Source organism: Stenotrophomonas sp. STEN008 (assembly GCF_056760435.1).
Map to the genome: position 1 here is coordinate 1 of NZ_JBRRET010000019.1, position 57,671 is coordinate 57,671.

Below are 57,671 nucleotides of genomic sequence, written 5' to 3' on the forward strand. Positions count from 1 at the left end.
TGGCCGGGGGGGGGGGGGGGTGGGGTGGGGGGTGGGCGTTCGCCTCCCTCCGCCGCTCTCCCCGGCCCGGCCCCCGCCCCCGCCCCCCCCCCCCCCCCCCCCCCCCCCCCCCCCCCCCGCCTTCGACAGTTGGCCGCGATCTGTCGGAAATACTCTTGGGGTCAGATCCGCTTTCCCCAGGAAAACGGATCTGCACCCCGGAATTTGATTCGATATCCAACAGCTTTCGTCCACGCATGGCGTGGATCTGCTGGCCGCCGGCCAACTGTCGAAGGTGGGGCGCTGGGGGTTTGCGGGGTGTGAGCCGCATGGATGCGGCGACCAAGCCCCCATGGACGGGTTTACGGCGCCCCCGCAAACCCACAGCGCCCCGCCATCCCACGGAATGCCCGCTTTTGACGTTGACGTTGATTCCAGCAGGCGCAGGGCGGCAAGCCCTGCCGCGCCCCCACCCATGACTGCAGTCACTTGTGCTGATTGCCCTCCGCTGGCGAAAGTCGAGCAGTTGACGTGATCGGCTTGGCCCGTTGCCGGCCGCACGCGAGTGAGAGAGAGCGCTGTGCAACGACGTGAGTTCCTGGCTTTATCCGGTCTGGGCATGGCCGGCCTGCTGCTGCCGCACGCGCGGCTGATCGCCGCCGAGCAGCTGCTCGAACCGGGCGACGTGGCCCGCAGGAAGGTGCTGGCCGAGGCCGCGCTGGCCGCTGCCAAGCGGGCCGGGGCGACCTACTGCGATGTGCGCATCGGCCGCTACCTCAACCAGGCCGTGATCACCCGCGAAGCGCGGGTGCAGAACGTCACCAACAGCGAGTCGTCCGGCATCGGCATCCGGGTCATCGTCAACGGTGCATGGGGCTTCGCCGCCACCCGCGAGCAGACCCCCGCCGCGGTCCTGGCTGCCGTCGGGCAGGCCGCCGCCATCGCACGCGCCAACGCCCCCCTGCAGAGCCGGCCGGTGCAGCTGGCACCGGTCACCGGCGTCGGCGATGTGAGCTGGAAGACCCCGATCCGCAAGAACGCGATGGCGGTGCCGATCCAGGACAAGGTCGACCTGCTGCTGAGCCTGAATGCGGCGGCGATGAACGCCGGTGCCGACTACATCAATTCCACCCTGTTCCTGGTCAACGAACAGAAGTACTTCGCCTCCAGCGACGGCTCGTTCATCGATCAGGACATCCATCGCATCTGGCTGCCCTTCACGGCCACCGCCATCGACAAGGCCACCGGCAAGTTCCGCACCCGCGCCGGTCTGTCCTCTCCTATGGGCATGGGCTACGAGTTCCTCGATGGCGACGCGCGCGGCAAGGTGCAGCTGCCCGGCGGCATCACCGCCTACCGCGACTCCTACGATCCGGTCGAAGATGCGATCGCAGCCGCGCGGCATGCGCGCGAGAAGCTGAAGGCGCCGTCGGTGAAGCCCGGCAAGTACGACCTGGTACTGGATCCCTCCAACCTGTTCCTGACCATCCACGAGAACGTCGGCCATCCCTTGGAGCTGGACCGCGTGCTGGGCTACGAGGCCAACTACGCCGGCACCAGCTTCGCCACCCTGGACAAGCGCGATGCTGGCTTCCGCTGGGGCAGCGACATCGTCAACTTCTTTGCCGACAAGACCCAGCCGGGCAGCCTCGGTGCGGTCGGCTATGACGACGAGGGCGTCAAGACGCTGCGCTGGGACCTGGTCCGCGACGGCATCCTGGTCGATTACCAGGCCACGCGCGATGAGGCACACATCCTCGGCCGCGATGCGTCGCATGGCTGCAGCTACGCCGATTCCTGGTCCAGCGTGCAGTTCCAGCGCATGGCCAATGTCTCACTGGCGCCGGGCAAGCAGCCACTGAGCGTGGAGGACATGATCAAGGACGTGGAGAACGGCATCTACATCCACGGCCGTGGTTCCTATTCCATCGACCAGCAGCGCTACAACGCGCAGTTCGGCGGCCAGCTGTACTACCAGATCAAGGATGGAAAGATCGCCGGCATGGTCGAGGACGCGGCGTACCAGATCCGCACGCCGGAGTTCTGGAATGCCTGTACGGCCATCTGCGACGAGCGCGACTTCCGGCTTGGCGGCTCGTTCTTCGACGGCAAGGGCCAGCCGGGCCAGGTCTCGGCGGTGTCGCACGGTTCGTCCACCACCCGCTTCAACGGCATCAACATCATCAACACCGCGCGCAGTCTCGGCGCTTGAGCCACCCCATCGTTCATGGAGAGCAGCCTTGCACAGACGTGACTTCCTGGCCCTGACCGGGCTTACCGCGGGCGGCCTGATCGTGCCGTCCTTCTTCGGCAAAGTGATCGCCGCCGAGCAGCTGCAGTCCAGCCTTGACCCCGCGCTGAAGAAGCGCCTGGCCGACGCTGCCCTGCAGGCCGCCCGCAGTGCCGGCGCCACCTACTGCGACGTGCGCATCGGCCGCTATCTGCGGCAGTTCGTGATCACCCGCGAAGACAAGGTGCAGAACGTGGTGAACACCGAGTCCACCGGTGTGGGCATCCGCGTGATCGTCAACGGTGCCTGGGGCTTCGCCGCCACCAACGCATTGGGTACTGCCGACGTGGCCAGGGCCGCCCAGCAGGCTGCGGCCATCGCCAAGGCCAACGCAGGCGTGCAGAGCGCGCCGGTGAAGCTGGCCAGGACGCCCGGCGTGGGCGAGGTCAGCTGGCGCACGCCGATCCGCAAGAATGCGATGGAGGTGCCGATCAAGGAGAAGGTCGACCTGCTGCTGGACGTCAATGCCGCAGCGATCGGCGCCGGTGCCAGCTTCGTCAATTCGATGCTGTTCCTGGTCAATGAACAGAAGTACTTCGCGTCCACCGATGGCTCCTACATCGACCAGGACGTGCACCGCATCTGGGCACCGATGACCGTCACCGCCATCGACAAGACCAGTGGCAAGTTCCGCACCCGCGAAGGCCTGTCTGCGCCGATGGGCCTGGGCTACGAGTATCTGGACGGCGCCGCCGCCGGCAAGGTCGTCAGCCCCAACGGCGTGGTCAACTACAGCTCCTCCTACGACATGAAGGAGGACGCCATCGCGGCCGCCAAGCAGGCGCAGGAGAAACTGAAGGCGCCGTCGGTGAAGCCGGGCAAGTACGACCTGGTGCTGGACCCGTCGCACACCTGGCTGACCATCCACGAGTCGATCGGCCATCCGCTGGAGCTGGACCGCGTGCTCGGCTACGAGGCCAACTACGCCGGCACCAGCTTCGCCACCCTGGACAAGCGCGAGCAGCGCTTCCAGTACGGCAGCGAGCTGGTGAACGTGTTCGCCGACAAGACCCAGCCGGGCAGCCTCGGCGCGGTCGCGTACGACGATGAAGGCGTGAAGTGCAAGCGCTGGGACCTGATCAGCAACGGCAAGCTGGTCGACTACCAGACCATCCGCGACCAGGCCCACATCCTCGGCAAGACCGAGTCCGATGGCTGCTGTTATGCCGACTCGTGGTCCAGCGTGCAGTTCCAGCGCATGGCCAACGTGTCGATGGCACCGGGAAAGACGCCGCTGAGCGTGCCGGACCTGATCAAGGACGTGGAGAACGGCATCTACATCATCGGCGACGGCTCGTTCTCGATCGACCAGCAGCGCTACAACGCCCAGTTCGGCGGCCAGCTGTTCTACGAGATCAAGAACGGCCAGATCACCCGCATGCTGGAGGACGTGGCCTACCAGATCCGCACGCCGGAGTTCTGGAACGCCTGCACCGCCGTGGCCGACGAACGCGATTACCGCCTGGGCGGCTCGTTCTTCGACGGCAAGGGCCAGCCGGGCCAGGTCTCGGCGGTTTCGCACGGCTCGTCGACCGCACGCTTCAACGGCATCAATGTCATCAACACCGCACGCAGCCTCGGCTGACCGGTCAGGAGCCCTTACACCATGAGTATCTTCACCGAAGCCCAGGCCAAGGCCATCCTCGACAAGGTCATCGCCCTGTCCAAGGCCGATGAATGCACCGCCGTGCTGGCGGGATCGATCGCCGGCAACATCCGTTTCGCCCTGAACAACGTCTCCACCAGCGGCATCGTGGACAACACCGAGCTTGCCGTTACCGTGGCCTTCGGCAAGCGCGTAGGCACCGCCTCGATCAACGAGTTCGACGACGCCGCACTGGAACGCGTGGTGCGCCGCGCCGAGGATCTGGCCCGCCTGGCACCGGAGAACCCGGAGTTCATGCCCGCCATCGGCAAGCAGACCTACCGGCCGAGCCCGACCTTCAGCGAGTCCACCGCCGCCATCGATCCGGCATTCCGCGCCAAGGTGGCCGCCGATTCGATCGCGCCCTGCCGGGGCAACGGACTGATTGCCGCCGGCTTCCTTGAAGATGGCCAGGGCTTCTACGCCACTGCCAACAGCAACGGCAACTTCGGTTACCAGCGCACCACCAACTTCGACTACACCTGCACCGTGCGTACCGAAGACGGCCGCGGATCGGGCTGGGTCGGCCGCAACCTGAAGGACGCGGCGGACTTCAAGGCCGACCAGGATGTCCGCATCGCCATGCGCAAGGCCACCGAGTCGGCCGAAGCCAAGGCGCTGGAGCCGGGCAAGTACACGGTCATCCTGGAGCCGGCCGCAGCCGCAGGCCTGATCAGCTTCATGATGAATTTCTTCAGTGCGCGCTCGGCCGACGAAGGCCGCAGCTTCCTGTCGAAGAAGGGCGGCGGCAACAAGCTCGGTGAGCAGGTCTACGACCCACGCGTGAACATGTATGCCGATCCGTGGCACCCGGAAGCGCCGGTGCTGCCGTGGGACAACGAGGGCATGCCGCGCGAGCGCCTGGCCATCATCGAGAACGGCAAGGTGGCCAACCTGGACTACTCGCGCTTCTGGGCGCAGAAGCAGGGCAAGACCGCCAAGGCCACGCCGGGCAACCTGCTGATGAGCGGTGGCGAGAAGAGCACCGCCGAGCTGGTGCGTGGCACCCAGAAGGGCATCCTGGTCACCCGCACCTGGTACATCCGCATGGTCGATCCGCAGACCGTGCTGCTGACCGGCCTGACCCGTGACGGCACCTTCTACATCGAGAACGGCCAGATCAAGCACCCGGTGAAGAACTTCCGCTTCAACGAATCGCCGGTGATCATGCTCAACAACATCGAAGAGCTGGGCAAGCCGGTGCGCGTGGCCGGCGACGAGTCGAGCTTCGTGATGATGATCCCGCCGATGAAGCTGCGCGATTTCACCTTCACCTCGTTGTCCGACGCCGTCTGATGGATCGCCGGGCCTGCCTGCGCTGGTTGGCTGCTGCCGCTTCGGCGGCCGCGCTTCCGGCCTGGGCACAGGCAGGCCCGCGCAGTTCGCGCTACGACTTCTGGTTCACCCGCCTGCAGTACGACTCGGGCGACTGGGACGTGGACGCGCGCATGCCGTCCAACCTGATCACTTCGCTGATCGACTACACCTCGCTGCGCGTGGACCCGCAGGAACACGTGGTGGCACTGGCCGACCCACGCATGCTGGAAGCGCCCTTCTGCTACCTGGCCGGGCACACGCTGGTGGAATTCAACGCGGCCGAGCGGCAGAACTTCGTGCGCTACGTGCGCAACGGGGGCTTCGTCTTCGTCGATGACTGCAACCATGACATCGATGGCCTGTTCGCAACCTCCTTCGAGGCGCAGATGGGCCGCCTGTTCGGGCCCAGGGCGCTGCAGAAGCTGCCCAACAGCCACGCGCTGTACCGCAGCTTCTTCCGCTTCCCCGATGGACCACCGGCCACCAGCTTCGAGTTGAACGGCTGGGGCGACGATCTGGTGCACGACTATCTGAAGGGCATCGAGGTCGATGGCCGCCTGGGCGTGCTGTACAGCAACAAGGATTATGGCTGCGAGTGGGATTACGACTGGCGCAACAAGCGCTTCCTGGCCGAGGACAACACGCGCTTCGGCGTCAACATCGTGATGTACGCATTGAACAATTGAGTGAGAGCCCCCCATGACCCGCCCTGATCTCGATTCCCTGCTGCCGCGCCTGCACGATCTGCGCGCCGCCCTGGCCCGTGCCGTGGTCGGCCAGCACACGGTGGTCGAGCAGCTGCTGATCGGACTGCTGGCCGGCGGCCACTGCCTGCTGGAAGGCGCGCCCGGCCTGGGCAAGACCCTGCTGGTGCGTTCGCTGGGGCAGGCGCTGGAGCTGCAGTTCCGACGCGTGCAGTTCACGCCGGACCTGATGCCCAGCGACATTCTGGGTACCGAGCTGCTGGAGGAAGACCACGGCACCGGCCATCGTCATTTCCGCTTCCAGCAGGGGCCGGTCTTCACCAATCTGCTGCTGGCGGATGAGCTCAACCGCACGCCGCCCAAGACCCAGGCCGCGCTGCTGGAAGCCATGCAGGAACGCACCGTCAGCTATGCCGGCACCACCTATGCGCTGCCCGCGCCGTTCTTCGTGCTGGCCACGCAGAATCCGATCGAACAGGCCGGTACCTATCCGCTGCCGGAGGCCCAGCTGGACCGCTTCCTGCTGCACGTCCTGGTCGATTACCCCAGCGAGGCCGAGGAGCGCCAGATCCTGGAACAGACCACCGGCGGTGCCGGCGAGGCGGTGCCGAAGGTGATGGACGCCGCTGCGGTCATCGCCCTGCAGGCGGCAGTGCGCCAGGTGCACGTCAGCCCCGATGTGCTGGCCTGGATCACGCGGCTGGTGCGTGCCAGCCGACCCGGGCCGGAAGCGCCCGCGGCGATCAACCAGTGGGTGAAGTGGGGTGCGGGACCACGCGCCGGGCAATCGCTGGTGCTCGCGGCCAAGGCGCGCGCGTTGCTGCAGGGCCGCTTCGCCGCCACCCGCGAGGACGTGCAGGCCCTGGCTGCACCGGTGATGCGCCACCGCCTGCTGCTGTCGTTCGCCGCCGAAGCCGAACAGAAGCGCGCCGACGACGTGGTCGCCGCTCTGCTGCACGCCGTGCCGTTCCCCGGGTGATCCACGCGTGAGTGCTGGCACGCTGGTCCTGCCTCCCGAACTGCGAGCGCGCCTGCGCGCGCTGCGGTTGCGGCCACGTCTGGCCAGCGGCGCGAGCGGCATCGGCCAGCACGCGAGCCGCAGTCGTGGCGCCGGCCTGGAATTCGCCCAGTACCGCGCCTACGAACCCGGCGATGAACTGCGCCAGATCGACTGGAAACTGTACGCGCGCTCGGACCGCTTCTTCGTGCGCGAGTCGGAGCGCGAAAGCCCGATCACGGTATGGCTGCTGCTCGATGCCACCGCATCGGCCGGCCAGTCCGACCGTGGCGCGCCGGCACGCAGCCGCCTGGATCACATGCGCATGCTGGCCGCCTGTGTCTGCGAGCTGGCACTGCAGCAGGGCGATCATTTCGGCCTGCTGACCGTCACCGGCGACGGCCTGCAGCTGGTACCCGCAGCGCAGGGCGCACGCCAGCGCGACCGCGTGCACCTGCAACTGCATGCCCTGCAGCCACGAGGCGGCTGGCCCGCCCGTGACACGCTGCGCCCGCTGTGGGAGCGCGTTCGCCCGGGCGACCTGCTGCTGGCCATCGGCGATGGCTTTGATGACGCCGGCATCGTGCTGCTGGAGCAGCTGGCCAGTGCACGCCGCGAGGTACTGCTGCTGCAGGTGCTGACCGCCGACGAGCGCGACTTCCCGTTCGATGCCGGCCATCGGTTCCGCGACCCTGAAACCGGCGAGGAACTGCTCGGCGATGGCGCGGCGATCCGCGCCGACTACCTGCAGCGTTTCACCGCTGCACACACAGCACTGCACCTGCGGCTGCAGGCCAGTGGCATCGCCAGTACCACCGGCTGGCTCGATCAACCGGTGGACCAGCCGCTGCAGGCGCTGTTCGGCCGCGGGGGCGGCGCGTGAGCCTGCTGTTTCCGCTCGGGCTGGCCGCACTGGCGGCGTGGCTGCTGCCGCTGCTGATCCATCTCGCGCGTCGCCATCCCTACACGCCGCTGGACTTCGCCGCGCTGCGCTGGCTGCGTGCACGGATCCGCCCGCGCCAGCGCATCCGCTTCGATGACTGGCCGCTGCTGCTGGTGCGGTTGCTGCTGCTTGCCGCGCTGGCCGTGCTGCTGGCGCGGCCGGCATTGACCGGACCGGCGCCGGCTACCGGCGCATGGACGGTCGTCGCACCCGGTCTGGATGCGACCGCGCTGCATGCCGGCGCTCCTGCCGGCGACGACAACTGGCGCTGGCTTGCGCCCGGATTCCCCACCATCGACCAGCCACCACCGGCCACGGATGTGGCCCTGCCCAGCCTGCTGCGCGAACTGGATGCGCAGCTGCCGACCGGCACCGCGCTGACCGTGCACGTGCCTGATCCGCTGGCCGGCCTCGACGGCATGCGCCTGCAGCTCTCGCGGGCGGTGCAATGGCAGACACATCCCCGTGCGACCGCTGCAACGGCCGCGCCCACCCCGCTGCCGCAACTGCGCATGCACGCTGATGCCCCGGCCGCGGCACAGCGCTGGCTGGCTGCGCTGCAGCGCGCATGGGGCACCCGATCACCCGCGCCCGTCCTGCCTGCGGATGCGCTGCCCGCTCCGGGCGAAGTCGGTGTCTGGAGCCGCGCCGATGCGCTGCCCGCTCACTGGCAGGCATGGCTGCAGGCCGGTGGCAGCGTGCTGACCGCCGCCCGGCCGGCAGCGGATGCACGCGCGCTGCTGCGCGACGCCGAGGGCGCGACGCTGCTGTGGCAGCAGCGCGTTGGCCACGGCCGCCTGCTGTCCCTGCCCGGCGAATGGAACGCCGCAGGCAATGCCGCGCTGCGCGATGCCCGCCTGCCGCACACCCTGCTGCAGGCGCTGCAACCCGCGCCACCGCCGCGCTCAGGCGATGCGCAGGATCACGCACCGCGCCAGGTCGCCCTGCCGGCTGCCACGCCTGCCGTGCGTGAGCCCACCGCCTGGCTGCTGCTGGCCATCGTGCTGTTGTTCGCACTGGAGCGCTGGATGGCCAGCAACGCGCGGCGGAGGCTACCGGCATGACGATGCTGCAACGCGCCTGGCAGCGCGCACGGCGCCGCAGCGGCGCCATCACTCTGCTGCTGGGACTGCCGTGGGCGCTGGCCACGACCACACTTGCACTGCGCCTGGGCGGTTTCGATATCGCCTGCATCGTTGCGACGGCCACTCTGCTCGCCTGCACGGTGCTGGCCACGGTCCGTGCCCGCCGCTTGGACCACCACTGGGTGCAGCGCCGGCTTGACGGCAGCGGGGCAAGCGAAGACAGCGCCGACCTGCTGTTCGCCGATCCTGCCGCACTCAATCCGCTGCAGCAGCGCCAGCGCGACCATGTGCAGGCCGCGCTCGAACGCGCCATGCCGGAACTGCGTCCGCGCTGGCCGCGCGGCGCGTTGCTGCTGTGCTGGGTCGGAGGGATCGCCGTCGCACTGCTTGCGTTGGGCTGGCCACGGTCCGGTCCGTCCATGCCGGGCGTGTCCTCGTCGCGCCCCGCTGCCCCGGCAGTTGCGGGCCCGTTGCAGCTGCAGTCCACCCGCCTGCGCATCGAGGCTCCGGCCTATACGGGTCAACCACCCCGTAACCAGAACGCACTCGATGCCAAGGTCGCCGCCGACAGCCGCCTGTCCTGGTCGCTGCGCTTTGATCGTGCGCCCCGCAGCGCATGGCTGCAGTTCCACGACGGCCGGCGCGTGCCGCTGAGCGAGCGCGACGGCCACTGGCAGGCGCAGGATGTGGCCCGTGCACCGGTGCTGTACCGCGTGGTCAGCGAACCGGCACTGGCCACGACACGCCTGTACCGCCTGGACGTGGTGGCGGACCGCGCCCCGACCGTACGCGTGCTGGAGCCCGCTGCCAGCCTGGTACTGGGCACGCCCGGGCAGCGCCAGTGGGCACTGCGCTTCGAGGCCAGCGACGATCACGGTGTGGCCACGCAGGCCCGCCTGTCGATCACCCTTACCCAGGGCAGCGGCGAGAACATCACCTTCGTCCAGCGCAGCGTGACGCTCACCGGCAGTGGCGAAGCAACGGCGCGACGGTTCGCTCACACGCTGGATCTGGGCGCACTGGGAGCGCAGCCCGGCAACGATGTGATCGCCCAGCTGGAAGTGCGCGACAACCATGCCCCGTCGCCCCAGACCGGCCGCAGCAGCAGCGTGATCCTGCGCCTGCCCAGCAGCGAGGCGGTGCTGGGCGCCGAGCTGGAAGGCCGCATCAAGAAGACCCTGCCGGCCTACTTCCGCAGCCAACGGCAGATCATCCTCGATGCGGAGGCGCTGATCCGCCAGCGGCGCAGCCTGGCCGCCGATGACTTCGTCAAGCGCAGCGACGCCATCGGCGTCGACCAGCGCATCCTGCGCCTGCGCTACGGCCAGTTCCTTGGCGAAGAGAGCGAAGGCGCACCGAAGCCGCCGCCAACCAGCGACCTGCCGACCAGTGACGCCCCCACCGCAAACGACCACGACGACGATCACGACCATGATCACGACCACGCGGCGCAGCCGCAGGCCGGCGACCACGACGCGCATGGCCACGACCACGGCGGCAACGCAGGCAACGCCGAGACGCCACCGGTGTTCGGCAGCGCCACGGACGTGCTGACCGAGTATGGCCACACGCACGACCACGCCGAGGCGGCGACCCTGCTCGATCCGCAGACCCGCGCGACGTTGAAAGCGGCACTCGACCAGATGTGGGCCTCCGAAGGCGAGCTGCGCCAGGGACGCCCGGAGCAGGCGCTGCCGTACGCCTACAAGGCACTGGGATTCATCAAGCAGGTCCAGCAGGCCGAACGCATCTACCTGGCCCGCGTCGGCCCGGAACTGCCGCCCATCGATGAGGGCCGGCGCCTGGGCGGTGACCGCGCCGGGCTGGCCAGCCGACAGCTACCACTGACGGCACGCACGGCACCGGACCCGGCCATCGTCGAGGCCTGGCAGCGACTGGGCGACGGCAACGGCACGCCGGATCTGGACGCGCTGGCGGGCTGGCAGCAGCGCAATGCGGCCTACCTGCCCGACGCGCTCGACCTGGCGGCCGCCATCGAACAGTTGCGCATCGAGCCAGGCTGTGCCGACTGCCGGCAGCGCCTGCGGTCACAGCTGTGGAGGGCGCTGCAGCGCCCCGTGCCGCAGGCCACACGCCGCAGCGCGGCCGATGCGATGGGGCAGCGATACCTGGATGCACTGGAGGCGCAGCCATGAATCTGTCGGCACCGGCTCTGTGGGTCGCGCTCGTCCTGGTGCTGATCGTACTCGTCGCCAGCGCGCGCCAGCTGCGCGCACCGGTGCGACCGCGTGGCCCGCTGTTGGCCGTGCTCGGCCTGCAGGTCATCGCCGCTGCACTGCTGTACGCATGCCTGCTGCCGCCCGCACGGCAGCAGCCCGCTGCGGGCCTGGTGGTGCTGGGTGCCGATGCCGGAAGGGCCAGCGCGCAGCCGGCAAGCGAGGGACCGCTCCTCCTGTTGCCCGAAGCCGCCCAGGTGCCGGGTGCGAAGCGTGTGCCGGACCTGGCGACGGCGCTGCGCCAGCATCCCTCGACGCGGCTGACCCTGGTCGGCGCCGGCCTGGAGGCACGCGACCGCGACGCCACGCTGCCCGCGCAGGTCCATTGGCAGGCACCGCCCGTCCCTCGCGGCTGGACCGCGCTGCAGCTGCCCGCGGATGTCGCCCCTGGCGCGCGCTTCGACGTGCAGGCGCAGGCCCGCGGCGTCCCCCGCGCGCAGGCTGAGCTGCTGGACCCGGCTGACACGGTGATCGACCGCGCCCCGCTGGGCGAGGACGGACGGGTGCGACTGAGTGGCGTGGCCCGTGCCGAAGGCCGCAGCGTGTTCCGCCTGCGCCTGCTGGATGGCGAAGGCCATGTCGTCGATACCGTTCCGGTACCCCAGCAGACCCTGCCGGCCACGCGGGTCCGCCTGCAGATCCGCGCCGGCACGCCGGGACCCGAACTGAAGTACCTGCGACGCTGGGCCACCGATGCCGGCATCGACGTGCAGATGCAGGCCGACACCGGCGCCGGCCTCAGCATCAGCGAAGGTCAGGTCGGTCTGGACGCGGCATCGTTGGCGCGCACCGACCTGCTGCTGCTGGACGAGCGCAGCCTGGCCACGCTGGGGAGTGGCCAGCTCGCAGCGGTGCGCCAGGCGATGCACGAGGGCCTGGGTGTGCTGGTCCGCAGTGCCGGCGTGCCATCGGCCGGAGCGCGGCAACGCCTGCGCGAGCTCGGCCTGCCCGTGCAGGGCGATGGCGCCAGCCGCAGCATCACGCTGCCCGGCGATGGTGACAGCGCGATGCTGGCAGCCCGACGCGGTCCGCTGGCGTCCGGCACGCTGCCCACCCGCGATGGCGAAGAGGCTGATCGTGATTCGCATGCCGCCGCGCTGCCCACCTTGGAACAGCTTGCGCTGCAGGTGCCTGCCACCACCGCACTGCTGCACGACCGCAGCGGCGCTGCCATCGGAGGCTGGCGCGATGCCGGCAAGGGCCGCATCGGCCTGCTGCCGCTGACCGACACGTGGCGCTGGGTGCTGGCCGGCCGCGACGATCGCCATGGCGAGCTGTGGAGCGATGTGGTCGGCACCCTGGCGCGCGCGCAGGGCGGCAGCACCGCGCCGTGGTCGCCGCAGCCGATTGCGTGGGCCGGGGAACGACAGGCCCTGTGCGATGTGCAGGCGCCGTTGAAGGTGTTCGATGCACGGGGCGCGTCGGTGGCACTGATCGTGGACGGCGGCACCGGCAGCGCACGCTGTGCCGGCTGGTGGCCACGCGAGGCCGGTTGGCACCGGCTCCAGCAGGGCGAACGCTCCTACTGGCGCTATGTGTTCGACAGGACGGATGCGGCGGCGCTGCACCGGCAGGGAATGATCGATGCGACGGCGCAGGCCCTGGCCACCTCGGCACCGGTCAAGGCACAGGCGACGCAGCCCGTGCCGGGATCACGCTGGCCATGGTGGCTGGCCTTCGTGCTGTGTGCGTCGCTGCTGTGGTGGCTGGAACGGCGGCCGCCCGGCGTTGCCCGTACGGCATAGCTTCCCCCCATCCTTCGCTCACTTCAGCGGCGGTCCACCACCGCAACCCTCCTGCTGCGCACAGAACTGCAGCGCGCGACGCTGCTGTTCCGCGCTCAGTTCCGGCGGTGGCCGTGCGATGGCGGACTGGATCTGATCCGGCCCCCCGGTGATCTTGTTCAAGCCCTTGCCCGCCGCCAGCAAGCCCTTGACCACGCCCATCATCACGTAGCCGCCGGCCATGCTTACCTGCTCGGGCGTCGGCGGTTCACTCCAGTTGCGGCTGAAGCGGTTGTTCTCGATTTTCACCGGGTTCCTGAAGCGGTACAGATCCAGTGGCTGATCGTCTTCAGGCTTCAGCGCGCGCACTTCGCCGAGGGTGGTGACGTTGCCCTGCACGGGCGTGCCTTCGGGGGTCACGACAGGCTCCGGCGGTGCGGCGACGGTCTGCCCGGGTTCGGGCACCACCGATACGGGTGATGGCGCCTGCTGCGCCTGCGCGGTACCGGCCAGCACCAGGCCGGCCAGAAGTGCTCCCTGCGTTGCTCGTCGTGCCACCCCTACCGCCCCTGTTGGTTGCATCCTTCGCCTGAGGATACGGATGGCGGCTTCAGATTTCGTTGGTACGGCGCGCGCTGTTCAGCCCGCGCTGAAGTGGACTGCACGTCCGCGCCCGCGAGGTGCACCTGTCATTTGTTCGAGGCGGGCCAGCCCGTTGTTCCGGCGCACGCGGCAGGCGTTTCACTGGATTCGACGTCCGGCTGCCGCCCGCGCACTGAACGGTTCACTCCGTCCCGCTGCGGGGTCTCACATCCTGAGACCCATCTGTGGTGCCATGTGCCCCCCTGGAATCCGTGCACCCATGGCCTACGAACTCGCCAAGCGCACCGCCGACGCGGAGCAGCAACTCGCGACCCGCGACGGTCTGCCCGCCCGCGACGGTGCCCTGCTCAGCGCGCGCCTGCAGCGCCGCTACCACGACCGCATCACCGGCAGCTTTGCCATCCCCGGCCGCGAGGGCCGCTATGCGCCCATTCCGGAATCGGTACCGCCGGCCCTTGCCGCCGCATTGAAAGCACGTGGCATCGAACAGCTGTACAGCCACCAGGCCGAGGCCTGGGAGGCCAGCCAGCGCGGCGAGCATGTGGCCATCGTCACCCCGACCGCCAGCGGCAAGTCGCTGTGCTACACCCTGCCGGTGGTCAGTGCGGCCATGCAGGACAACGCCAAGGCGCTGTACCTGTTCCCCACCAAGGCGCTGGCGCAGGACCAGGTGGCCGAACTGCTGGAGCTCAACCGCGCCGGCGATCTCGGGGTGAAGGCGTTCACCTTCGATGGCGACACGCCCGGGGATGCGCGGCAGGCGATCCGCCTGCATGGCGACATTGTGGTATCCAATCCCGACATGCTGCACCAGGCGATCCTGCCGCATCACACCAAGTGGGCGCAGTTCTTCGAGAACCTGCGCTACATCGTCATCGACGAAGTGCATACCTACCGCGGCGTGTTCGGCAGCCATGTCACCAACGTACTGCGCCGGCTCAAGCGCATCTGTGCGTTCTATGGCGTGCAACCCCAGTTCATCCTGTGCTCGGCCACCATCGGCAATCCGCAGGCCCATGCCGAGGCCCTGATCGAAGCACCGGTCACCGCCATCACCGAGTCCGGTGCGCCCAGCGGACCGAAGCAGGTGCTGTTGTGGAACCCGCCGGTCATCAACCCGGACCTGGGCCTGCGTGCATCGGCGCGTTCGCAGAGCAACCGCATCGCCCGCATCGCGATCAAGTCCGGCCTCAAGACCCTGGTGTTCGCGCAGACGCGGCTGATGGTCGAAGTCCTCACCAAGTACCTGAAGGACATCTTCGACCACGATCCGCGCAAGCCACCGCGCATACGCGCCTATCGCGGCGGTTACCTGCCCACCGAGCGTCGCGAGACCGAACGCGCCATGCGCGCGGGCAGCATCGATGGCATCGTCAGCACCTCGGCGCTGGAACTGGGCGTGGATATCGGCAGTCTGGACGTGGTGATCCTCAACGGCTATCCGGGCAGCGTGGCCGCCACCTGGCAGCGTTTCGGCCGCGCTGGACGCCGCCAGCAGCCCGCGCTGGGCGTGATGGTGGCCAGTTCGCAGCCACTGGACCAGTACGTGGTACGCCATCCGGACTTCTTCGCCGAAGCCTCGCCCGAACATGCGCGCATCGCCCCGGACCAGCCACTGATCCTGTTCGACCACATCCGCTGCGCGGCATTCGAGCTGCCGTTCCGGGTCGGCGATGGCTTCGGCCCGATCGATCCGGAAGTGTTCCTGGAAGCCCTGGCCGAGACCGACGTGGTCCATCGCGAAGGCGAGCGCTGGGAGTGGATCGCCGACAGCTATCCGGCCAACGCGGTGAGCCTGCGCGCGGTGGCCGACGGCAACTTCGTGGTGGTCGACCGCAGCGACGGCCGCCAGCAGATCATCGCCGAGGTCGATTACTCCGCCGCCGCGCTGACCCTGTACGAGGGCGCCATCCACATGGTGCAGTCCACGCCGTACCAGGTGGAGACGCTGGACTGGGAGGGGCGCAAGGCCTACGTCACCCGCACCCACGTGGACTACTACACCGACAGCATCGACTTCACCAAGCTCAAGGTGCTGGATCGTTTCGACGGCGGCGTGGCCGGGCGCGGCGATTCGCACCACGGCGAAGTGCACGTGGTGCGCCGCGTGGCCGGCTACAAGAAGATCCGGTACTACACCCACGAGAACATCGGCTACGGCCCGGTCAACCTGCCCGACCAGGAACTGCACACCACCGCAGTGTGGTGGCAGCTCCCGCAGGCGCTGTTGCTGCGTGCGTTCGCCAGCCGGCAGGACGCGCTGGATGGCTTCCTGGGCGCCGCCTACGCGCTGCACATCGTCGCTACGGTGGCGGTGATGGCCGACGCACGCGATCTGCAGAAGTCGGTCGGCAATGGCGACGGTGCATGGTTCGCGGTCGCCGACCAGAGCGGCCGCGGCCAGCTGCGCGGCAGCGATGGCGATCCGGGCGCGGTCGAGCTGCTGCAGGTGTTCGTGCCGACCGTGTACCTGTACGACAACTTCCCGGGTGGCGTCGGCCTGAGCGAACCCCTGTGGCAGCGCCAGGCGGAGCTGGTGCAGCGCGCGCGCGAACTCGTGCAGCGCTGCGACTGCACGGCGGGTTGTCCGGCCTGCGTCGGCCCGGTACTCGCGGCGCAGGAGGAGGACGAGACCTCGCCTCGCGCACTGGCATTGCGCGTGCTGGACCTGTTCGATGCCGACGCCTGCCAGCACGTGCCCGATGCGGTGCCCGTCGCCCGTGGCGCCGTGGAGCTGCTGGCACCGTGAGCCTGAGCCTGGACAAGCTGCGTCTGCTGCGGAAGCAGGCGGGCGACCCGAAGGCCGGGCCGCCGGCTGTCACGGCGGCGGCGCCCGCAGCGGTCGTCCCGGCAGCGGCCAATGATGCACGGCAGCCACCGGCCGAACGCTCGGTATTCGCCTGGGTTGAACAGGAGATCCGCCACAAGCCGACCGGTCCGGCCGTCATGACACCCGCCCCCACCACGCCACCGTTGCGGCAGCCCCACGTCGGCAGCCTGCATCGCCTGCTGGGATTGCGCACACGCGGCAGCGCAGCGCCCCTGCACGCGACCGCACAGGATCGGCGGCTGCCGGGCGAGGAGATCTCGCCAGGCCTGTTCCTGATCGAATCCCTGCAGCCGCAGCCGGTTCCGAAGGTTCCCCTGTCGCTGGCGTTCGCCCGGCGCGAGAACGAGCACGTGGCCGCGCACGACCTGCTGTTCTTCGATACCGAGACCACCGGGCTGGCCGGCGGCACCGGTACCCGCGCCTTCATGATCGGTGCTGCCGACTGGTACACCTGCCCGCAGCGCGGCGAAGGCCTGCGCATCCGCCAGTTGCTGATATCGACGATGGCCGCCGAAGAGGCGATGCTGGCCACCTTCGCCGGCTGGCTGCAGCCCTCCACGGTGTTCTGCAGCTACAACGGCCGCAGCTACGATGCGCCCCTGCTGAAGGCGCGCTACCGGCTGGCGCGCCAACGCGACCCGATCAGTGCCCTGGATCATGTCGACCTGCTGTATCCGACCCGCCGCCGCTATCGCGGCACCTGGGAGAACTGCAGGCTGTCCACCATCGAGCGCCAGCTTCTGCGCGTGATCCGCGAAGACGATCTGCCGGGATCGGAGGCACCGGGCGCGTGGCTGCGGTTCCTGCGCGGCGGCGACGCGGTGAACCTGCGCCGGGTCGCCGATCACAATCACCAGGACGTGGTGACCCTGGCCCTGCTGCTGCAGCGGCTGGTCCGCGAGGAAGCACAGGAGCGCGAACTGCTCGCCCTGCAGGCGCCGCCCGGCATGGCCTGAGCCGGGTCCTGCGCGTTCGCGGACGGTGTCACTTTATGACTGAATGCGATGGGGTTGGCAGAATGATGCCCTGCCGCTGGACCCCCAGGCGGCCCCGCCGGAGACTGGCGCGGCTCACGACACGGAGGTTCCATGAGCACCCAGGTCCCGGGCCCCCAGCTGCGCTCCCTTGCTGCCCTGCTGGCCGGCACGGAGGCGTCCAGCACGCTGGCCGGATTCCATGGCGAGGACCAGGCGGCGCTGCTGGCCCGGCTGGATGACGGGCAACTGGCCAGCCTGCTGCCGATGGCCCTGGGGTGCGACGGGCTGCCGCTCACGGATAGCGCGCGCCAGTGGGCGCACCGCATTCTCGACGCCGACGCGCAGCGGCAGCCCCGTCTTACCGTTGCGATCTGCGCCGCTGCACTGCTGCGCTTGTCCCGGCGCAGCACCGGTACACGGTCGGGCGCGCTTCGTCCGGTCGACGGCGTGGCCCTGCTTGCGCGCTGCACCGAGCCCGGCCACGAGCGGCTGCAGGCGCCCGCGCTGGCATTGCTGCAGCACTGCGGCCTGCACGCCGGGGCAAGCGTCGAAGCCGGCAGCGATGCACTGTCGCTGCTTGCATTGGCGCGCTGTGCCGGTGCCGACGGCAGCGGAACGCTGGCCTCGCTGCTGGACGGCTGCAGCGCGCACCCACTGCTGCGTGATGAACTGCGCCTGGTGGCGCACTGGCCGTTGCAGGACCTGTTGCGCCATGCCCGCATCGCCGAGCTGTACCCCACCGAGGCCGACATCGATCCGGCACCCGCCGATCTGCAGCCACTGAGCGAACACGACACCTACCTGCAGTTCGCCGAGCAGGCATTGCAGCAGGCAGCGCAGCGCCTGCAGGCGATCCACAGTGGCCAGGCGCCCTACGTCGCCGACCGTGCCTTCAGCATCGCCGAAGCCGGTGTGCTCTGGCGTGCCACGCGCGCGGCACTGGAATGCGATGCGCCCTGGCTGCGGCCCTTGCTGGCGCAGGTGCTGCCACCGGTGTGCGTTGCCCCGACCGCCGCCCGGACCCTGCCCTCGCAATCGGTGGCTGTGGCGCTGGCCAAGGCGGTCAATGCGATGCCCACCCCCGAGGCCATCGCCGCGCTGGCGCTGGCGCGGTCGCAGGTGCGCCATGCCGGTATCGCGCGGAAGCTGGACCGCCATCTGGCCGCCGCCGAACGCCGCCTCGCACAGCGCCCGCAACTGCTGCTGCGCCTGCCGGTCATTGCCGCCGGCAGGCGCTCACTGGCCAGCCTGGCCCGTGCCCTGGAGGCCACGTTCGTGCTGGGCGGCGAGTGGGCACTGCAGGACTGGCGCGCCGCGTGCCGGCAACCGGCATTGGCCACCCTGCTGCAGGGCCTGGTCTGGCAGCTCGCGGATGCGCGGGGGCACTGGATCGATGCGATGCCGGTGGACGGCGCAGAGGCGTTCGCCGATGCGCATGGCATCGTGGTCGCGTTGCAGGGCCGCAACCGCCTGCGCCTGTGGCATCCCGCCCGCAGCCAACCCCATCTGCGCGCCGCCTGGCGCGCGCGGCTGATCGAGCAGCGCTGCCGGCAACCGCTTCGCCAGGTGTTCCGCGAACACTATCTGGACGCCCGCGGCGAACCCGCCGATACCGCTGCATTCAATGGGCTGACGCTGTCGGTGGCGACCTTGGCCGGGCTGGCCCGTCGGCAAGGCTGGCACGGCGATGACGGCGGCCAGCTGATGTTGGCCAAAGGCCCGTGGCGGATCGGCTGGCAGTTGTCAGCACCGCTGTCGCATGGCCTTGCCGGTGAGATCCGCAGCGGCCGCGTGCAGTTCCAGCGGCAGCATCGCGACGCGTGGCAACCGGTGCAGGCGCGCGAGCTGCCCGCAGTGGTGGCGTCCGAACTGCTGCGCGAACTCGACCTGCTGGCCAGCACCTGCGCATGCGGTGGCGAGGGCATGCCACTGCCGCCGGCCCGCATGGTCCGCTTGCGCGGGCGCACCCTGGAGTATCTGCTGGCCGCTCATCCGCAGCGTGACCTGATGACCTTCCAGCGCCGCCATGTGCAGGTCGGCCACTACAGGCTGCACCTGGCCACCGCCCGCGCCAGCCTTGCCGGGCAGACGCTGGCCCTGCCGGACCTGCCGGCGCGGCCACGCCGCTGGCTGCCCTACGACGATGCCGTGCTGGCGCAGCTGCTGGGCCGCATCGAACAGCTCGCCGAACGGGTATTGACGCCCCCTGAAGCCCCGATCGATGAGACTGTCGGCTCCTGATGCGTGGAGGATCCGCGATGCGTTCCAGTCTCTGGTTGATGCTCGGTTGTACCCTGCCGCTGGCCGCCTGCAGCCATGCGGGCGGCAGTGCAGGCAGTGGCAGCAGCAGCGATCCTGCACCCCGGCCTCCGCATGTCGCAGGAAGCCCGCAGCGATGCAACCCGGAAAAGCTGGAGGGGCTGGCAGGCAGGGCCGCCGACGAGGCCACGGTGAAGCAGGTGGTTCAAGCCAGTGGTGCACGCACGGCGCGGGTGGTGAAGCCCGGCATGGCGGTGACCATGGATTTCCGCGAGGACCGGGTCACCATCGAGGTCGACGCGCAGAACCGGATCGTGCGCGCCAACTGCGGTTGAGCCGCTAACACCGGGCATGGCCCGGCGGTTTCCATCCGCATGCCCGGCGCTACCGCCGCTTCACAGCTGCTGGGCCTTGCCATTGGCCAGCGCACGGGCGATCACCTGCTGCGCCTGTCGCGAGGCCCGCTCGTGCAGGCGTGCCTGGCGTTCGCCGAGCGCGGCCTGCTGGCTGCCCAGCGCCGCCTGGCGGCTGGCCAGCGCGGCCTGCTCTCCGGCCAGCCGACCCATCTCGCTGCTCCGCCCCGACTGGCGTTCGTCATCACGAGCAGCCTGAAGGGCGCGCCGCGCTTCAGCGGCGGCCTGCCGCGCGAGCGCTGCATCGTCGACCGAGTCACGCGCGGCCCTGGCCGCTTCGGCCGCCGCTTCACGATTGATGTCATGGGCAGCCATCGCACTGCGCGCAGTGCGCATCGCATCCTGCGCGATCTGGCGTGCATGTTCGCTCTGCAACCGGCCCAGTTCGCCCTGCCGGCGGCCGAGCTCGCCCTGCTGGCGACCCAGCACGCTCTGCTGGCGTCCCAGTTCGCCCTGCTGACGGCCCAGTTCCGCCGCGCCGGCATAGGCACGTTGCAGTGACTGCACCAGCATCGGATCACGCACCACGTAGCGCTTGTCACCCTGGCGGAACCACAGTGCAGGTCCCTTGCCGAGCTGCCTGCGGGCCTGCGCCACGTCATCGATGCCGCCATTGGCGAAGGTCGAATCCCCATCCACCAGCACGTAGGCCTGGCGCGGCGACTCGCCCAGATCCAACGTCCCGTAGGTAGTGATGGAGGTGCCGGTAGAGGTCATGCCGTCATGGTCCTCGTCCACGTCGGTCCCATCGTCGAAGGCCCCCACATCGGCATCATCGGGTCCGGTCACATCGTCCGGCCCGGTCACGTCAGCCGGCGGCGCGGGGGGAACCGGCACGGCCGGCAGGTGCGCCGACGCTGCCGGCGCCGGCGGTGCCTTCGGAGCCGGCGGCGGCGACAGGGGCTTCGGGGCCGCCGGCGGTGCGGGAGGCGCCGGCGGCACCGGCGCTGCGACCAGTCGCATGGGTGCCACACCCACCACCAGCACCACGGCCGTCAGGGCAACCGCGAGCACACGCGGGCAGGCTTTGCGCGGCTGCAGCGAAAGCAGCCGGCGCTTGAGGCTGGTCGTGTCCGGCGCGGCACTGGCCACGCCCAGGTGCGGCTGCGGTGCAACGCCCAGCTGCAGCAGCAGACGCCCGTACGCGTGGCGACTGGCCCCATGCTGGCCCACCACCGCCTCATCCACCGCTTCTTCCCGGGCCTGGGCGTACTCACGCACCGACAGCCGCAGCAGCGGGTGGAAGAAGAACAGGTGCTGCGCCAGTGCCGGCAACAATCCCCACTGCAGGTCACGGCGCTGCAGGTGCTGCAGTTCATGGGTCAATGCCAGGTCCAGCGCGTCGCCCTGCAGTGCAGTGGCGCCGGCCGGCAGCAGCAGCACCGGGCGCAGCGGCCCGACCAGCTGCGGCGCATCGATCTGTGCGCTCATCCACAGGCGCGGCGGGCGGCGAAGTCCATGCGCGTCGGCGGCCAGGTGCAGCGCCTGCACCAGCGCCGCGTCCTCGCAGGGATACGCGGCGGCCAGCAGCGCGCGGCAACGCCGCCACTCCGCCAGGGTGCGCCAGGCCATCAGCAGGACACCGGAGGCCCACAGCGCGGCCAGTGCAAGCGCCCACCACGCTGTTGCGGGTGTCGCCACGACCTCTGCCGGCATCGTGGCCAGCAGCTGCGCGGAGCCTTCCGCAGACAGCGGATAGACCACATCGGCGGCGATATCGGTAGCGGTCATCGCCACCGACGGCGACGCGGGCAACCAGGGCAGCTGCACCGGCTGGCTCCACACCAGGCCGAGCACGGCCTGCAACGAAACCAGCCACCACAACCGGCAACGCGTGGCGGCCGACAGCGACGGCATCAGCCGGCACACGGCATACACCAGCGCCACCAGCAGCACGGTCTGCAGGCTGGTCCAGCCCAGCCGTTCCAGCATCGGGATCAGCATCGTGGTGTCCATGACTCAGCCCTCGTGGCGACGCGATTGGAGTTGGGCGACCAGCGCTTCCAGCTCGGCCAGCTCGTTGTCGCTGACCTGCTGGCGCTGCGAAAGATAGGCCACGAACGGCGACACCGAGCCCTGCAGGGTGTTGTCGACGAACTGGGCCACCGCGCCCTGCAGCACGCTGTCAGGGCCACGCGTGGCCTGGTAGCGGTACAGGCCTTCGTGCTGCCGGCGCTGCAGGTACCCCTTGGTGCGCAGCCGCTCCATCATCGTCAGCACGGTGGAACGGGCCAGCCCGCGCGCCTCGCCATAGCCGCTGGCGACCTCGCCGACACTGGCCGGCGCATGTTCATCGATGTACTGCAGCAGGGCCAGCTCCTGGTCCCCGATGGTTTTGCCGCGCATGACAGGCTCCCTTGACTACACGTGTCGTCACTGTCGGCGTGACGACACCTGTAGTCAACCCCCCGGAAGTCATGGGCCGACGAACGGTAGGGGGCAAGCGCAGCATCCCCGTCTCCTCTCCGTGCACGGCGTTTCCTGGCGCCCCCTTCCGCCGGGCGCGTGCATCCCGGTCGGGCAGGCCGATCCGATAGAGTTGGCCCTGGCGACGAGCCTTCTCTTCTCCATCTTCAGGAATCGCATGCATGCGTACTCCGGTTGGCCGCTGGCTGCGGCGGCCTTCAACAGCCTCCTTCCTTGCGGCGTGCCTGTCCGCCGCTCTGCCCGCGCATGCGGCAGACGCAGGCAATGCACTTTCCAGTGGCCGCGCACTGCTGGAGCGAATCACAGGCAACGAGGAGGGGCGTGAGTGCAGCGACGCACTGTGCCGCGCTCGCGCGGTGTCCTGGGTCCAGGGTTACATCGCGGCAGTCGCCGACAGCAGCGCCGGGCAATGGTGTGGACGAGCCACGGTCCTGCCCCATGAGCTTGTGGATCGCGTGTACAGCCACCTGAAGGCGCTTCCGCGCGCCCGCCTCGAGGAAGACGCATCGACGCTGACGCGGGAAGCGCTGGTTCACTCTTTCCCGTGTTCCCATGCGGCTCCATCGAGCAACAGCAGACCTGCCCAGGAGTGATGATGCCCCGATCCTTGATCAGTGCGTTCGCATTGCTTGTGCTGCACATTCCCGCCTCACATGCGTGGGAGTGCGAGACGGATCCTGCGAAGTTCAGGTTCACATCGGACTCGCCTTCCACGTTCAACCTGGGTGAGCGGGAGGAAGTGGACAGGGCCTACGCCGCCCTGGCCAAGCACCTGCAACCGCTGCAGGGCTATCGGGCACCGCGGATCTTCTATTCAAAGGGCTTCAGCGCGATCCGGGAACATGACTGCAAGGCCGGAAAGTGCACCGCCATGGAGGTGCTGGAAGGCCTCCAGGAATGCGGCGCAGGCGGAATGAGCAGGCAGGATGCCTGTTACCCGTTGGCAGTCGTGCATGAAGGCAGGCTCTATTGCCTTCTGTACCCTGGCCAGAAGGACTTCGATCCTTCCAGGCCGTTTACACCCTATGTGCCCTTCAACAATAGCTGATGCGCGGGATCAGTCCCGCAGATCCTGCAGCTGATCGCGCGGGAAGAAGTCCGGATCGTCCTGTCCATCCAGCATCGCCTCGACCCGTTCGTCGAACTCGCGGGCGGCGGCAGCGGAGGCGTCGGGCCCCAGGAATGCGGAGTATCCGTTTCCAGCAAGCCCAAGCGCGGCGACCGTTCTCCGTTCGCCGTCCTCGCCCCACAGATAGTCGTGGACAACGACCAGGCCGGCATCGTCCGTGGCCAGGAACTCGGCTGCGCTGCGCCCCAGGGCCAGAAAGAACAGGATGTCGTAGAGACTCTCCGAATAGGTCAACGACCCGGCAACGAAGTGTCTTCCCTGATGGTCATAGGCCGCAATCCTGATGTTCTCCGCCTCTGCCGATCCCAGCACGAACTCCAGTGCCGCGCGGTTGTCCCGATGACGCGCCAACATCGCGTTGCAGTCTGAAATGAGCGTCTGCAGACCCGGCGCATCCGGGTCGGAAAGATCCCCGCCTCCGGGAAGACTCCACTGCCCGCCGATCGAGCGCCAGTCCGACCAGCGGGACACGTCCGGCGGTGCTGCCGCAAGCCACCGCGCAAGATCTGCGCGTGAAATCCTCAATCTGAGAAAAGCCGAGTACGGTTCGGACATCGCCGCCCTTCCTCCTGGGCATGGGTCTGCGTTGCGTGCAGCGGACGGACTGTAGCAAGTCCGGCAGCAGGCATCCTCCGTTCGCTGTCAGTATCGGCATCAACGCAGTCAGGGTGGACTGCCGGCCCCGTTGGAATGTCCTCCCTCCCGGAAAGTCGCAACGGCAGCATCTAAACCCTCCTGCTGCCTGCTGCATCCCATCCGCACATCCCGCCGGGAATAACCCATGTTCCGCCCATCGCTTCCCCTTCTGCTCCTGCTGCTTGCTGCTCTGCCCCTCTCGCCGGCGTCAGCCAGCCCGGAGCCGGCGAACGAACAGGCTCGCCGCCTGATCCGCCAGACATTGCAGGACGAGCGCATTCCAGGCCTGCAGATCGCAGTGGTCAAGGACGGCCAGGTCGTGCTGTCCGAAGCGTTCGGCCTGGCCAACGTGGAAAACGGCGCGCCCGCCACACGCAGCACGCGATTCCCGTTGAACTCCGCCACCAAGGCCTTTACCGGCGTCGCCGCCGCACAGCTGGCACAGCAGGGCCGGCTGGATCTGGATGCACCGCTGTCGCGCTATCTGGATGCACTTCCGGCCGCCTGGCAGACCGTGCGCGTACGTCAGCTGCTGGCCCACACCTCCGGCCTGCCGGACATCCTTGACGCGCGCGGGCTGCTGGGCGGAGGCACCGAGGCACAGGCCTGGCAGGCCGTGACCGCACAGCCGATGGATGCAGCACCTGGCCAACGTTTCGCCTACAACCAGACCAACTATCTGCTCCTGGCGCGGATCATCGCGCGGCAGTCGGGCATGCCCTACGACCGCTTCCTGGCCAGCCGGCAGTTCGGCGCCGCTGGCATGGAACGCACCACCTTCGGCGACAGTTACGACCTGATCCCAGACGCCGCCACGATGTACAGCCTGGCCCCGCGCGCGACCGAAGCCGCCGATACGCCGCCCCGGCTGTCGCACTGGTTCTACGACGTGCCGCCCAGCCTGTGGTCCGGCGGCGGCATCCTTACCACCGCCGATGACACCGCGCGCTGGCTGGTCGCACTGCTGGACGGGCGACTGCTGCACGAGGACGGGCGCACACGGATGTGGACCGCCGAGCCGCTGGCCGATGGCAGGGCGGGCCCGTGGTCTGCCGGCTGGCCGGTACTGCAGGGCGCGCCGGACCGCCAGGTCGCCGGCATCGGTGGCGCGCGCTCGGCCTTCATCGTCTACCCTGACCGCGGCATCGCCGTGGTGGTGCTCACCAACCTGGTCGGCGCCAACCCGCAGCGCTTCATTCCGCGCATCGCCGATCTGTATGCGCCCCCGGTCAGCCCCGCGGGCCGCCCATCACCGGCAGGATCACCCCGCTGATGTAGCTGGCGCAGGCCGGTGACGCCAGGAACACATAGGCCGGAGACAGCTCCTCCGGCTGTGCCGGGCGCCCCATGTCACTGTCCTTGCCGAACTCGGCCACGTCGGGGGCCTGCTTGTCCGCAGGATTGAGCGGCGTCCACACCGGGCCGGGGGCCACGCAGTTGACCCGGATGCCACGCGGCAGCAGCTGGCTGGCCAAGGCTTTGGTGAAAGCGTGGATCGCTCCCTTGGTCGCCGAATAGTCGATCAGCGCCTTGCTGCCGAAGAGGCCGGTTTCCGAACCCGTGTTGATGATGCTGGCGCCCTCGCCCAGGTGTGGCAGCACGGCCCGTGCCATCTGCACGTAGCCGCCGATATTGGTCTGCAGCGTCTCCTGCAGATGCTCGTCCTCCAGGTCCTCCAGGCGCTCGCAGTGCAGCTGGAACGCGGCGTTGTTGACCAGGATGTCGACGCCCCCGAAGGCCTTGGCGACCTGCTTCACCGCCTTGTTGCAGAAACGCGGATCGCGCACGTCGCCCGCAATCACCACGCAGCGTCCGCCCTCGCTCTCCACATGCTGGCGGGTGATCTCGGCATCCTCGGCCTCATCAAGGTGCAGCACCGCCACGTCCGCCCCCTCGCGCGCGAACAGCACGGCAACGGCGCGTCCGATCCCGGAATCGCCGCCGGTGACGATCGCGCGCATGCCCTGCAGCTTGCCGCTGCCGACGTAGTCCGGTGCCAGGAAGCGCGGGGCCAGGTCCAGTTCGTGCTCATGTCCCGGCTTGGCCAGGTGCTGGGCGGGCAGGGTCTCCGGCTGGCGTCGCGTGCCTGCCTGGGTCGCCTTCTTCCTGGTCGCCTTCTTCGCCGCACGCGCATCCTTGGCCTTTTCCTGGTCCTGCAGGCGTCGCTGGCGGGCCGCAACCCGGGCGGCACGTGGATCACCGGCGGCGGCCTTGCGGGTTGCCGTCTTCACCACGCGGGGGCGTTCGGCCGCTGCTGCGGCGCTGCCCTCGGCAGCTGCCTTCGTACGCTTGCGTACTTTGGGCGACGCCTTGCGGCGGGCGGGAACCTTCTTGCTCGTAGCCATGCGGTCTCCTTCAGGTGTGGGGAATCGGGTGGGTTCAGGCGCGATCGGCCACGCCCTGTACGCCGGCATGGCCAGCGCAGTGCGCACAGCAAAAGATCTGCCCGTTGCCTTCGACGCCGTGACCGATCACGGCGCAGTTGCAGTGCGCACAGCGTGGCGCGAAGGCGTGGATCGCGCATTCGAACGAGTCGAACGTGCCGCTGCGCCCGCCCTGCTGCAGGGTGAAACTCTTGTCGTAGTCGTTGCCGCATACATCACAGGTGGCCATGTCATACCTCCGTGGCGTGCCAGTACATGCAGTGTGGCCATCGCCGCTGTCGGCGACGGTGAATGCACCGTGTCCCGCATGTGCACGCCGTTCATGCCGCCACCACGCCGCGCGCGGCACGCTGGCGTCCTCATCACCATGGAGCAGGATCATGATCCGCGCATTCAGCGTAGCCGCACTGACCTTTGCCGTCGCCGCATGCAGCAGCACGCCAATCGCACAGGTTCAACCGATCGACGGCGTGATCTCCGGCCAGTGCCACAGCGACATGGTGCGCGGCGCCGTCGGCCTGGCAGCATCGGCGGCCACCGTTGAACGTGCACGCGTGGACAGCGACAGCCTGCACGTGCAGGTGCTGCGCCACGACGGTCCGCGTGTTCCGCCCGCCAGCGAAGGCGGTGATCGCCTGACCATCGAGAAGGGACGCACCAACAACATCACCGCGATCTACTGCGGCTGAGCCGGCGCGCCCGCCGCAGTACACGCAACGTGGCCTGTTCCCACTGCCGCGGGCCGCGCAGGCCCGCCAGCGCGGTGAGTTCGCCACGCTCCCAGCCGGCGAACACACAGGGATCGATATATGCCCTGCGGCACACCGCAGGGGTGTTGCCCAGACGCGCGGCAACCTGGCAGACCACCTCGCGCTGTGCTGCGGCCAGTGCGCGCTGGCTGGCAGGCTCGGGCAGCGCGGTGGCAGCCAGTGCCTGCACCGCCGCCACCGTGCCGCCCCAGGTACGGAAATCCTTGGCGGTGAAGTCCTCACCCATCACGTCGCGCAGGTACTCGTTCACTGCGCCGGAATCGACCGGCTGCACCTGGCCATCATCGTCGCGGTACTGGAACAACGACTGCCCCGGCAGCTGCTGCAACCGTCGCACCATCTGGCCCAGGCGGCGGTCGCCCACCGTCACCTCCTGCAGTTGGCCGGACTTGCCCCGGAACCGCATGCGTACCCGCCCGCCGCGAAGCAACTCGAGGTGGCGGTTGCGCAGGGTGGTCAGCCCGAACGAGCGGTTCTCGCGGGCGTAGGTCTCATTGCCGATCCGTACCAGCGTATCGGCCAGCAGCGCCACCACCACGGCCAGCACCTTGGTCCGTGGAAATCCGGACTGCCGGAGATCGCGTGCCAGCCGCCGCCGCAGCGTGGGCAGTGCCTCGCCGAACGCAATGATCCGATCGAACTTGCCGGCATCGCGCACCTTCGCCCAGTCGGCGTGATAGCGGTACTGCTTGCGGCCACGCGCATCGCGGCCGGTCGCCTGCAGGTGGCCGTTGGCATGCGCGCAGATCCATACCGCGGTGTAAGCCGGGGGAATGGCCAGTGCGCGGATACGCTGCAGCGTGGCCGCATCGCGCACTGCGTGGCCGTCAGCATCACGGTAACGGAAGCCTTTGCCTGCACGCAGCCGGGTGAAGCCCGGTTGGGTGTCATCAACGTAGCGCAGGCCGGCCGCGCGCGCCGCCGCGCGCTCGGGTGTGGGGGACGTGGGCATGCCAGCAGTGTGGCGATCGACATGACGCGGCCGCGTCAATAACGCAAGACAAACACGTGAGGATGGGTTCGCGGCTATGCTCCGGCTTTCACAGTCCCTTCCGGAGTCATGATGTCGTTCCCGATTCGCGCCCGTTCGCTCTCCGCCCTGCTGCTGCCGGCCGTGCTGGCCTTGTCCGCCTGCCAGGCGCCGGCGCTGGATGAACAGGATTCGGCCACGGCCCACGCCCAGCAGGCCGCCGAAGCCGCCAAGGCACCGGCCGATGAAGCCGGCAAGGCCACCGAGGCACCGCCGGTGGGCACCTGCGACGCCAGCCAGGTACAGAGCCTGGTCGGCCAGGCCTACACCGATGCGCTGGGCAAGCAGGCCCAGGAAGATGCCGGTGCTCAGCAGGTGCGCGTGCTGCACCCCAATGACGCGACCACGATGGAGTTCCTGGGCGACCGCCTGAACATCGAAGTGGACGCCAAGGACGTGGTCAGCGGCGTCCGCTGCGGCTGATCCCGGCCCGCGCCGGCGGATCACCGCCGGCGCTTTCCGTTGCACCTGCAACCGTGTATTGCGGCGTTGCAGCAACCTGTGCTTTATTCGAGGCATCCGGTGGCCTCACGATGCGCTCCAGGGATTGGGCGGGCTTGAGTGTCCCCGCTCATTTCATTCCGCATCGAGGTAGAGATGGCCCCCCGCAACCGCCAAGGGCTTTACGACCCGCGCTCCGAGCGCGATGCCTGTGGATTCGGCATGGTCGCGCAGCTCGACGACCAGCCGTCGCGCCTGCTGGTGGATACCGCCATCGCCGCGCTTTCGCGGATGACCCATCGCGGCGGCGTCGCCGCTGACGGGCTCACCGGTGATGGCTGCGGGCTGCTGCTGCGTCGCCCCGATGCATTCCTGAAACTGCTGGCCAGCGAAGCGGGCATCACCGTGGCCACCCGCTTCGCGGCGGGCCTGGTGTTCCTTCCGCACGACGCCGACGCCGCGCAGGCCTGCCGGACGCAGCTGCAGGTGCAACTTGAAGCGGTAGGCTGCCGCGTGGCGGGCTGGCGCGAGGTTCCCATCGACGACAGTGTCTGCGGCCAGCTCGCGCGCGATACGCTGCCGCGCATCGAGCAGGTGTTCGTCGATGCCGGTGTCGGCCAGGACGGCACCGGCTTCGCCCTGGCGCTGTACCTCGCACGCCGTCGCAGCGAACAGCAGCTGCGCGACCATGGCGATTTCTACGTCACCACGCTCACCCCGGATGCGATCAGCTACAAGGGCATGGTCCTGCCGGACAAACTCAGCCGCTTCTATCCGGACCTGCAGCGGCGCGAGCTGGCCTCCAGCGCGATCGTGTTCCACCAGCGCTTCTCCACCAACACGCTGCCGCGCTGGCCGCTGGCGCATCCGTTCCGCCTGCTCGCGCACAACGGCGAGATCAACACCATCGAGGGCAACCGTCGCTGGGCGCAGGCGCGCAGCAAGGTGTGGAAGACACCGCGCTTCGACATCGCCGAGTTCGATCCGGTGATCTCCATGCATGGCTCGGACTCGCAGAGCCTGGACAACATGCTGGAACTGATGGTCGCCGGCGGCATGGAATTGATCCAGGCGCTGCGCATCCTGGTGCCACCGGCGACGCAGTCGCTGGAGTTCAAGGATCCGGATCTGGCCGCGTTCTACGAGTTCCATGGCCTCAACAGCGAGCCCTGGGACGGCCCGGCCGGCATCGTCGCCTGCGACAGCCGCTATGCGGTGTGTACGCTGGACCGCAACGGCCTGCGCCCGGCGCGCTGGATGCTGACCGCCGACCGCCACTTCCTGGTCGCCTCCGAAGCGGGCGTGTGGGAAGTGCCGACCGAGCGCGTGGTACGCAAGGGCAAGCTCGGCCCCGGTGAAATGGTGGCCATCGATCTCAAGCGCGGCGACCTGCTCGATTCGGACGCGGTGGACCGCATCAACCGCGGCCGCGCACCGTACAAGCAGTGGCTGCAGCAGGGCGTGACCTACCTGCAGACCGAACTGATCGATCCTTCGCTGGTGGAGGAGCCCTTCGACGAGGGCACCCTGCGCAGTTACCACAAGCTGTACCAGCTCAGCAGCGAGGAGGTGGAGCAGGTGCTGCGGCCGCTGGCCGAGACCGAGCAGGAAGCCACCGGCTCGATGGGCGATGACACGCCGATGGCGGTACTGAGCCAGCGCAGCCGGCCGCTGTACGACTACTTCCGGCAGGCATTCGCGCAGGTCACCAATCCGCCGATCGATCCGCTGCGCGAAGACTGCGCCATGTCCCTGTCCACCCAGCTCGGCAAGGAGACCAACATCTTCCATGCTGGCCCGGAGACGGTGAACCACGTCATCCTCAACTCGCCGGTACTCAGCCAACGCAAGCTGCGCCAGCTGCTGAAGATGGACCAGTACCTGCAGGCCAACCGCCTGCTCGACCTGTCCTACAGCGAGGAAGAAGGGCTGCGCAACGGCATCGAGCGCATCTGTGCGGAGGCCGAACGCGCCGCACGCGAAGGCATGGTGATGCTGCTGCTGTCCGACCGCTATCCGGTGGCCGGGCGACCGATGGTGCACGCCCTGCTGGCCACCAGTGCGGTGCATCATCACCTCTCGCGGCTGGGGCTGCGCTGCGACGTCAACCTGATCGTCGAGACCGGCACTGCGCGCGACCCGCACCATATGGCCTGCCTGCTCGGCTTCGGGGCCACTGCGGTGTACCCGTATCTTGCCTACCAGACCCTGTTCGACCTCGGCCGGCGCGGCATCCTCAAGCTCAGCAAGGGCGGTGAGCAGTCGCAGATCGGCCGCCGCTACCGCAAGGGCGTCTACAAGGGCCTGTCGAAAATCATCTCGAAGATGGGCATCTGTACCGTGGCCAGCTACCGCGGCGCGCAGCTGTTCGAGATCATCGGCCTGGAGCCGGAAGTGGTCGCGCTGTGCTTCCCCGACACCGCCTCGCGCATCGGCGGCGCCGGCTTCGCGCGGCTGGATGCCGATGCGCGCGAACTGTGCGCGCAGGCCTGGGATGCACAGCAGGATGTCGATGTCGGCGGCCTGCTGAAGTACGTGCACGGCGGCGAGTACCACATGTACAACCCCGACGTGGTCACCACCCTGCAGCGCGCGGCGCGCAGTGGTGATGCCCGCGCCTGGCAGCAGTACTGCGATGCCGTGCATGCCCGGCCGCCATCGGCGTTGCGTGACCTGCTTCAGCTGGTGCCGGCGCCGGCACCCACGCCGCTGGACGAGGTGGCGCCGGCCAGCGAACTGTTCCCGCGCTTCGATACCGCTGCGATCAGCCTCGGCGCGCTGTCGCCGGAAGCACATGAGGCGCTGGCCATCGCGATGAACCGCCTCGGCGGCCGCAGCAATTCCGGCGAAGGTGGCGAAGACCCGGCCCGCTACGGCACCCCACGGCGCAGCAAGATCAAGCAGGTGGCGTCGGGTCGCTTCGGTGTCACCGCCGAGTATCTGGTCAATGCCGAGGTGCTGCAGATCAAGGTCGCGCAGGGCGCCAAGCCCGGCGAAGGCGGCCAGCTGCCGGGGCACAAGGTCAACGAGCTGATCGCCCGCCTGCGCTACGCGCGGCCGGGCATCGGCCTGATCTCGCCGCCACCGCACCACGACATCTATTCCATCGAGGACCTGGCGCAGCTCATCTACGATCTCAAGCAGGTCAACCCGACCGCGCTGGTGTCGGTGAAGCTGGTCAGCCATGCCGGCGTCGGCACCATCGCCGCCGGCGTGGTCAAGGCCGGCGCGGACCTGATCACCATCTCCGGCCACGACGGCGGCACCGGTGCCTCGCCGGTCAGCTCGATCCGCTACGCCGGTGTGCCGTGGGAGCTGGGCGTGGCCGAAGCGCACCAGGCGCTGCTGGCCAACGACCTGCGCGGGCGCACCCTGCTGCAGACCGATGGTGGCCTGAAGACCGGCCTGGACGTGGTCAAGGCCGCGCTGCTGGGTGCGGACAGCTTCGGCTTCGGCACCGCGCCGATGATCGTGCTGGGCTGCAAGTACCTGCGCATCTGCCACCTCAACAACTGCGCCACCGGCGTGGCCACCCAGGACGAACGCCTGCGCGAGAACCACTTCACCGGCCAGCCCGAGCGCGTGGAGAATTTCTTCCGCCTGCTGGCCGAGGAAGTGCGTGGCTGGCTGTCGTACCTGGGCGCGCGTTCGCTGGAGGAGATCGTCGGCCGCACCGACCTGCTGCGGCAGATCGAGGCCGCACCGCGCGACGGCGTGCGCGTGGACCTGTCGCGCCTGCTGGCAGATGCGCGCTACGAAGGCAGCCACTGCGCGGCGCAGCGGCTGTACGAATCGCCGGACAGCCTGGCCACGCAGATGGATGGCCTGCTGGCGGACGCGATCGAACAGCGCAGGGGGGGCGAACATCGCTTCCTGATCCACAACACCGACCGCAGCATCGGCACCCGCCTGGCCGGCGCGGTGGCACGCGCGCACGGCAACCAGGGCATGGCCGACGCCCCCCTGGAGCTGCGCTTCCGTGGCAGCGCCGGACAGAGCTTCGGCGCCTTCAATGTCGGCGGCCTGCATCTGGAAGTGGAGGGCGAAGCCAACGACTACGTCGGCAAAGGCATGGCCGGCGGCCGCCTGGTGGTACGTCCGCCGCGCGGCGCGCGGTTCGAGGCGCGCAGCACTGCGATCATCGGCAACACCTGCCTGTATGGCGCCACCGGTGGCGAGCTGTTCGCCGCCGGACGTGCCGGCGAGCGCTTCGCGGTCCGCAATTCCGGTGCGCTCGCGGTCGTGGAAGGCGCCGGCGATCACTGCTGCGAGTACATGACCGACGGCGTGGTGCTGGTGCTGGGCAAGGTCGGCCTGAACTTCGGTGCCGGCTTCACCGGGGGGTTGGCCTACGTGCTGGATGTGGACCGCGACTTCGTGGACCGTTACAACCACGAGCTGATCGACATCCATCGCGTGTCCGCCGAAGGCTTCGAGAACTACCGCCAGCACCTGCACCGCCTGATCGGCCGCCATCGCGAACTGACCGGCAGCATCTGGGCGCAGCAGATCCTGGACGAGTTCCGCGATTACATCGGCAAGTTCTGGCTGGTCAAACCGAAAGCCGCCAGCATCGAATCGCTGACCGAGACCCTTCGACGCGCGGCGTAAGCGCCTCCGGCGCGCCGCCCGCAACCGGCGCGCGCCTGCTCCCTCACCGCAGTAGTGCCGGCCTCTGGCCGGCCATCGAAATCACAGAGCCCGCCATGAGCCGCAAGCACGCCTTCCAGTTCCTCGATCTGCCCCGCACCATGCCGCAGCGCATTCCGGTTGAACTGCGCACCTCCGGCGACTGGGGCGAGCTGTACGGAAAGTTCGGCAAGGAGGATGCGCAGTACCAGGCCGGGCGCTGCCTGGACTGCGGCAACCCTTACTGCAGCTGGAAATGCCCTGTACACAACGCCATTCCACAGTGGCTGCAGCTGGTGCAGGAGAACCGCATCCACGAGGCCGCCACGCTGTGCCACAGCACCAACCCGCTGCCGGAAGTGTGCGGCCGGGTCTGCCCGCAGGATCGCCTGTGCGAAGGCAGCTGCACCCTGGAGGAATTCGGTGCGGTGACCATCGGTGCGGTGGAGAAGTACATCGTCGATACAGCACTCGCCAGCGGCTGGCGTCCGGACCTGGGTGCCGTGCAGCCCACCGGCCACAGCGTGGCGGTGATCGGTGCCGGTCCGGCGGGTCTGGCCTGTGCCGATCGCCTGGCCCGGGCCGGCATCACCGCCGTGGTGTACGACCGCTACGAGCAGATCGGCGGCCTGCTGCAGTTCGGCATCCCCAGCTTCAAGCTGGACAAGGACGTCATCCATCGTCGCCGCGAGGTGCTCGAAGGGATGGGCGTGCGGTTCCGCCTGGGCGTGGAGATCGGCCGCGACATCAGCGTGCAGCAGCTGCTGGACAGCCACGACGCGGTGTTCGTCGGCACCGGGGCCTACCGCTACACCGACGGCGGCCTGCCGGGCCAGGACCTGAAGGGGGTGCTGCCGGCCCTGCCGTTCCTGGTGCAGAACAGCCGCATCGTCGGCGGCGATGACCCGCAGGGTCGACCGATCGCCGGCTGGGAGGACCAGATCGCCCTGCCCGACCTCAACGGCAAGCGCGTGGTCGTGCTCGGCGGCGGCGACACCGGCATGGACTGCGTGCGCAGCGCGGTGCGGCTCGGCGCAGCCAAGGTCACCTGCGCGTACCGTCGCGACGAGGCCAACATGCCCGGCAGCGCGCGTGAAGTCGCCAATGCGCGCGAGGAAGGCGTGCGCTTCCTGTTCAACCGGCAGCCGCTGTCCATCGAAGCCGGCGCCGACGACGAAGCGATCGGCGTGACCGTGGTTGAAACCCGGTTGGGTGAGGCCGACGCCCAAGGACGCCGCAACGCGGTGCCGATCGAGGGCAGCGAGTCGCTGCTGGAGGCAGACGTGGTCATCATCGCCTTCGGTTTCGCGCCGAGCGTTCCGGCCTGGCTGGCCGAACACGGTGTGCAGGGCCAGGCGAACGGTCGCATCGTTGCCGGCGGCAAGGACCGGCTGCCCTTCCAGACCGCGCATCCGCGCCTGTTCGCCGGCGGTGATGCGGTACGCGGCGCCGACCTGGTGGTAACCGCTGTGGCTGAAGGCCGCGACGCCGCTGCCAGCATCGTCCGTCTACTGTCCAACTGAGCCGGGTTCCATTGCCGGCAGTACGTCGGCCAGCGTCGCGCGCAACCCCTGGGTGTCGACCGGCTTGGCCAGGAACCGGTCGATGCCGGCGGCACGACAGGCCTCGCGCGTGCTCTCCAGCACGCTGGCCGTCAGCGCGATGATCGGCACCCGTGCACGCGAAGGGCAGGGGTCTTCGCGGATCGCACGCGCCAGCGCGAACCCGTCCATGCCGGGCATGTGGCAATCGGTAACGACAACATCGAAGCCCTGCGCCCGCCATGCCGCCAGCGCCTGCAGGCCATCGGCGGTGGCGTGCACCTGCAGGCCCAGCTCGCGCAGCCGCTGCACCAGCAGTTGCAGGTTGGTCGGGTGGTCCTCGGCCACCAGCACCCGTGCCGCAGGCAGTCGCGCGACCACCTCGGCCATGGCCGGCACCGCCTCCAGTGGCGCCAGGCAGCTGGCGAACTCCAGGTCGAACCAGATGCGCGTGCCCTTGCCCGGCGAGCTTTGCAGCTGCAGCTCGCCGCCCATCGAGGCCACCAGGTCCCGGCAGATGGCCAGGCCCAGGCCGCTGCCGCCGAACCGGCGCCCCGTCGACGGCTCGGCCTGGGTGTAATCGGCGAACACGGCCTGCTGCCGCTCGGGACTGATGCCTACGCCACTGTCGCTCACCTGCAGGCGCAGGCATTGTCCTGCCGCCTGCGTCCGCAGCACCCGCAGCCGCAGTTCCACACCGCCGTGCAGGGTGAACTTCAGTGCGTTGCCCACCAGGTTGAACAGGACCTGGCGCACGCGCAGGCCATCGGCCAGCAGCCACCGCTGCAGCGCAGGATCAAGCACGCACCGCAGGTGCAACGCACGGCTGGCCGCCATCGGTGCCAGCAGCTGCTGCACGGCCGTGGCCAGCGCACCCATGTCGGTGGCACGCAGCTGCAACGGCAGCGCCTGCAACCGATGACTGTCGAGCACATCATCGAGAATCTGCCGCAGCATCTGCGCGGCCACATCGACGGTGGACAGGACCTGCCGCTGGCACGGGTCCAGGGGGCTGTCCGCCAGGCATTCGAGCATGCCCAGCAGCGTGCTCATCGGTGTGCGGATCTGGTGGCTCATGGTGGCCAGGAAGTGCGTCTTCGCCGCTGCAGTCTCTTCGGCCTGATGGCGTGCCCCGGCCAGGGCACGGGTGCGTGCCTGCGCCTGGCTGACGTCCATCCAGTAGCCACTCCACTCGATGTCGTCGCTCTCGCCCGGCAACGGCCTGCCATGCGAACGGATCCAGCGCCAGCCATGGGGACCCAGCGTGCGGAAGGTGATGTCGATCGGCGCACGGGCCCGCGCTGCGGCTTCCAGATGATCCAGCACCGGCTTGCGATCGTCGACATGCACCGCCGCCATGAGCCGGCGATGGTCCAGCCGCACACTGTCCAGACTCATGCCGAACAGCGACTGCACGTCGCCGGCGACCAGCGGCAGGCTGTAGTCGCCCTCGCCGCTGCGGCGCGCCCGGTAGACCACCGCAGGCAGGTTGGCGGTCACTTCCTGCAGTCGCTGTTCCAGCGCGCGGCGCTGGCTGCTTTCGCGATGCAGCCTCCAGTAGCCGAAGGCATACACCAGGATCAGCGCCAGCGCGACCAGCAGCACCGGCACCAGCCAGCGCAACGGCGACCGTGCGGGCGGCGCGCGTGCTCCGCTGGGCGCCCACGTCGCACGGAGCGCGTCGCGCTGCGCGTCGTCCAGTTCCTGCAGCACGGTGTCGAAGGCGGCGACGGTGGCCGCACAGGTCGGCGCAGCCGCCAGCACCCAGGCATCATCGAAGCCGGCCGGCGCGGCGATCACCAGGGCATCGCTGCCGGGCCTGCGCAATGCGGCTTCCACTTCGGCCAACGTGGCAACTACCGCGTCGACCTGGCCGATGGCCAGCAGCTGCAGCGCATGATCGAGCGCGTCGACCTGCAGCAGCCATGCGCCCGGCGCCTGCTCACGCAGGTGGGCCGCCAGTGGCACCGTGTCGAGGCTGGCGACGCGGCGGCCGCGCAGACCGCCCAGTCCCTGCAGTGGCGTGTCGTTGCGACGGCGCACGATCACCTGTGACAGCTGCAGGTAGGGCCTGCTCACGACCCAGCCGTCGGGCACCTGCTCGCGCGGCCATCCCAGCACGGCCTGGGTACCGGCCGGCAGCGCCCCGACCGCGCCGGCCGCGGCGGGAAGCGGATGTGGACGCAGCGCGATCTGCTCGCCCAGCCGCCGCAGGTAGTCGGCAACCAGGCCGCCGGGCTGGCCCTGCGCGCTGAAGGACAGTGGCGGGCGGTCACTGGGCCAGGCCACGACCAGGGGCATGTCGCACCCGTCGGCCCGCGTGATCATGGGCCACAGCAACAGGGCAGGCAGCACGATGCGGGATCGCAGCCACGGGCAGGAGCGTGCAATGGATGCGGCCGCAGGGCCGGCAGCATTCACGATGGGCATCCTCGAATCGCAGGCGGAGACGACGGCCGCGCAGCGGTACCGCTCTGCCTGCCACGCTAGCGACGCACGGCACAGCAACAATGAGGAAAGTTGCAAAGCGCGCAGAATTGGCCATTCGCGACATAAACTGCCGCTTCTACCAGCCCACGGAGCGTTCGATGCGTATCGGCCTGGCCGCCAACCGGCTCCACCACCAGGATGCGCGCGCCGCCCTGTTCCGCTGGCTGCGTGCCTGCGAACCGGGCCTGCGCGAACTGGGCATCACGCTGCACGCTGTCGGCCGCACCCATGATGCGATCGGGCGCCACGGCTTCCTCGACGGCTATGCCGGCCTCCATCGCTATCCCTACGGCCGCGAGGGCGGGCTGATGAAGCTGGTCGCCGAGGTGGTCGGCATGGGCCCGCAGCGCACGCTCGACGGTGCCATCTATCTGATCGATCCGGTCGATCCGTCCTCGGTGTTTCCCGAAGCGACCGCGCTCAAGCGGCAGTGCGTGATCCACGGCAAACCTTTCATTTCCACGGTCGCCACCGCACGCGACTGGATCGAGGTGGAGCGCGTGCACGCCGGCCTGCAGGCCGACGCCGGTGCCGACGATCTGCACGCCTTCGGTACCCAGACCCTGGCACTGATCGCGCATGATGCGATGAAGCCGGCGATGCTCGCCTTCGCCGACGAGCACTTCGACGTGCTGGCACGCTTCGGCGAGCGGGTGGCGACCGGGACCACCGGTCAGCGCCTCAACGAGCTGGCATGGAGCCGCGGCTGGCCCAGCGACACGCCCTGGGTGACGCGCTACCAGAGCGGACCGATGGGCGGCGATGCGCAGATCGCCGACCGCGTGCTGGAGGGCCGTTGCCAGCGCGCCATCTTCTTCGAGGACCCGCACGTGGCACGCCAGCACGAGGCAGACATCCAGCTGCTGGAACGCGCGGTGACCACGGTGACCGACCAGGCGGTGTGCATCACGGCTCCGGTGGTGGCGGCGCGCTGGGCGACGGCTGCCGCCCGGCGCGCTGGGTCACAGCGCTGACCACCTGCGCAGCTACGCCGGGCGCGCATCGATCGGCATGACCGCCGCACCCGTGGGAGAGGGTGCCGGGCCGCGGCGGCCATGCACGGGTGTCAGGCGGCCATGTCCAGTACCACGCGCCCGTCGATGGTGCCCGCGCGCATGCGGGCGAACACCTCGTTGATGTTTTCCAGGCGGTCGGTGCTGACCGTGGCCGCGACCTTGCCCTCGGCGGCGAACTGCAGCGACTCCTGCAGATCCAGCCGCGTGCCGACGATCGAACCGCGCACCGTCACGCCATTGAGGACCATGCCGAAGATGTCCAGTGGGAAGTTGCCCGGTGGCAGTCCGTTGAGCGAGACCGTGCCGCCCCGCCGGACCATGCCCAGCGCCTGCTCGAAGGCCTTGGGCGATACCGCGGTGACCAGCGCGCCGTGTGCGCCACCGATCTCCTTCTTCAGGAATGCTGCCGGATCGGTCGTGCGCGCGTTGACCGTGACCTGCGCGCCCAGCCGCCGCGCGAGTGCCAGCTTGCTGTCCTCCACGTCGATGGCAGCCACGTTCAGGCCCATCGCACGCGCGTACTGCACCGCCATGTGGCCCAGGCCACCGATGCCGGAGATCGCCACCCAGTCACCGGGCTTCGTGTCCGTCACCTTCAGGCCCTTGTAGACCGTCACGCCGGCGCACAGCACCGGCGCGATCTCGACGAAGCCCACCTCCTTCGGAAGCAGGCCGACATAGTTGGCATCGGCCAGTGCGAACTCGGCGAAGCCGCCGTTGACCGAGTAGCCGGTGTTGCGCTGCGTCTCGCACAGCGTTTCCCAGCCGCCCAGGCAGTGTTCGCAATGGCCACACGCCGAGTACAACCAGGGGATGCCGACCCTGTCGCCTTCCTTGACATGCCCGACCCCGCCGCCCACGGCCACGATGTGCCCCACGCCCTCGTGGCCGGGGATGAACGGCGGGTCCGGTTTCACCGGCCAGTCGCCCTCGGCGGCGTGCAGGTCGGTGTGGCAGACACCGCAGGCTTCGATCCTGACCAGCACCTCGCCCGCCCCCGGGCGTGGTACCGGAACTTCCTCGATGACCAGTGGGCTGCCGAACTCGCGAACGACAGCGGCCTTCATGGTTCTGTTCATGGGTTTTCCTCCGTCGTGCGCTTGCAGACAGAGTGACGCCGGCACGAGGCCGGCGCTTTGATCCCGATCAAATCCTGGAAGATTGCCTGCCGGTTCAGCCCGCCAGCACGGACGCCTCGCGTGCCAGGCGTTCGATCGCGCCCCAGTCGCGGGTCTGCAGCAAGGCCGCCGTGGTCAGCCATGAACCGCCCACGCACAGCACGTTCGGCAGGTGCAGGAACTGCGCCGCGGTCTGGGCACTGATGCCACCGGTCGGGCAGAAGCGCACGTCGGCGAAGGGGCCGTGCCAGGCCGCCAGCAGTGCCGCGCCGCCGGCCTGCACCGCGGGGAAGAACTTGAAGGTATCCAGGCCATGCTCGAGGCCAAGGATCAGCTCGGACCCCGTGGCCACGCCCGGCAGATACGGCAGGTCGGCATCGCGCGCGGCCGCGTACAGCGTCGGCGTTGCGCCCGGCGACACCGCGAAGCGCGCACCTGCGGCCCTGGCCGCCTCCATCTGCGCGGGCGTCAGCACCGTTCCGGCCCCCACCACCGCGTCGGGTACGGCCTCGACCATTGCCCGGATGGCATCCATCGCACGGGGTGTGCGCAGGGTGACCTCGATCACCGGCAGACCGCCCCGGAACAGCGCCTGCGCCACCTGCACGGCATCGTCGACATCATCGGGGGTGAACACCGGAATCACCGGTGCCAGTTTCAGTACCGCGCGAACGCGCGGATCAGCGCCGGACATCGAATCGCTCCTCGCCCATCTGGGCCAGCACGTCAGCTTCGCTGACAGGATTGAAATCGCCGGGGATGGAATGCTTCAGTCCGCCGGCAGCCAGGCCGAAACGCACGGTGGCGTCGGCATCGAAGCCTGACAGGATGCCATGCAGGATGCCTGCCGCGAAGGCATCGCCGCCGCCGATGCGATCGATGATGCCGGTCAGCTGCCGCACGGGCGCCTGCGCACGCACGCCCTCACGGCCCAGCAGCAGGGCGCCCAGCGCATGATGGTCCACGCTCAGCGCCTGCCGTTGCGTGCATGCCAGCCATTGCAGCCGCGGGAACGCGGCGAATGCCGCCGCTGCGGCAGCGTCCACGCGCTCCACGGCGCCGGCCTGGGTAAAGCGCTGGCCCAGGATCACTTCGATATCGCGGTAGTCGGCGAACACGATGTCAGCCTGGTCGAACAGGGCATGCAGGATCGCCTGCGCGTCGCCGCCCCAGCGCTGCCACAGCGTGGGCCGGAAATTGCCGTCGAAGGAAACGCGCACGCCACTGGCACGCGCGGCGCATGCCGCCGCCAGCGTCGCCTCGGCCACCTGCGGCCCCAGCGCAGGGCTGACGCCGGACAGGTGCAGCCAGTCCGCGCCCTGCAGCAGCGCCGGCCAGTCATGATCGGCTGCAGTGCTGCGCGCGAAGGCCGAATCGGCCCGGTCGTACACCACCTCGCTGGCACGTTGCACCGCGCCGGTGGTGAGGAAGTACAGGCCCATGCGACCGTCCGCCACCTCGCGCACCGCCCGCGTATCGACGCCATGGCGGCGCAGTTCACCCAGTGCGTGCGCCCCCAGGGCATTGCCGGGCACCGTGCTGACCATGGCCACGTCATGTCCGAATCGGGACAGCGAGACACCCACGTTTGCTTCCGCCCCGCCCACGTGCACCTGCAGCTGCGGCGACTGCAGCAGCAGCTCGCGACCGGGCGCGCCGAGCCGCAGCAGCAGTTCCCCGAAACATACGATACGCCCCATCTCCACTCCTCCCCGCTTGCCGCCAGCATGTGAAACTGCACGGCGTGAATGTGTACCACGCGTCGGCGCGGCGTTTGGCCATCGGTGTCATTCTAGCCTTCCGATGCGCCCCACGCACCCGTAGGAACTGACGGAAGCATTGTCCTGCAAGCCTCTTGGAGACATTTCAGATCTGTTGCGGTGCAAGATGCCGGATCCGGGACGTGCTGCTAACGTCCGCTCTGACCAGCGGTGTCATCACGCTGAAACAGCCGCAGCACCAGACCTTTGGGAGAGGGGAAAGGCATGCAGTCTCGGAACCACCAAAAAAAGACACCGGTTACCTTGCTCGCTATGGCCGTCGGACTGGCCCTGGCGGCCAATGCGACCGCCCAGCAGCAGAGCAGCGCCGCCGGCGCCACGGACCTGGATACGGTCACCGTCACCGGCTACCGCGCCAGCGTGGAGAAGGCGCTGGACATCAAGCGTGGCGAGGCCGGCGTGGTCGACGCCATCGTCGCCGAGGACATCGGCAAGTTCCCGGATCTGAACCTGGCCGAGTCGTTGCAGCGCATCCCGGGTGTGGTCATCACCCGCGAGGCCGGCGAGGGCCGCAACATCTCGGTGCGTGGCCTCGGCCCGGATTTCACCCGCGTGCGCATCAACGGCATGGAGGCGCTGACCACCGTCGGCGCCGGTGACCAGAGCGGTGGTACCAACCGCGGCCGTGGCTTCGACTTCAATGTCTTCGCCTCCGACCTGTTCTCGCAGCTGGTGGTGCGCAAGACCGCTTCGGCCGATGTCGAAGAAGGTTCGCTGGGCGCCACCGTCGATCTGCGCACGGCGAGGCCGTTCGACTATGACGGCTTCACCTTCGCCGCCAGCGGCCAGGCCGGCTACAACGCGATGGCGGAGAAGGCCGACCCGCGCATGGCCGCGCTGGTGTCGAACATCTTCGCCGACGGTACGTTCGGCGCCCTGCTGTCGGTGGCCTACTCCGAGCGCCAGGCGCTGGAGGAGGGCTCCAACACGGGCCGCTGGGCCAACGGCCCGAGCAACGGCAACTTCAGTGCGTCGTCCCCGTTCACCGCCGCGCGCAGTGCCGACGTCTACCACCCGCGCTTCCCGCGCTACGTGCAGATGGAACATGAGCAGAAGCGCCTGGGCGTGACCGGTACGCTGCAGTGGAAGCCCAGCGACGCGACCGAGATCTCGCTGGACGCGCTGTACTCGAAAATCGATGCCACCCGCGACGAGCACTACATCGAGGCGATTTCCTTCAGCCGCGGTGCCAACACCAGCCAGCCACGCCTGGCCGGCAAGCCGTCGATGATCGTCAGGAACGGCGTCATCGAGAACAACGCGCTGGTCTACGGCGAGTTCGACAACGTCGACATCCGCAGCGAGAACCGCCACGACGAGTGGAGCACCGAGTTCAAGCAGATCAGCCTCAACGGCCAGCACCGCTTCAGCGACGACTTCACCCTGTCCGGCAAGCTGGGGGTCTCGCGGTCCCGGCATGAGAACCCGGTGCAGACCACCATCATCATGGACAAGTACGACGTCGACGGCTACAGCTACGACTACCGGGGCAACAACCGCTCGCCGATCCTCAACTACGGCATCGATCCCACCGATCCCAACGGCTGGGAACTGGCGGAGATCCGCCTGCGACCGCAGTACGTGGACAATGATTTCGATACCGGCCAGATCGACTTCAACTGGAACATCAGCCCCGGCTTCCGCCTCAAGGGTGGCGTGCTGGCCAAGGATTACACGTTCAAGACCACCGAACTGCGCCGTGGCAGCGAGCTGGCCGTGCCCACCTTCGCCGATGGCAGCAGGATCGTTCCGGTGGACATGACCACGCAGGCCGGCCTGAAGGGCATCAGCGGCAATCCCTCGAACTGGGTGGTGCCGGATCTGGACGCCGTCGCCGATCAGTTCGACATCTACAGCAACAGCGGCATCTACGCCGTCGCACCGCGCGCCAACAACGTGCGCAGCGTGGAAGAGAAGGATCGCGGTGCCTACCTGATGGGTGAGTTCTCCACCGAGATCGGCTCGCTGCCGCTGTCCGGCAACGTCGGCGTACGCTATGTGCGCACCAAGCAGTCCTCCACCGGGCTGTCGACGCTGGCCAGTGGCACCACGTCCACCACCGCCACCCGCACCTACGACGACACCCTGCCCTCGTTCAACCTGGTTGCCGAAGTCACCCCCGATTTCCTGATCCGCCTGGGTGCGGCCAAGGTGATGACCCGACCCGGCCTGGGCAGCCTGACGCCGGGTGCCACTGTGGCCGTGGCCGGTGGCGCACGCACCATCTCCAGCGGCAACCCCAACCTGGATCCGACCCGCGCGACCAATGTCGATCTGAGTTTCGAGTGGTACTTCGCCGAAGGCGCCATGGCCGGCCTTGGCCTGTTCTACAAGGACATCGAAACCTCCGTACAGACGCTGCGCGAGAATCGGCCGTACACCGACAGCGGCCTGCCTGCCGAACTGCTGATCGGCACCGGCGCATCGCCGACCGATGAGTTCACCTTCACCCGTCCGGTCAACACCCCGGGTGGCGAGCTGTTCGGCGCAGAAGCGAACTACACCCAGCCCTTCACCTTCCTGCCGGGCAAGTGGGCCAACCTCGGTCTGCAGCTGAACTACACCTGGGTGGATTCGAAGATCCAGTACATCAACTCGGCCGGTCAGCCGGTGATGAAGAACGATCTGCTGGGCCTGTCCAACACCTCGTGGAACGCGACCCTGTTCTACGAAGGCACCACCTTCTCCGGGCGCATCTCGGCCACCAACCGCGATGACTACCTGACCCAGGTGCCGGGCCAGGAAACCGGCTTCAATCTGGACGGTTACCACGGCATGACCGGTACCACGGTCATCGATGCGTCGATCCGTTACCGGATCAGTGACCAGCTGGAACTGAGCCTGGAAGGCGTGAACCTGACCAACGAAGCGTCCGATGAGTGGGTGTATTCGCCCGCGACCGGCCGCCTGCCGTTGCAGTACACCGAGACCGGCCGTCAGTTCCTGCTCGGCGTGCGCTACAAGTTCTGAGCAGCGCCGGCGATGCGCCGACCGGTGCATCGCCGTTCGCCACGACCGCTGCTGCGCCGCAAGGTGCCGTGGCGGCGTGGCCTTGCTACGGTCCGGCGGCCCTACGCCGGCTGTCGCCCGTTGAAAGGAAACATCTGATGCCGCATCGCTCGACCCTGTCCCGCTGCCTGCTGCTGGCAGTGGCCCTGGCTGCTGGCCCTGCGACAGCTGCCGATGGCCCAACCCTGCTGTTCCACGTCGACGCCAACCAGGGCCTGCAGGCCACCGTGGCGCACGGCGAGGCGATACCGAACTTCCGCGACAGGGTGGCGGTGGTCGATGACGGTGTACGCGGCAAGGCCATCCAATGGCAGGACGATGGCGTCCTGGCGTGGGATGCGCCGGGCAACATCCTGGCCCAGCGCGGCACCCTGGCCTTCGATTGGCGGGCGCGGTACGCGGTGGGCGAAGCCCCGTTCGTGATCTTCCGCGTCGGCTATGCCGATCACAGCAGCTGGGACATGGCGTGGCTGCGCATCGACTGGAACGGCCACGGTTTCGATGCGTTCGTCACCGATGCCAATCTTGCCCGCACCCGCGTCTCGTTCCGCATGGACACGCCGCCACGCGCGGACCAGTGGCTGCATCTGGCCTTCGCCTGGGACGAGGACCAGGGTGTACGCCTGTTCATCGATGGACGCGAAGTGTCCCGCGCGCAGACCACCGGCGACTACGATGCCGCGCTGGACCAGCTTGGCCTGGCCGGTCGGGTGATGGCACCGTACCAGGTACAGAGCCGTTACAACTTCCTGCGCGGCAGCGATTTCCAGCACATCCGCATCTACGACCGCATGCTCGATGCGCCGGCCGTGGCGGCGCTGGCCCGTGGCGTTACGCCCACCACCGCCGAGGTTCCCGAGGCAGGCCTGCGTGCCTGGCGCCATCGCTTCGGCTGGGACGGCACCGCACCACCGGCGCTGACCGCGCCGACCACCCGCATCCGCAAGGTCGAATTCGCCGACACCCGCGACCTGAAGGCGTGGATGTGGAAGGCCACCGACGGCATCGCCGAGACCACATGGCCCGGCGTCTACAACCGCTCGCGGCTGCCCGGACGCAACGACTACTTCCAGCTGCCGGACTGGAACACCTACGTGGAGGGTGGAAAGCACCTGGACCTGACGCTGCCGGACGGCGAGACGGTCAACCGCATCGAGATCCGCGGCGCGGCCTTCGGCACGCTGGCACATGGCAGCGACGCCGCGCACGCCACCCGCACCCTGTTCACCCGCCCGCGCGGCGTGGTGCGCAGCGTCGATCCGATCCCGTCCCTCAGCGGCGGCGTGCTGCGCTTCAGCAACGTCGAGCAGGAAACGCCGATCCAGGAAATCTGGGCCTACGCCGTGAGCGAGGGCAGCGAGCCGGACGGCACGGTCAAGCAGACCTACACGATCGACAGCCAGGCGCTGCCTGACTACACCAATCTGGATGCCCTGCGCCGCTACATCGACGGTCGCTATCCCGAGGCCGAACGCAGCACGGTGATGGCGCTGCCCAAGGGGGCCGGCTCACGCCGCCGCGATGCCGATACCCTGCCCGCGCAGCCGCGCCCGATCGTGCACGTGCTCATTCCTTCCGGGGTAGGCGATGCGCCGCCCGACCAGCCGCTGATCCGCAGCTGGGCCTACAGCTGGGAGAACATGCACGACGGCCTGGACGGCGTTGCCATCGATCTTCCCGCGCTGGATCTGGCGGCCACGCATGAAGGCGTGATTCCGCTCAACATCCGCATCAAGGACCCGATCTGGCCGGCGCGCGACATGATCGACGTGTCGGTCTCGGTGCAGCCGGGACAGAAGCGCACCCTGTGGCTGGACCTGCGCGACCGCATCCTCACCCCTGACAGCCTGTGGTTGAGCATCGCCTCGGCCGCGCCCGGCTTCGATGCCCGGGCGCTCGATGGCGCGCAGATCCGGCTGGTGTTCAAGCCGCGCGCCGAAGCGCTGAAGGAGCACGTGGCCGACCGCTTCAACCAGGTGCGCGACAACTGGGGATTCCTGGTGGAGGAGCACACCACCTCCAAGCGACAGCGCCTGTATGCGCGCGTCTACGCCGATCTGAGCGACCTGCTGCGGGTCGATCCGGACCACGCACTGGGGCGGCAGTACTGGAACTACATCAGCTACAACAGCCAGGGCCGGCCGCCCTACTCCGCACCGGTGGTGCCCGCCGGTGTGCCGGCCTGGGCCTTCCATCAGGTGCAGGACCTCGCACAGGTGCGTCGCTTCGTCGACTGGTGGATCGACCATCGCCAGGTGCCCTACGGCGACTTCGGCGGCGGCATCTCCGATGATTCCGATCTCACCCAGCAGTGGCCGGGCCTGGCGCTGATGGGCGTGCAGCCGGACCGCCTCAATGCCTCGCTCACCGCCCTGTCCGATGCGGTGTATCGCAATGGCATGTTCAGCAACGGCCTGAGCACCATCGAAACCGATGAGCTGCATGCCTACGAAGAGGGCATCAACACCAACAGCGCGATGCTGTACCTCAACTGGGGCGATCCGCTGACGCTGGAACGGCTGATGGAGACGGTCAAGGCATTCGACGAGCGGATCATCCTGCCCAATCCGCAGGGACACCTGCTGTTCTCCAGCAACTGGTTCGGCGGCAACAGGATCTACCGCGAACCGAACTGGCAATGGCAGAAGCCGTATTCGTTCCCGGTGCTGCACCCCGCGTTCCTGCTGGGCCAGTACAACGCCGATCCGACCGGGCGCCGGCTGGTGACCGGCCTGGCCGACAGCTATCTCGCCCATGCCGGCACGGACGCGAAAGGACGCTTCACCCTGCCCAACGAGATCCACTGGGCCACCGGCGCCACCCGCGGCGGTGAACTCAACGACGGTTCCGGCGGCGGCGACACGCTGCATACCTTCTGGGCCGCCTGGCGCTGGACCGGCGATGCGAAGTACCTGCAGGCGCTGGACTATCGCGTGGCACGCGGGGGACCGGGCGCGCTGGCCAATCTCGGCGAGAACATCGTCGAGGTGCTAGGACGCCAGCAGGACTGGTATCCGCAGCTGACTGCCGAAGCCGACGCCGGAAAGACCGGTTTCGCCAGCCTGATGGCCTGGCAGGCCAGTGGTGACCTGAAGTACATCGATGCACTGCATGCCGAAGGACTGCAGGCAAAGGTGCTGCGGGCCTACATGAACACCGAGGGCCACTGGTGGTCCGATCGCGTGGAAGCACCCAGCGAGTTCCTGCAGCGTGCCCGGCTGGGGGGCATCGCGCTCAAGCGTAACCAGAGCTGGCCCGGGCATACGGTCAGCTGGCGCTTCGATCGCGACGGTGCCGCCGAACAGGTTGCACTGCTGGTGCATGCGCCCTCGCGCGAGCGCTTCACCATCACCAGCCACAATCTGGGTAACCGCACCATCAGTGCCGACATGACCGGCTGGAACGTTGCCAGCGGCACGTGGCGCATCCGTGCCGGCGTGGATGCCGATGGAGATGGACGCATCGATGGCACGCCGACGGAGCGCACGGTGCGGCTGGAAACCAGCAGCGCGGTGCCGATGCAGTTCCGTCCCGGCCGCACGGAACTGTTTGAGTTCGAGCGCGTCGTCGCCGGCAGCCCGGTGGAAACACGCGCCGACCTGGGCGTCGGCCGCGGTGATGTGCAGGTGGACGGCCAGCGTGTGCGGGTGACCGTGCACAGCCTGGGCCACTTGGCCACCGGCGCGGGCGTGGCGATCCTGGAAGACACCACGGGCCGTGAGATCGCGCGTACCGATGTGCCCGCGATGGCGGCACCCGATGACCTGGAACCGAAGACCACCCACGTGACACTGATGATCCCCGCCGGTCATCGGGGTGGCCTGCGCGTGCGCGTGGCCCTCGCTGACGGTGGCGAGGAAGTGACCCTGCTCAACAACGTCGTGGACGTGCCGCGCTGAACGCGACGGCCGGCGCGGCCTATGCCGCGTCGGTCTCCATCCGCTTCACCCGTCGCTGGTACCAGTCATCGCCCAGCGGCTCGAACACCGCGCTGCGCTCCATCACGCCCTGGTAGACGTGCAGCGACACGGCCACATCGGCATCGCTGGCATTGCGCAGCGTGTGGTATTCGTGCGGGGGAATCAGGCTGCCGGCGCTGCCGCGCTGGCCATACAGCGTAGGCTGCGCGGCAAAGCGGTGGCGAGTGCCCTTCCGCTCCAGCAGCGCATACGGCGTGACCAGCAGTTCGCCCTGCCAGACGCCTTCCACGCACCACATCGCATCGTGATCGTGCAGCGGCGTACCCTGCCCCGGGCCCCAACACATGGCGATGACGCTGTACCCCAGGGTCCGGCTGCGGTGCAGTTCACGACGTGCGTAGTGACCACGCACCGGTCGCCGTACACACGGCGGTAGCTGTATCGAAGGATCGGTGATGGCATCACGCAGCACGCGCTGCAGGCCCTCGGTGATCGCGTGCGGATCCGCCAGTGCTACCACACCATCAATGGCGGCAAGCAGGCGCTCCCGGCCGGCGAACGGCAGTGGCGTGAACGTGTCTCCCATGACCCGACTCTAGCCGAGCGGAGTTAACAGAATGTTTGTGCTGCGGTGTCATCACTGCGTGCCGCGCTGCACGAAAGGCACTTTTCCGTAGAGCGCGCGCTCGCCTGCGCGCGGATCGTCAACCGCGCGACTGGTGCGATCGAACAGCATTGTCCGCCGTTGCGGCAGCGTATAAGGGGCCCATTGCGACAATCCGGCGTGATTGGGGTCGCCACTGCGGGCGAAGGCGATCAAGGCCTCGCTCATGGTCGCCGCCAGCGCACGGGCATCATCGCCGCCCCCGGTGCGCGCGCCCGGCAACCCTGCGTTGTCAAAGACCAGCGGGATGTCCAGCGTATGGAAAGCACGCAGGCGCCCCTCCTCCACCGGCGACCCCCAATCCAGCTGGTACGCCCAGGTCGGTGCTGCGCCCGCGGGCTGGCGCGCCCGCGCTTCCAGTTCCTCCACCGCTCCGCGCCAGCTGCGGCCAGCCGTGGTTGCAGCAAAAAACACTTCAGAGGGCGTGTAGTGCGGATACAGGCGGCGATACTCGGCGATCACGGTCTCCGGCCGCAGATCGACGAACTGCTGTCGTTCGAGCTGTGCCGGCAGTGTTTCCCAGGTCAGGGCGAAGTTGGCGGGATCGTTGCCGAGGAACGCGCGGGTCTCGTCGCGGGTGTTGCCGATCACCATCGGAATCGCCGCCGACTGCTGCGGCGCCTGTGGCCAGAACGGATGCACTGGCAGCACCACATCGTCCAGCACCGGGCCGAAGTACAGCGACGTGCTTTCCACGCGCGAGGGATCGCGCGCACGAGTGGCTTCCAGCAATACGTCGACCGGCAGGTCCAGCAGGGCCTGGACGTCACGTGCAGCAACGGCCTGCATCGCGATCGCAGCCCGCTGCGCGGCCGCGCGCGGTCCGGCAGCGGTGACCTGCTGGCCACTCATCGTCCACGCGCGGTGGAACAGCCCTCGGGCCGCAGGCATCGCCATCAGTGTGGCGATCTTGGCGCCCCCGCCGGACTGCCCGAACACCGTGACGTTCGCCGCGTCGCCACCGAAGACCGCCGCGTGCTGCCGCACCCACTGCAGCGCCTGTACCAGGTCTAGCTGGCCGACGTTGCCCGAGGCGGCGTAGCGCGGATCGCCCAACGCCCCCAGGTAGAGATAGCCGAACGTGTTGAGGCGATGATTGAGGGTGACCACCACCACATCGCCGCGGCGACACAGCGCAGCGCCGTCGTACAGCGGATCACTGCCGGACCCGTTGTTGAATCCACCGCCGTGCACGTACACAAGCACCGGCCTGCGTCCACCGTCGCCGAGCGCGGGCGTCCACACATTGAGGAACAGACAGTCCTCGCTGCCGGGCCCTTCGCTGCCGCCCTGCGGTGCGGCCGGACCGTACTCCAGTGCATCGGCGATGCCACGCCAGGCAGCTTCATGCCGCGGCGGCTGGAAGCGGTGGCGAGCGGTGTCGGCACCATAGCGAAGCCCACGGAACACCAGTACCCCGTGCTCGCGCTGGCCACGCACACGCCCGCCACGAACCCGGGCCAATGGCAGGCGGTCGTCGCGGGCACCCGGCACGCTGGCCAGCGTTGGCAATGCGGTGAAGGCAGCCGTAGCGGACGCGGTGGCCAGCGCCCAGCGGGCGCTGTCACGCAGGAACCGCCGACGCTGCAGGTCGGCCGGCGCATCGTTCATCGCGCGTCCTCCGCAGGGCCCAGCCAGCGTTGCGCGAGCAGCGGCCAGAGTGCCAGCGTCGACCGCGCGGGGATGTCCATGCCAAAGCCGTGGCCGCCATGGGCGAAGACGTGCAGTTCGTGCTCGACACCCGCACCCGCCAGTGCCTGCGCCATGAGTTCACTGTTGCGCACCGACACCACGGCGTCGTCGGCGGCGTGGACCAGCAGCGTCGGCGGCATGTCGCCGCGTACGCGCTGCTGCATCGAATAGTCTGCCTGCAGCGAGGTCCCCGGATGCTCGCCCAGCAGGCGGGCACGCGAGCCGCTGTGCGCATGCGCGCCCATGTCGATCACCGGGTAGACCAGCACGGCACGGCTCGGGCGGGCGCTCAGCCGGTCGAGGTCATCCCGTGCGGGATGGACGGCGATGTCGAAGCCGGTGGCCAGCCGCGCCGCGACGTGGCCGCCCGCCGAGAAGCCCATCACCGCCACATCGTTCGCGTCCAGTCCGCGCCGTCGCGCCTGGTCGCGCACCACCCGCAACGCGCGCTGCGCGTCGGCGAGCGCGGCCTGGCGGTCGCGCCCCGGCTGCGGCAGGCGGTAGCGCAGGACGAACAGGGTGTAGCCGGCGCCGTCCACCCAGGACGGAACCAGCGCGCTGCCCTCCTTGTCGATCACCACCCGCTGGTAGCCGCCGCCGGGGATCACCAGCAGGGCCCGGCCGTTCGGCCGGGCGGGTGTGTACACCTGCAGAGAGGGCGCGTCGATCTGGTCGGCGTAGCGGTCCGGGCGTGCAGGGTCCGCACTGCGCTCGACCACCCGCGTCGGACGTGCAGTGCCGGTTTCGCCCGGCACTGCGCCTGCCGGCCACAACGGCAGCTGCTCGCCGGGCAACGCCTGGGCCACACGCTCGCCTTCGCGCAACGACGTGTCGACCGCGCAGGCGGGTGCCGCCGGCAGCAGCAGGGACAGGCACAGCAACACGATGGGCAGACGCATGACTGACGGGGCTCCAACAGGACAGGACAGGGCGCTGGCGGCGTCGGCAAAGACGGCGTGATGCGCTGCCGCTTGCGTGATGACACCGGTTTACCATATACACGTCCTGCAGACGCTGTCGATAGGCAGCGCAACAACGCCAGAGGGAGACGTTCTTGAGCAACGAACACGGCACACATGGGCACACGCCGCCGGCCGATGCGGCCGCGATTGCCCAGGCCTTCACCACCGCACGCCTTGCGGGCCAGGCACTGAAGGCGTTCCCGGGCGACATCCCGGCGGACCTGGTCGCGGCCTACCAGGTCCAGGACTTGGCCATCGCCCGCTGGAACCAGCCGGTGGTCGGCTGGAAGGTCGGCTACATCGCTGCCGAACGCCGCGATGCGTCCGGGGACGAACGGCTGCTGGGCCCGATCTTCAAGCCTCAGCTCAAAAATGCTACCGGTGGTACAACGGATGTTCCGGTGTTCGTCGGCGGTTTCGCCGCGATCGAGGCCGAGTACGTGCTGGAACTGCTGGAGGATGCCCCCGCCGACCAGCTGCACTGGTCGCCGGAACAGGCTGAAGCGTTGCCGGCCCGCCTGTACCTCGGTGTCGAGGTTGCCAGCAGCCCGCTGGCAACGATCAACGAGCTGGGCCCGCGCGTGGTGGTATCCGACTTCGGCAACAACAACGGCCTCGTGCTGGGGCCGGAGATCGGCAACTGGACGTCCCTCGATGAGTCGGCGCTGCGCGCCGAGACCCTGATCGAGGGTGAAGTGGTCGGGGTCGGCGGCGCGAGCCGCCTGCCCGGTGGCCTGCGCGCAGCGTACGCGTTCGCGTTGTCCCGTTCCGCGCTTCGCGGCCGGCCCCTGCGGCGTGGCGACCTGATCGCCACCGGCAATGCGACCGGCATCCACGACATCCAGGCAGGACAAACGGCGCTGGTGCGCTTCGCCGGCTTCGGCGAGATTGCCTGCAGGGCCGTGCCGGCCGGGTAAGCCGCGGCACGATCCAGTGAACACGCGCGGGAGGGCGCAGATGATCACACGACGACATTTCCTGGCCGGTGGCGCCACTGCACTTGCCACTCCCCTGCTCGCCGCCTGTGGCCGCGGGCCGGGCCCTGACGCAGCCGGCGGCCAACTGCTGACGGCGACCGATGTGCACGTGGCCGATTACCCCACCGTGACAGCGGTGAAGTGGATCGGCGAGACCCTGCAGCGTGAGACCCAGGGACGCCTGCGTCTGCGCCAGTACCACTCGGGCCAGCTCGGCCGCGAGTCCGAAGCGATCGACATGGCCCGCTTCGGCGCCATCGACATCACCCGTGTCTATGCGGGCGCGCTGAACAACGCGTTTCCGCTGACCCAGGCGCTGTGCCTGCCCTACGTGTTCGAATCGGTGGCGCATCAGCGGGCAGCGCTTGATGGCGGCGTGGCCGATGCCGTGCTGCGCGGCTTCGAACGCCGCGACCTGGTCGGCCTGGCCATCTACGATTCCGGTGCGCGCTGCTTCTACAACACCCGGCATCCGATCACGCAGCCCGGTGACCTGCACGGGCTGAAGCTGCGCGTCGCATCATCGGACATCTTCATCCAGCTGATGCGGCTGCTCGGCGCCAACCCGACGCCGATGTCGCTGGGCGATACGTTCTCCGGCATGGAGACGCACATGATCGACGGTGCCGAGAACAACATGCGCAGCTTCCACTCCAGCCGTCACTTCGAGGCTGCGCACTACTGGTCGCAGAGCGATCACTCCTATGCACCGGACGTGCTGCTGATGTCACGCGCCAGTTTCGAGCGGCTGCAGCCGGATGACCGCCAGCTGCTGCTGGAGACCGCACGTGCGTCGGTGAAGGTGATGCGCGACCAGTGGGATGCCTCCGAGGATGCGGCACGACGCGCGGTGCTGGCGTACGGCGTGAAGGCCAACGAGGTCGACATGCCGGCGTTCCGCGCCGCCGCGCAGCCCCTGCTGCAGCAGTACCTGCAGCACGCGGAAATCGCCGCGCTGGTCGATCGCATCCGCGGTGCAGCCTGAGGACACAGCCATGACCGAAACGACGACATTTTCCCCACCCGGCCCCGGGCAGCGCCTGCTGGACCGCGTCGCCGACATTGCCATCTACACCGCCGTGGCGGCCCTGCTGGGGCTGGTGGTGGTGCAGGGCTGGCAGGTCTTCGCGCGCTATGTGATCAACGATTCCCCGAGCTGGACCGAACCGGTGACCCTTCTGCTGCTCAGCACCGCGATGAGCCTGGGCGCGGCCTGTGGCGTGCACACCAACCGCCACTTCGGCTTCTTCCTGCTGCATGCCTACATGGCGCCGGCGCTGCGCCGCGCTGTGGACGTGCTGGTGCAGCTGGTGGTGGCCGTGCTGGGCGCGTTCATCGCAGTGTGGTCGGCCGAGCTTCTTCTCGACGGCCTGGACATCAAGACCGCCGGTGCCGAGCTTCCGCAGAGCATCAACTACCTGCCGCTGGCGCTGGGCGGCGTGCTGATGGTGGTGTTCGCGCTGAACCGTGCGTGGAAGGCCACGCAGTCCACGCCGGCAGACGCTGCCGCCGATGACGCTGAAGGAGATCGTTGATCCATGGGTATCGCCATTCTGTTCTCGGTGTTCGCGGTGTTCCTGCTGCTGGGCGTGCCGGTGGCCTACGCGCTGGCTGCGGCCGCCCTTGCCACCCTGCTCTACCTGGACATCCCGTCCATCGTTCTGGTCCAGCAGATTTCGGCAGGCACCGGGTCCGCATCGCTGATCGCCATTCCACTGTTCATCTTCGCCGGCGAGATCATGATGCGCGGCGGCATCTCCGAGCGCCTGATCGCGCTGGCGTCCTCGCTGGTGGGGCGCCTGCGTGGCGGCCTGGGCCAGGTTTCGATCCTGTCCTCGCTGTTCTTCGGCGGCGTCTCCGGCTCGGCCATCGCGGATGTTTCGGCGGTGGGTGGCACGATGATTCCGCAGATGGTCAAGCGCGGCTATGACCGCGATTTCGCCGTCAATGTCAGCATCACCGCCGCCCTGGTCGCGCTGCTGGTTCCGCCCTCGCACAACCTGATCCTGTTCTCGGCCGCAGCCGGTGGCGGCCTCTCGATCGCCGATCTGTTCGCGGCGGGTATCGTTCCGGCATTGCTGATGACGCTGGCATTGATGATCACCGGCTACGTCGTCGCGCGCCGCCGCGGCTATGGCGTGGAGGTGTTCCCGGGCTGGCGCGCGGTGATGCTGCGGATGATCTCCGCCCTGCCCGGGCTCGGTCTGGTCGCGCTGATCTTCGTCGGCATCCGCGCTGGCATCTTCACTGCGGTGGAAAGCGCGGCGATCGCCGTGGTGTACGCACTGCTGGTGACCACGGTGCTGTACCGGCAACTGCGCTGGCGCGAGTTCTTCGCCACGGTCGTCCACGCCGCACGCAGCACCGGCGTGATCCTGTTCGTGATCGCCACCGCTGCGGTATTCGGCTGGCTGCTGGCCTACCTGCAGGTGCCGGCGGCGGCGGTGGATTTCCTGCAGTCCTTCGCGCACAGCCAGTTCATGGTGCTGCTGATGATCGTGGTGATGCTGTTGCTGCTGGGAACCTTCATGGACCTGGCACCGATGATCCTGATCTGCACGCCGATCTTCCTGCCGGTGGCGCGCGCGTACGGCATCGATCCGATCCACTTCGGGCTGGTGCTGGTGCTGACCGGCGGCCTGGGCCTGGTGACACCGCCGGTGGGCTCGGTGCTGTTCATCGGTACCGCCATCGGCAAGATCAGCGTGGGCCAGAGCATGCGTACCATCTGGCCGTTCTGGTTCGCTGCGCTGGGCGTGCTGCTGGTGGTCACCTTCTTCCCTGCCCTGTCGCTGTGGCTGCCGGCCACGCTGCGCAGCTGAGCCGGAGACCGCTGCCATGCACCGTCCGCTTCGCCGCATCCCTGCCGTGGCCCTGGCCAGCCTGCTTCTGGCCGCGCTTCCGGCGCTGGCCTCCGGCCCGGCCTCACCGACCTGGGCACGTGGGCTGGAGAACCAGCGCCAGGCCGATCTCGGCGACGGCACCTACCTGAACCCGGTGCTGGCCGGCGACCGCCCCGATCCGTCGGTACTGAAGGACGGACAGGACTACTACCTGACCCTGTCCTCCTTCGACGCCTATCCCGGCCTGCCGATCTGGCATTCGCGGGACCTGGTCAACTGGCAGCCGCTGGGTCATGCCATCACCCGCAACGTGGGTGCGATCTGGGCACCGGACATCGTCAAGCATCAGGGTCGCTACTTCATCTACTTCCCGGCCCGGACCGGCGAACACCGCAGCAACTTCGTGGTGTGGGCCGATGACATCCGCGGGCCGTGGAGCGATCCGATCGACATCGGCCTGGGCGGCTACATCGACCCCGGCCATGCGGTGGGCGAGGACGGCAAGCGCTACCTGTTCCTCAGCGGAGGCGACTATGTGCAGCTGGCCGATGACGGGCTGAGCGTGGTCGGCACACCGAAGCATGTCTACGACGGCTGGCGCTATCCGCAGAGCTGGGATGTGGAAGCCTATGCGCAGGAAGGACCGAAGATCCACTTCCGCGAGGGCTGGTACTACATGACCACCGCCGTGGGAGGCACCGCCGGCCCACCCACCGGGCACATGGTGATCACTGCGCGCTCGCGTTCCATCCATGGGCCCTGGCAGAACGCACCGAACAATCCGATCACGCGCACGCAGTCGGCGTCCGAGCCGTGGTGGTCGCGAGGCCACGCGACAGTGATCGAAGGCACCGACGGTCGCTGGTGGATGATGTACCACGGGTATGAGAACGGCTTCTGGACCCTGGGCCGGCAGACCCTGCTGGACCCGATCGAGTGGACGGACGATGGCTGGTTCGTGGCCAGGGGCGGTGACCTCGGCCAACCGCTGCGCAAGCCTTCCGGAAGCGCCCTGGCACCGCACGGCATGGCGCTTTCGGATGATTTCCGCGGCGGCAGGCTCGGGCCACAGTGGGCGTTCTTCAACCCGGGCAGTGACGAGTACCGGCGCCTGCGCTTCAGCGGCGATGGGCTGGTGATGCAGGGCAAGGGCAGTGCGCCGCGCGATGCGTCTCCGCTGACCACCATCGCCGGCGATCCGGCCTACCAGTTCGAGGTGGAGCTGGAGGTAGCGCCAGGCGCAGTCGGCGGCGCGCTGCTGTTCTACAGCGACCGCCTCTATGTGGGCGTGGGCAGCAACGGCGAGCAGTTCATCATGCATCGTTACGGCGAGGAACGCCCTGCCCGGCTTGCGCCCAGCGAGCGCGGCGGGCGGCTCTGGCTGCGCGTCACCAACAACCGCCATATCGTCACCTTCCATACCAGCAGCGACGGCCGGACCTGGCAGAAGTACCCGGTTCAGATGGAAACCTCGGGTTACCATCACAATGTGGCTGGTAAGTTTCTCGCCCTGAAGCCGGCGCTGTACGCTGCCGGTGACGGTGCGGTGACCTTCCGCAGCTTCCGCTACCGCGCGCTGGACTGAGTGCGCGGCCGGAAATCCCCCGACTTACCTGGTCCATTACATGTCAGTGCGCAACAAGAATGATGCCGCCACGCCGGCATTGGCCAAAGGCAAGGCAGCCACGATCAACGACATCGCGCGACTGTCCGGAGTGTCCAAGAAAACGGTTTCAAGGATCATCAACAACTCACCGCTGGTGCGCAAGGACACGCGCGACAAGGTAGAGGCCCTGATGCGCGAGGTGGGCTATACGCCCGATCCGCTGGCGCGCGGCCTGGCCTTCCGTCGATCCTTCCTGATCGGCATGGTCTACGACAACCCCACCGCCCAGTACATCGTGGACATGCAGTACGGTGCACTCGACGCGCTGCGCGGTTCCAGCTTCGAGCTGGTCGTGCACCCCTGCGACAGCCGCAGCCCGGGCTACATCGACGGCGTGCGCCGCTTCGTGCAGCAGCAGAAGCTGCATGGGGTGATCCTGGTGCCGCGTGCCTCCGAGGACCAGGCGCTGGCGGACATGCTGGATGAGATCGGCTGCCGCTTCACCCGCGTGGCCGCGCTGCCGCTGGACGAGAGTTCGCAGATGGTGGTCACCCACGATCGTGACGGCGCCGCCGAAGCGGCCGACTACCTGCTCTCGCTGGG

Annotated in this window: 43 protein-coding genes (1 of these 43 running past the window's edge); 29 read left to right on the forward strand and 14 right to left on the reverse strand. The window is 68.7% G+C overall.

Annotation, left to right across the window (positions count from 1 at the left end; translation table 11 throughout):
* The first annotated feature begins 559 nt into the window (after positions 1–559).
* From ACVOME_RS10910 to ACVOME_RS10950, 9 genes are read left to right on the forward strand one after another with little or no spacing between them, the layout of a single operon-like run.
* Entirely contained in the window at positions 560–2,191 is a 1,632-nt protein-coding gene (locus tag ACVOME_RS10910) for a TldD/PmbA family protein (RefSeq protein ID WP_340044187.1), read from the forward strand.
* A gap of 28 nt (positions 2,192–2,219) precedes the next feature.
* Positions 2,220–3,854, forward strand: a complete 1,635-nt coding sequence (locus tag ACVOME_RS10915) for a TldD/PmbA family protein (protein ID WP_481505085.1) — start codon at positions 2,220–2,222, stop codon at positions 3,852–3,854.
* 21 nt (positions 3,855–3,875) lie between these two features.
* Positions 3,876–5,210, forward strand: a complete 1,335-nt coding sequence (locus tag ACVOME_RS10920; protein WP_053515946.1) for a TldD/PmbA family protein — start codon at positions 3,876–3,878, stop codon at positions 5,208–5,210.
* Positions 5,210–5,917 carry a DUF4159 domain-containing protein gene (locus ACVOME_RS10925; RefSeq protein ID WP_065174125.1) on the forward strand — a complete coding sequence of 236 codons (708 nt, stop codon included), beginning with the start codon at positions 5,210–5,212 and terminating at the stop codon, positions 5,915–5,917. Before ACVOME_RS10920 ends, ACVOME_RS10925 begins: the two co-directional genes overlap by 1 nt.
* A gap of 13 nt (positions 5,918–5,930) precedes the next feature.
* Positions 5,931–6,914: an AAA family ATPase gene (locus tag ACVOME_RS10930; RefSeq protein ID WP_053515950.1), complete on the forward strand. Its 984-nt coding sequence runs from the start codon at positions 5,931–5,933 to the stop codon at positions 6,912–6,914.
* 7 nt (positions 6,915–6,921) lie between these two features.
* Positions 6,922–7,815 carry a DUF58 domain-containing protein gene (locus ACVOME_RS10935; RefSeq protein ID WP_481505086.1) on the forward strand — a complete coding sequence of 298 codons (894 nt, stop codon included), beginning with the start codon at positions 6,922–6,924 and terminating at the stop codon, positions 7,813–7,815.
* Entirely contained in the window at positions 7,812–8,939 is a 1,128-nt protein-coding gene (locus tag ACVOME_RS10940) for a BatA domain-containing protein (protein WP_481505087.1), read from the forward strand. The genes ACVOME_RS10935 and ACVOME_RS10940 overlap by 4 nt, the downstream gene beginning before the upstream one ends.
* Positions 8,936–11,116, forward strand: coding sequence for a hypothetical protein (locus ACVOME_RS10945; RefSeq protein WP_481505088.1), 2,181 nt, complete (start codon positions 8,936–8,938; stop codon positions 11,114–11,116). Before ACVOME_RS10940 ends, ACVOME_RS10945 begins: the two co-directional genes overlap by 4 nt.
* Positions 11,113–12,942, forward strand: coding sequence for a hypothetical protein (locus ACVOME_RS10950; RefSeq protein ID WP_481505089.1), 1,830 nt, complete (start codon positions 11,113–11,115; stop codon positions 12,940–12,942). Before ACVOME_RS10945 ends, ACVOME_RS10950 begins: the two co-directional genes overlap by 4 nt.
* 18 nt (positions 12,943–12,960) lie before the next feature.
* Here the strand turns inward: ACVOME_RS10950 and ACVOME_RS10955 are convergent, their stop codons facing one another.
* Positions 12,961–13,503: a hypothetical protein gene (locus ACVOME_RS10955; protein WP_428999634.1), complete on the reverse strand. Its 543-nt coding sequence runs from the start codon at positions 13,501–13,503 to the stop codon at positions 12,961–12,963.
* A gap of 280 nt (positions 13,504–13,783) precedes the next feature.
* Here ACVOME_RS10955 and ACVOME_RS10960 point away from each other — a divergent pair, with 280 nt between their 5' ends.
* From ACVOME_RS10960 to ACVOME_RS10975, 4 genes are all read left to right on the forward strand, one after another.
* Entirely contained in the window at positions 13,784–16,273 is a 2,490-nt protein-coding gene (locus tag ACVOME_RS10960; protein ID WP_476342895.1) for a DEAD/DEAH box helicase, read from the forward strand.
* Positions 16,270–17,310 (forward strand): ribonuclease H-like domain-containing protein, encoded by a 1,041-nt coding sequence (locus tag ACVOME_RS10965; protein ID WP_340044179.1) that lies wholly within the window; start codon positions 16,270–16,272, stop codon positions 17,308–17,310. Before ACVOME_RS10960 ends, ACVOME_RS10965 begins: the two co-directional genes overlap by 4 nt.
* A gap of 132 nt (positions 17,311–17,442) precedes the next feature.
* A complete protein-coding gene (locus ACVOME_RS10970; RefSeq protein ID WP_481505090.1) occupies positions 17,443–19,572 on the forward strand; it encodes a DUF4132 domain-containing protein in 2,130 nt (709 codons plus the stop codon).
* 17 nt (positions 19,573–19,589) lie between these two features.
* Positions 19,590–19,925, forward strand: coding sequence for an I78 family peptidase inhibitor (locus ACVOME_RS10975; protein ID WP_459062564.1), 336 nt, complete (start codon positions 19,590–19,592; stop codon positions 19,923–19,925).
* Between the two features lie 60 nt (positions 19,926–19,985).
* Here the strand turns inward: ACVOME_RS10975 and ACVOME_RS10980 are convergent, their stop codons facing one another.
* Both ACVOME_RS10980 and ACVOME_RS10985 read right to left on the reverse strand, forming a co-directional pair.
* Entirely contained in the window at positions 19,986–21,959 is a 1,974-nt protein-coding gene (locus ACVOME_RS10980) for a M56 family metallopeptidase (protein ID WP_197600166.1), read from the reverse strand.
* A 3-nt stretch (positions 21,960–21,962) separates the two neighbouring features.
* Positions 21,963–22,349 carry a BlaI/MecI/CopY family transcriptional regulator gene (locus ACVOME_RS10985; protein WP_053515971.1) on the reverse strand — a complete coding sequence of 129 codons (387 nt, stop codon included), beginning with the start codon at positions 22,347–22,349 and terminating at the stop codon, positions 21,963–21,965.
* Between the two features lie 242 nt (positions 22,350–22,591).
* Between ACVOME_RS10985 and ACVOME_RS10990 the strand changes: the two genes are divergently transcribed.
* Positions 22,592–23,023, forward strand: coding sequence for a Rap1a/Tai family immunity protein (locus ACVOME_RS10990; RefSeq protein WP_481505091.1), 432 nt, complete (start codon positions 22,592–22,594; stop codon positions 23,021–23,023).
* 2 nt (positions 23,024–23,025) lie between these two features.
* Positions 23,026–23,478, forward strand: a complete 453-nt coding sequence (locus ACVOME_RS10995; RefSeq protein ID WP_128987667.1) for a hypothetical protein — start codon at positions 23,026–23,028, stop codon at positions 23,476–23,478.
* Positions 23,479–23,487: 9 nt separating this feature from the next.
* Here ACVOME_RS10995 and ACVOME_RS11000 read toward each other — a convergent pair whose 3' ends face one another.
* Entirely contained in the window at positions 23,488–24,114 is a 627-nt protein-coding gene (locus tag ACVOME_RS11000; protein ID WP_263176710.1) for a hypothetical protein, read from the reverse strand.
* 256 nt (positions 24,115–24,370) lie between these two features.
* Between ACVOME_RS11000 and ACVOME_RS11005 the strand changes: the two genes are divergently transcribed.
* Entirely contained in the window at positions 24,371–25,468 is a 1,098-nt protein-coding gene (locus tag ACVOME_RS11005; RefSeq protein ID WP_478053726.1) for a serine hydrolase domain-containing protein, read from the forward strand.
* Here the strand turns inward: ACVOME_RS11005 and ACVOME_RS11010 are convergent.
* Both ACVOME_RS11010 and ACVOME_RS11015 read right to left on the reverse strand, forming a co-directional pair.
* Positions 25,425–26,540 carry an SDR family oxidoreductase gene (locus tag ACVOME_RS11010; protein ID WP_481505092.1) on the reverse strand — a complete coding sequence of 372 codons (1,116 nt, stop codon included), beginning with the start codon at positions 26,538–26,540 and terminating at the stop codon, positions 25,425–25,427. The two genes, ACVOME_RS11005 and ACVOME_RS11010, sit on opposite strands and share 44 nt — an antisense overlap.
* 34 nt (positions 26,541–26,574) lie before the next feature.
* Positions 26,575–26,808, reverse strand: coding sequence for a hypothetical protein (locus ACVOME_RS11015; RefSeq protein ID WP_065174491.1), 234 nt, complete (start codon positions 26,806–26,808; stop codon positions 26,575–26,577).
* Between the two features lie 151 nt (positions 26,809–26,959).
* Between ACVOME_RS11015 and ACVOME_RS11020 the strand changes: the two genes are divergently transcribed.
* Positions 26,960–27,268: a hypothetical protein gene (locus ACVOME_RS11020; protein WP_128987665.1), complete on the forward strand. Its 309-nt coding sequence runs from the start codon at positions 26,960–26,962 to the stop codon at positions 27,266–27,268.
* On the opposite strand, the gene ACVOME_RS11025 is transcribed toward ACVOME_RS11020, so the two are convergent.
* A complete protein-coding gene (locus ACVOME_RS11025; RefSeq protein ID WP_128987664.1) occupies positions 27,246–28,301 on the reverse strand; it encodes a DNA topoisomerase IB in 1,056 nt (351 codons plus the stop codon). The genes ACVOME_RS11020 and ACVOME_RS11025 overlap by 23 nt on opposite strands.
* A 111-nt stretch (positions 28,302–28,412) precedes the next feature.
* Between ACVOME_RS11025 and ACVOME_RS11030 the strand changes: the two genes are divergently transcribed.
* The 3 genes from ACVOME_RS11030 (at position 28,413) to ACVOME_RS11040 (ending at position 34,972) form a co-directional block, all read left to right on the forward strand.
* The gene (locus ACVOME_RS11030) at positions 28,413–28,802 is read left to right on the forward strand and encodes an I78 family peptidase inhibitor (protein ID WP_053515984.1); all 390 of its coding nucleotides are present in this window, start codon (positions 28,413–28,415) and stop codon (positions 28,800–28,802) included.
* A 174-nt stretch (positions 28,803–28,976) separates the two neighbouring features.
* Positions 28,977–33,431, forward strand: a complete 4,455-nt coding sequence (gltB, locus tag ACVOME_RS11035; RefSeq protein WP_065174109.1) for a glutamate synthase large subunit — start codon at positions 28,977–28,979, stop codon at positions 33,429–33,431.
* 95 nt (positions 33,432–33,526) lie between these two features.
* Complete coding sequence (locus ACVOME_RS11040) at positions 33,527–34,972, forward strand: FAD-dependent oxidoreductase (protein ID WP_481505093.1); 1,446 nt, start codon at positions 33,527–33,529, stop codon at positions 34,970–34,972.
* Here the strand turns inward: ACVOME_RS11040 and ACVOME_RS11045 are convergent.
* Positions 34,958–37,291, reverse strand: a complete 2,334-nt coding sequence (locus tag ACVOME_RS11045; RefSeq protein WP_481505094.1) for an ATP-binding protein — start codon at positions 37,289–37,291, stop codon at positions 34,958–34,960. The two genes, ACVOME_RS11040 and ACVOME_RS11045, sit on opposite strands and share 15 nt — an antisense overlap.
* Positions 37,292–37,578: 287 nt before the next feature.
* Between ACVOME_RS11045 and ACVOME_RS11050 the strand changes: the two genes are divergently transcribed.
* Positions 37,579–38,454 carry a methylglyoxal synthase gene (locus ACVOME_RS11050; RefSeq protein WP_065174107.1) on the forward strand — a complete coding sequence of 292 codons (876 nt, stop codon included), beginning with the start codon at positions 37,579–37,581 and terminating at the stop codon, positions 38,452–38,454.
* Positions 38,455–38,546: 92 nt separating this feature from the next.
* Here ACVOME_RS11050 and adhP read toward each other — a convergent pair whose 3' ends face one another.
* The 3 genes from adhP to ACVOME_RS11065 all read right to left on the reverse strand — a co-directional run bounded on the left by adhP (position 38,547) and on the right by ACVOME_RS11065 (position 41,314).
* Positions 38,547–39,575 (reverse strand): alcohol dehydrogenase AdhP, encoded by a 1,029-nt coding sequence (gene adhP / locus ACVOME_RS11055; protein ID WP_053515992.1) that lies wholly within the window; start codon positions 39,573–39,575, stop codon positions 38,547–38,549.
* 94 nt (positions 39,576–39,669) lie between these two features.
* A complete protein-coding gene (eda, locus tag ACVOME_RS11060; protein WP_065174105.1) occupies positions 39,670–40,308 on the reverse strand; it encodes a bifunctional 4-hydroxy-2-oxoglutarate aldolase/2-dehydro-3-deoxy-phosphogluconate aldolase in 639 nt (212 codons plus the stop codon).
* Positions 40,295–41,314, reverse strand: a complete 1,020-nt coding sequence (locus tag ACVOME_RS11065; RefSeq protein ID WP_053515997.1) for a sugar kinase — start codon at positions 41,312–41,314, stop codon at positions 40,295–40,297. Before ACVOME_RS11065 ends, eda begins: the two co-directional genes overlap by 14 nt.
* Positions 41,315–41,599: 285 nt before the next feature.
* Between ACVOME_RS11065 and ACVOME_RS11070 the strand changes: the two genes are divergently transcribed.
* Together ACVOME_RS11070 and ACVOME_RS11075 are read left to right on the forward strand one after the other, a co-directional pair.
* Positions 41,600–44,365: a TonB-dependent receptor gene (locus tag ACVOME_RS11070; protein ID WP_065182101.1), complete on the forward strand. Its 2,766-nt coding sequence runs from the start codon at positions 41,600–41,602 to the stop codon at positions 44,363–44,365.
* 137 nt (positions 44,366–44,502) lie between these two features.
* Complete coding sequence (locus ACVOME_RS11075) at positions 44,503–48,303, forward strand: LamG-like jellyroll fold domain-containing protein (RefSeq protein WP_481505095.1); 3,801 nt, start codon at positions 44,503–44,505, stop codon at positions 48,301–48,303.
* Positions 48,304–48,322: 19 nt separating this feature from the next.
* Here the strand turns inward: ACVOME_RS11075 and ACVOME_RS11080 are convergent, their stop codons facing one another.
* From ACVOME_RS11080 to ACVOME_RS11090, 3 genes are read right to left on the reverse strand one after another with little or no spacing between them, the layout of a single operon-like run.
* The gene (locus ACVOME_RS11080) at positions 48,323–48,910 is read right to left on the reverse strand and encodes a cysteine dioxygenase family protein (protein ID WP_197600172.1); all 588 of its coding nucleotides are present in this window, start codon (positions 48,908–48,910) and stop codon (positions 48,323–48,325) included.
* A 51-nt stretch (positions 48,911–48,961) separates the two neighbouring features.
* Positions 48,962–50,599: a carboxylesterase family protein gene (locus tag ACVOME_RS11085; protein WP_197600173.1), complete on the reverse strand. Its 1,638-nt coding sequence runs from the start codon at positions 50,597–50,599 to the stop codon at positions 48,962–48,964.
* Positions 50,596–51,579 (reverse strand): alpha/beta hydrolase, encoded by a 984-nt coding sequence (locus ACVOME_RS11090; protein WP_481505096.1) that lies wholly within the window; start codon positions 51,577–51,579, stop codon positions 50,596–50,598. The genes ACVOME_RS11085 and ACVOME_RS11090 overlap by 4 nt, the downstream gene beginning before the upstream one ends.
* 155 nt (positions 51,580–51,734) lie before the next feature.
* Between ACVOME_RS11090 and ACVOME_RS11095 the strand changes: the two genes are divergently transcribed.
* The 6 genes in view from ACVOME_RS11095 to ACVOME_RS11120 are tightly spaced (at most 40 nt apart) and all read left to right on the forward strand, a layout consistent with a single transcriptional unit that may run on beyond the window.
* The gene (locus ACVOME_RS11095; protein ID WP_197600175.1) at positions 51,735–52,559 is read left to right on the forward strand and encodes a 2-keto-4-pentenoate hydratase; all 825 of its coding nucleotides are present in this window, start codon (positions 51,735–51,737) and stop codon (positions 52,557–52,559) included.
* Between the two features lie 40 nt (positions 52,560–52,599).
* Entirely contained in the window at positions 52,600–53,604 is a 1,005-nt protein-coding gene (locus ACVOME_RS11100) for a TRAP transporter substrate-binding protein (protein ID WP_065182105.1), read from the forward strand.
* A 10-nt stretch (positions 53,605–53,614) separates the two neighbouring features.
* Positions 53,615–54,154, forward strand: coding sequence for a TRAP transporter small permease (locus ACVOME_RS11105; RefSeq protein ID WP_053516012.1), 540 nt, complete (start codon positions 53,615–53,617; stop codon positions 54,152–54,154).
* A 3-nt stretch (positions 54,155–54,157) separates the two neighbouring features.
* Positions 54,158–55,441 carry a TRAP transporter large permease gene (locus ACVOME_RS11110; RefSeq protein WP_053516013.1) on the forward strand — a complete coding sequence of 428 codons (1,284 nt, stop codon included), beginning with the start codon at positions 54,158–54,160 and terminating at the stop codon, positions 55,439–55,441.
* A gap of 16 nt (positions 55,442–55,457) precedes the next feature.
* Positions 55,458–57,047, forward strand: a complete 1,590-nt coding sequence (locus ACVOME_RS11115; protein WP_053516015.1) for a family 43 glycosylhydrolase — start codon at positions 55,458–55,460, stop codon at positions 57,045–57,047.
* Positions 57,048–57,087: 40 nt separating this feature from the next.
* On the forward strand, positions 57,088–57,671 hold the 5' portion of the coding sequence (locus tag ACVOME_RS11120; RefSeq protein ID WP_053516017.1) for a LacI family DNA-binding transcriptional regulator. It continues 475 nt past the right edge of the window; 584 of the gene's 1,059 nt are visible here — the first part of the coding sequence; its start codon is at positions 57,088–57,090; its stop codon lies off the right edge, out of view.

Coding starts and splice junctions, on each gene's coding strand:
- ACVOME_RS11085 (WP_197600173.1), bottom strand. CDS start 50,599: ATGAACGATGCGCCGGCCGACCTGCAGCGTCGGCGGTTCCTGCGTGAC.
- ACVOME_RS11075 (WP_481505095.1), top strand. CDS start 44,503: ATGCCGCATCGCTCGACCCTGTCCCGCTGCCTGCTGCTGGCAGTGGCC.
- ACVOME_RS11045 (WP_481505094.1), bottom strand. CDS start 37,291: ATGCCCCTGGTCGTGGCCTGGCCCAGTGACCGCCCGCCACTGTCCTTC.
- ACVOME_RS11015 (WP_065174491.1), bottom strand. CDS start 26,808: ATGGCCACCTGTGATGTATGCGGCAACGACTACGACAAGAGTTTCACC.
- gltB (WP_065174109.1), top strand. CDS start 28,977: ATGGCCCCCCGCAACCGCCAAGGGCTTTACGACCCGCGCTCCGAGCGC.
- ACVOME_RS11115 (WP_053516015.1), top strand. CDS start 55,458: ATGCACCGTCCGCTTCGCCGCATCCCTGCCGTGGCCCTGGCCAGCCTG.
- ACVOME_RS11070 (WP_065182101.1), top strand. CDS start 41,600: ATGCAGTCTCGGAACCACCAAAAAAAGACACCGGTTACCTTGCTCGCT.
- ACVOME_RS11025 (WP_128987664.1), bottom strand. CDS start 28,301: ATGCCCACGTCCCCCACACCCGAGCGCGCGGCGGCGCGCGCGGCCGGC.
- ACVOME_RS11050 (WP_065174107.1), top strand. CDS start 37,579: ATGCGTATCGGCCTGGCCGCCAACCGGCTCCACCACCAGGATGCGCGC.
- ACVOME_RS10945 (WP_481505088.1), top strand. CDS start 8,936: ATGACGATGCTGCAACGCGCCTGGCAGCGCGCACGGCGCCGCAGCGGC.
- ACVOME_RS11090 (WP_481505096.1), bottom strand. CDS start 51,579: ATGCGTCTGCCCATCGTGTTGCTGTGCCTGTCCCTGCTGCTGCCGGCG.
- ACVOME_RS11065 (WP_053515997.1), bottom strand. CDS start 41,314: ATGGGGCGTATCGTATGTTTCGGGGAACTGCTGCTGCGGCTCGGCGCG.
- ACVOME_RS11080 (WP_197600172.1), bottom strand. CDS start 48,910: ATGGGAGACACGTTCACGCCACTGCCGTTCGCCGGCCGGGAGCGCCTG.
- ACVOME_RS10920 (WP_053515946.1), top strand. CDS start 3,876: ATGAGTATCTTCACCGAAGCCCAGGCCAAGGCCATCCTCGACAAGGTC.
- ACVOME_RS10980 (WP_197600166.1), bottom strand. CDS start 21,959: ATGGACACCACGATGCTGATCCCGATGCTGGAACGGCTGGGCTGGACC.
- ACVOME_RS11100 (WP_065182105.1), top strand. CDS start 52,600: ATGATCACACGACGACATTTCCTGGCCGGTGGCGCCACTGCACTTGCC.
- ACVOME_RS11105 (WP_053516012.1), top strand. CDS start 53,615: ATGACCGAAACGACGACATTTTCCCCACCCGGCCCCGGGCAGCGCCTG.
- ACVOME_RS10975 (WP_459062564.1), top strand. CDS start 19,590: ATGCGTTCCAGTCTCTGGTTGATGCTCGGTTGTACCCTGCCGCTGGCC.
- ACVOME_RS10995 (WP_128987667.1), top strand. CDS start 23,026: ATGCCCCGATCCTTGATCAGTGCGTTCGCATTGCTTGTGCTGCACATT.
- ACVOME_RS11110 (WP_053516013.1), top strand. CDS start 54,158: ATGGGTATCGCCATTCTGTTCTCGGTGTTCGCGGTGTTCCTGCTGCTG.
- ACVOME_RS11030 (WP_053515984.1), top strand. CDS start 28,413: ATGTCGTTCCCGATTCGCGCCCGTTCGCTCTCCGCCCTGCTGCTGCCG.
- ACVOME_RS11040 (WP_481505093.1), top strand. CDS start 33,527: ATGAGCCGCAAGCACGCCTTCCAGTTCCTCGATCTGCCCCGCACCATG.
- eda (WP_065174105.1), bottom strand. CDS start 40,308: ATGTCCGGCGCTGATCCGCGCGTTCGCGCGGTACTGAAACTGGCACCG.
- ACVOME_RS11020 (WP_128987665.1), top strand. CDS start 26,960: ATGATCCGCGCATTCAGCGTAGCCGCACTGACCTTTGCCGTCGCCGCA.
- ACVOME_RS11010 (WP_481505092.1), bottom strand. CDS start 26,540: ATGGCTACGAGCAAGAAGGTTCCCGCCCGCCGCAAGGCGTCGCCCAAA.
- ACVOME_RS10970 (WP_481505090.1), top strand. CDS start 17,443: ATGAGCACCCAGGTCCCGGGCCCCCAGCTGCGCTCCCTTGCTGCCCTG.
- ACVOME_RS10955 (WP_428999634.1), bottom strand. CDS start 13,503: ATGCAACCAACAGGGGCGGTAGGGGTGGCACGACGAGCAACGCAGGGA.
- ACVOME_RS10925 (WP_065174125.1), top strand. CDS start 5,210: ATGGATCGCCGGGCCTGCCTGCGCTGGTTGGCTGCTGCCGCTTCGGCG.
- ACVOME_RS10990 (WP_481505091.1), top strand. CDS start 22,592: ATGCGTACTCCGGTTGGCCGCTGGCTGCGGCGGCCTTCAACAGCCTCC.
- ACVOME_RS10930 (WP_053515950.1), top strand. CDS start 5,931: ATGACCCGCCCTGATCTCGATTCCCTGCTGCCGCGCCTGCACGATCTG.
- ACVOME_RS10960 (WP_476342895.1), top strand. CDS start 13,784: ATGGCCTACGAACTCGCCAAGCGCACCGCCGACGCGGAGCAGCAACTC.
- ACVOME_RS10950 (WP_481505089.1), top strand. CDS start 11,113: ATGAATCTGTCGGCACCGGCTCTGTGGGTCGCGCTCGTCCTGGTGCTG.
- ACVOME_RS10985 (WP_053515971.1), bottom strand. CDS start 22,349: ATGCGCGGCAAAACCATCGGGGACCAGGAGCTGGCCCTGCTGCAGTAC.
- ACVOME_RS11000 (WP_263176710.1), bottom strand. CDS start 24,114: ATGTCCGAACCGTACTCGGCTTTTCTCAGATTGAGGATTTCACGCGCA.
- adhP (WP_053515992.1), bottom strand. CDS start 39,575: ATGAACAGAACCATGAAGGCCGCTGTCGTTCGCGAGTTCGGCAGCCCA.